This is a genomic window from Sphingobacterium composti (genome assembly GCF_009829075.1).
Lineage (GTDB): Bacteria > Bacteroidota > Bacteroidia > Sphingobacteriales > Sphingobacteriaceae > Sphingobacterium > Sphingobacterium composti.
This window is the reverse complement of sequence record NZ_WUQZ01000012.1, coordinates 1-57,671: the sequence shown is the minus strand read 5'-3', so window position 1 is coordinate 57,671 and position 57,671 is coordinate 1. Positions and strand designations below refer to the sequence as shown.

33 protein-coding genes, 3 tRNA genes and 1 pseudogene (1 of these 37 running past the window's edge) are annotated in these 57,671 nt (G+C 36.6%); 3 read left to right on the top strand and 34 right to left on the bottom strand.

The features are described from left to right. The 3 genes from GOQ17_RS09515 to cdaA form a co-directional block, all read right to left on the bottom strand. Positions 1-2,290, bottom strand: partial view of an FAD-binding and (Fe-S)-binding domain-containing protein gene (locus GOQ17_RS09515; protein ID WP_159637113.1) — the 5' portion only. It extends 650 nt beyond the left edge of the window; the window shows 2,290 of its 2,940 coding nt (coding positions 1-2,290); the start codon lies at positions 2,288-2,290; its stop codon lies beyond the left edge, outside the window. Between the two features lie 2 nt (positions 2,291-2,292). Further along, positions 2,293-3,201 (bottom strand): DUF1338 domain-containing protein, encoded by a 909-nt coding sequence (locus tag GOQ17_RS09510; protein WP_159637111.1) that lies wholly within the window; start codon positions 3,199-3,201, stop codon positions 2,293-2,295. Between the two features lie 129 nt (positions 3,202-3,330). Beyond that, entirely contained in the window at positions 3,331-4,125 is a 795-nt protein-coding gene (gene cdaA, locus GOQ17_RS09505; RefSeq protein WP_159637110.1) for a diadenylate cyclase CdaA, read from the bottom strand. 103 nt (positions 4,126-4,228) lie between these two features. Between cdaA and GOQ17_RS09500 the strand changes: the two genes are divergently transcribed. Beyond that, entirely contained in the window at positions 4,229-4,948 is a 720-nt protein-coding gene (locus tag GOQ17_RS09500) for a pyridoxine 5'-phosphate synthase (RefSeq protein ID WP_159637109.1), read from the top strand. A 74-nt stretch (positions 4,949-5,022) separates the two neighbouring features. On the opposite strand, the gene lepB is transcribed toward GOQ17_RS09500, so the two are convergent. From lepB to GOQ17_RS09475, 5 genes are read right to left on the bottom strand one after another with little or no spacing between them, the layout of a single operon-like run. Then, positions 5,023-6,462: a signal peptidase I gene (gene lepB, locus GOQ17_RS09495; protein ID WP_159637108.1), complete on the bottom strand. Its 1,440-nt coding sequence runs from the start codon at positions 6,460-6,462 to the stop codon at positions 5,023-5,025. 54 nt (positions 6,463-6,516) lie between these two features. Continuing rightward, positions 6,517-7,260 (bottom strand): 4-hydroxy-tetrahydrodipicolinate reductase, encoded by a 744-nt coding sequence (gene dapB, locus GOQ17_RS09490; protein ID WP_159637107.1) that lies wholly within the window; start codon positions 7,258-7,260, stop codon positions 6,517-6,519. 13 nt (positions 7,261-7,273) lie between these two features. Next, positions 7,274-8,011, bottom strand: a complete 738-nt coding sequence (locus GOQ17_RS09485) for a DUF5683 domain-containing protein (protein ID WP_159637105.1) — start codon at positions 8,009-8,011, stop codon at positions 7,274-7,276. Next, positions 8,011-8,925: a ParB/RepB/Spo0J family partition protein gene (locus GOQ17_RS09480; RefSeq protein ID WP_159637104.1), complete on the bottom strand. Its 915-nt coding sequence runs from the start codon at positions 8,923-8,925 to the stop codon at positions 8,011-8,013. The genes GOQ17_RS09485 and GOQ17_RS09480 overlap by 1 nt, the downstream gene beginning before the upstream one ends. Further along, complete coding sequence (locus tag GOQ17_RS09475; protein WP_159637103.1) at positions 8,925-9,725, bottom strand: ParA family protein; 801 nt, start codon at positions 9,723-9,725, stop codon at positions 8,925-8,927. Before GOQ17_RS09475 ends, GOQ17_RS09480 begins: the two co-directional genes overlap by 1 nt. Before the next feature lie 206 nt (positions 9,726-9,931). Between GOQ17_RS09475 and GOQ17_RS09470 the strand changes: the two genes are divergently transcribed. Next, the gene (locus GOQ17_RS09470; protein WP_159637102.1) at positions 9,932-10,453 is read left to right on the top strand and encodes an NADPH-dependent FMN reductase; all 522 of its coding nucleotides are present in this window, start codon (positions 9,932-9,934) and stop codon (positions 10,451-10,453) included. 27 nt (positions 10,454-10,480) lie between these two features. Here the strand turns inward: GOQ17_RS09470 and GOQ17_RS09465 are convergent, their stop codons facing one another. From GOQ17_RS09465 to GOQ17_RS09455, 3 genes are all read right to left on the bottom strand, one after another. Continuing rightward, positions 10,481-11,086, bottom strand: a complete 606-nt coding sequence (locus GOQ17_RS09465; protein WP_159637101.1) for an FMN-binding negative transcriptional regulator — start codon at positions 11,084-11,086, stop codon at positions 10,481-10,483. A gap of 142 nt (positions 11,087-11,228) precedes the next feature. Beyond that, on the bottom strand, positions 11,229-12,998 hold the full coding sequence (locus GOQ17_RS09460; protein WP_159637099.1) for a RagB/SusD family nutrient uptake outer membrane protein: 1,770 nt from the start codon (positions 12,996-12,998) through the stop codon (positions 11,229-11,231). Between the two features lie 11 nt (positions 12,999-13,009). Then, complete coding sequence (locus GOQ17_RS09455) at positions 13,010-16,276, bottom strand: SusC/RagA family TonB-linked outer membrane protein (RefSeq protein ID WP_159637098.1); 3,267 nt, start codon at positions 16,274-16,276, stop codon at positions 13,010-13,012. An 822-nt stretch (positions 16,277-17,098) separates the two neighbouring features. Here GOQ17_RS09455 and GOQ17_RS09450 point away from each other — a divergent pair. After that, positions 17,099-17,990 (top strand): annotated as a pseudogene (locus GOQ17_RS09450) (IS982 family transposase). Between the two features lie 226 nt (positions 17,991-18,216). Here the strand turns inward: GOQ17_RS09450 and GOQ17_RS09445 are convergent. The 23 genes from GOQ17_RS09445 to GOQ17_RS09340 form a co-directional block, all read right to left on the bottom strand. Continuing rightward, positions 18,217-18,291, bottom strand: a tRNA-Val gene (locus GOQ17_RS09445). 7 nt (positions 18,292-18,298) lie between these two features. Then, positions 18,299-18,376 (bottom strand) — tRNA-Val (locus GOQ17_RS09440). A 98-nt stretch (positions 18,377-18,474) separates the two neighbouring features. Then, positions 18,475-18,552 (bottom strand) — tRNA-Val (locus GOQ17_RS09435). 147 nt (positions 18,553-18,699) lie between these two features. Continuing rightward, a complete protein-coding gene (locus tag GOQ17_RS09430; protein WP_159637097.1) occupies positions 18,700-20,685 on the bottom strand; it encodes a putative porin in 1,986 nt (661 codons plus the stop codon). A 42-nt stretch (positions 20,686-20,727) separates the two neighbouring features. After that, complete coding sequence (locus GOQ17_RS09425) at positions 20,728-21,543, bottom strand: purine-nucleoside phosphorylase (RefSeq protein ID WP_159637096.1); 816 nt, start codon at positions 21,541-21,543, stop codon at positions 20,728-20,730. Between the two features lie 67 nt (positions 21,544-21,610). Beyond that, entirely contained in the window at positions 21,611-23,119 is a 1,509-nt protein-coding gene (locus tag GOQ17_RS09420; protein WP_159637095.1) for a sodium:solute symporter, read from the bottom strand. A gap of 16 nt (positions 23,120-23,135) precedes the next feature. Beyond that, positions 23,136-23,951 (bottom strand): N-acetylmuramic acid 6-phosphate etherase, encoded by an 816-nt coding sequence (gene murQ / locus GOQ17_RS09415; RefSeq protein WP_159637093.1) that lies wholly within the window; start codon positions 23,949-23,951, stop codon positions 23,136-23,138. A 75-nt stretch (positions 23,952-24,026) separates the two neighbouring features. Beyond that, positions 24,027-24,710: a polysaccharide deacetylase family protein gene (locus tag GOQ17_RS16400; protein WP_236537114.1), complete on the bottom strand. Its 684-nt coding sequence runs from the start codon at positions 24,708-24,710 to the stop codon at positions 24,027-24,029. Further along, positions 24,707-26,494 (bottom strand): glycoside hydrolase family 9 protein, encoded by a 1,788-nt coding sequence (locus tag GOQ17_RS09410; RefSeq protein WP_236537113.1) that lies wholly within the window; start codon positions 26,492-26,494, stop codon positions 24,707-24,709. Before GOQ17_RS09410 ends, GOQ17_RS16400 begins: the two co-directional genes overlap by 4 nt. A gap of 78 nt (positions 26,495-26,572) precedes the next feature. Next, positions 26,573-28,429, bottom strand: coding sequence for a RagB/SusD family nutrient uptake outer membrane protein (locus GOQ17_RS09405; RefSeq protein WP_159637092.1), 1,857 nt, complete (start codon positions 28,427-28,429; stop codon positions 26,573-26,575). A gap of 11 nt (positions 28,430-28,440) precedes the next feature. Then, positions 28,441-31,848, bottom strand: a complete 3,408-nt coding sequence (locus GOQ17_RS09400) for a SusC/RagA family TonB-linked outer membrane protein (protein ID WP_236537112.1) — start codon at positions 31,846-31,848, stop codon at positions 28,441-28,443. A gap of 274 nt (positions 31,849-32,122) precedes the next feature. Next, entirely contained in the window at positions 32,123-33,955 is a 1,833-nt protein-coding gene (locus GOQ17_RS09395; RefSeq protein ID WP_159637090.1) for an outer membrane protein assembly factor BamB family protein, read from the bottom strand. A 51-nt stretch (positions 33,956-34,006) separates the two neighbouring features. Continuing rightward, positions 34,007-35,476, bottom strand: a complete 1,470-nt coding sequence (locus GOQ17_RS09390) for a glycoside hydrolase family 10-like protein (RefSeq protein WP_159637089.1) — start codon at positions 35,474-35,476, stop codon at positions 34,007-34,009. Positions 35,477-35,561: 85 nt separating this feature from the next. Next, positions 35,562-36,986: a DUF4623 domain-containing protein gene (locus GOQ17_RS09385; RefSeq protein ID WP_159637088.1), complete on the bottom strand. Its 1,425-nt coding sequence runs from the start codon at positions 36,984-36,986 to the stop codon at positions 35,562-35,564. 26 nt (positions 36,987-37,012) lie between these two features. Further along, positions 37,013-38,842 (bottom strand): RagB/SusD family nutrient uptake outer membrane protein, encoded by a 1,830-nt coding sequence (locus tag GOQ17_RS09380; RefSeq protein WP_159637087.1) that lies wholly within the window; start codon positions 38,840-38,842, stop codon positions 37,013-37,015. 19 nt (positions 38,843-38,861) lie between these two features. Next, the gene (locus GOQ17_RS09375; protein WP_159637085.1) at positions 38,862-42,317 is read right to left on the bottom strand and encodes a SusC/RagA family TonB-linked outer membrane protein; all 3,456 of its coding nucleotides are present in this window, start codon (positions 42,315-42,317) and stop codon (positions 38,862-38,864) included. Between the two features lie 98 nt (positions 42,318-42,415). Next, positions 42,416-43,651: an exo-beta-N-acetylmuramidase NamZ family protein gene (locus tag GOQ17_RS09370; protein WP_236537111.1), complete on the bottom strand. Its 1,236-nt coding sequence runs from the start codon at positions 43,649-43,651 to the stop codon at positions 42,416-42,418. Positions 43,652-43,990: 339 nt separating this feature from the next. Next, a complete protein-coding gene (locus GOQ17_RS09365; protein WP_159637084.1) occupies positions 43,991-45,784 on the bottom strand; it encodes a SusD/RagB family nutrient-binding outer membrane lipoprotein in 1,794 nt (597 codons plus the stop codon). 11 nt (positions 45,785-45,795) lie between these two features. Then, positions 45,796-48,951 carry a SusC/RagA family TonB-linked outer membrane protein gene (locus GOQ17_RS09360; protein WP_159637083.1) on the bottom strand — a complete coding sequence of 1,052 codons (3,156 nt, stop codon included), beginning with the start codon at positions 48,949-48,951 and terminating at the stop codon, positions 45,796-45,798. A gap of 402 nt (positions 48,952-49,353) precedes the next feature. After that, positions 49,354-50,538 carry a DUF4998 domain-containing protein gene (locus tag GOQ17_RS09355; protein WP_159637082.1) on the bottom strand — a complete coding sequence of 395 codons (1,185 nt, stop codon included), beginning with the start codon at positions 50,536-50,538 and terminating at the stop codon, positions 49,354-49,356. Between the two features lie 22 nt (positions 50,539-50,560). Beyond that, positions 50,561-51,748 carry a DUF5000 domain-containing lipoprotein gene (locus tag GOQ17_RS09350; RefSeq protein ID WP_159637080.1) on the bottom strand — a complete coding sequence of 396 codons (1,188 nt, stop codon included), beginning with the start codon at positions 51,746-51,748 and terminating at the stop codon, positions 50,561-50,563. Between the two features lie 38 nt (positions 51,749-51,786). Further along, positions 51,787-53,676, bottom strand: a complete 1,890-nt coding sequence (locus GOQ17_RS09345; protein ID WP_159637079.1) for a RagB/SusD family nutrient uptake outer membrane protein — start codon at positions 53,674-53,676, stop codon at positions 51,787-51,789. A 12-nt stretch (positions 53,677-53,688) separates the two neighbouring features. Beyond that, positions 53,689-57,000 carry a SusC/RagA family TonB-linked outer membrane protein gene (locus GOQ17_RS09340; RefSeq protein WP_159637078.1) on the bottom strand — a complete coding sequence of 1,104 codons (3,312 nt, stop codon included), beginning with the start codon at positions 56,998-57,000 and terminating at the stop codon, positions 53,689-53,691. Positions 57,001-57,671 lie beyond the last annotated feature (671 nt).

Below are 57,671 nucleotides of genomic sequence, written 5' to 3'. Positions count from 1 at the left end.
CTTCATACCCCAACCCTTCCAGCAACAGAATTGATTTTTTCCCCAGTTCCACATCATTATAGTTTGTAAATTCATCGCAATAGAAATATACTTGCTTAATTGATTTTTTATCTTTCCACAATGGCTTCTCGCGATTTATAAACCACTTCCGCAATGACGTTGGAGCTATTTGAGGAATATTTCTTCTATAATCAAAGCCTAATATATCCTTTACTAGCTTAGCTGTAAACTTATTTGACGTTCCCCAATTGTACAGATTTGGAATATAAGCCATCAAAGCGGTCAATTGATCTACCATACCGACAATCCTAGTGCGTAAGGGCAATCCATTAGCATCATGATAAGCTTGTAGAAAATCTGCTTTCACCTTAGCCATGTCTACACTAGAAGGACATTCAATTTTACAACCTTTACAACTCAAGCACAAATCCATGACTTCCTTAATTTCAGGATGATCAAAAGGATTATCTTTAGTCGAATTTGTTAAGAATTCGCGTAAGATATTTGCTCGGGCACGTGTTGTATCATGTTCATTTCTAGTCGCCATATACGAAGGACACATTGTGCCATTTGACAGTTCCGTCTTGCGACAATCACCTGAGCCATTACATTGTTCCACGTGATGGAGAATATTTTGACCTTTGTATCGAAAAGTAGAGAGAATATTACGCGTAGCAACTCCTGGTTGATAACGCAGAAAAGTATTCATTACTGGTGTATCTACGATTTTGCCAGGATTAAAAATACCGTTTGGATCCCAAGTATTCTTAATATCTCTCAATAACTGGTAATTATGCTCCCCAATCATATAAGCTATAAATTCACCGCGCAAACGCCCATCCCCATGTTCACCGCTAAGCGATCCTCTATATTTCTTGACAAGTGTGGCAATCTCAAAAGCGATTTTACGAAACAGTTCATTCCCTTCTTTCGTTTTTAAATCAATAATTGGACGCAAATGTAATTCACCAGTAGCCGCATGGGCATAATGCACCGAATACAAATTATATTTTGCTAAAATCTGGTTGAATTCAGCGATGTAAGCTGGCAAATCTTTTACATCGACTGCCGTATCCTCAATTACAGCAACAGGTTTAGCGTCTGTAGGCGTGTTACTCAACAAACCAAGTCCAGCTTTACGCAAATCCCAAACTTTCTTTTTATCCGCACCCACTATTAATGGAAAATAATACCCAAATCCTGCGGTACGCATATCTGCCTCTACATTTGCTACTTTTTGTTGTAGCTCTGCTTCTGTTTCGCCATCATATTCGATAATCAGAATGGCTTTAGGATTTCCTTTGACAAAAAATCGATTTTGCTGTTGTTCTAGATTATTCTCGGTACAAGCTAAAATATAATCATCCATCAACTCACTAACCAAAGGTTGATGTTTTAAAGCAATTAAATTTGCTTTCAATGCATCATCCAGTGAGGCAAAATGCACACAAAGTAATCCGGTCGGCCACTTTGCGAGCGGACTGACATTCAACTTAATAGAAGTAATAAACAATAACGTTCCTTCTGAACCACAAATTAATTTAGAAAAATTAAATCTCGCCCCATCCGTGCTAAACGGATCTGTTTCTAGAAGTAAGTCAATCGCATAACCTGTGTTACGTCGTTCTATTGATTTCTTTGGAAATTCCTTTCGTATCTCTTCTTGATTTCGGTAATCCGATAATAAAGATCGTATATGTTTATATATCTTACCTTCCAAATTAGGAAGTTCACATTTGGCAATAAATTCTTCAAAAGTCACGTCAGAAAACGTCACTTTAGTACCATCCGAGAGATAACCTTCTACCTCAAGCGTGTGCTCGCGGGTACTTTTATAAATCAAAGAATTCGATCCACAAGAATTATTTCCGACCATCCCACCTATCATGGCACGATTGGCAGTAGAAGTTTCTGGACCAAAATACAAATCATACGATCGCAAAAACATATTCAACTCATCGCGAATCACTCCAGGTTGTACTTTCACCCAATTTTCTTCTTTGTTGAGTTCTAATATTTTCGTGAAATGTTTGGAAACATCTACTACAATTCCATTTCCTACTACTTGCCCCGCAAGAGAAGTTCCTGCTGTACGTGGAATTAAGGAAGTTTTATTTTTACTTGCAAAAGAAATTAATTTTTGAATATCATCCTCGGATTTGGGTATAGCTACGGCCAATGGTATTTCGCGATAAGCAGAAGCGTCTGTTGCATACAACATGCGCATTTTCTCATCGAAAAAAAGATCGCCCGAGAGCGATTCTTTTAATTCCTGCAACTTCTCTTCCACTGCTACGAACCTTTTATTTGTGTTGTATATGTACTTTCAAAAATTTTGTCTGCATTGTTCGTTTCAAAACCGTCACGACGATGTCTAGACTTGATTTCATCCTTTGGCAAATCTTTATATTCAGGCAAAATTGATCGTTCTGCAAACTCCACATAACTACCTGCTATTTCTAAGCTTTTACCATCCGAAAATGTAGCTTCATATAAAGCAGAAACCGTACTACTTTGACGAAGCAATTTGTCATCACTGGTTTTAATTACTCCACCTGAATTGTTCAACTTCACACCAATACTTAGCAGAAATCCGTTAAATTCTTCCAACGTATTGTAGCCATCTTTTAATTCATGAATACTAATCGTATAATGATTTAAGTAATAACGGTTGTAAATTACCCAAGCGGCATACTCGCTCTCATTTAATAAAGTTTGGTATTCTTCTGAAGTCGGCAATTCCCATAATGGTTTTTGCAAAAATGCTGCTGCTTCTTGACCATTTGTCAAATCCAATTCATCAACGGGATCTGAAGTAATCGGAGATGTATATTTATAAATAATATCTTGCGCCTCTTGACTCAATTCCCGTACACGTAGCTCCGATACGAAAATACGTGGGTAGCCTTCCGCTGGAGGAGAAAACCAATAAGCGTCTAATTTTTTTCCTTCAAAATAATAATAGTCACGCTTTACATATCCATAAGTAAGGAATATCTTCTCAAAAGAAGCAATTCCAAGATTGGGAACACCAAGTGTACGAAATGCAATATGATCATTCACGATATCATCTTGAGATTCTACTACACCTTTTTCTAATAAAGCTTTTGTGATTTTATCTACGTCTGCGACATTCTTGCGATAGTGTTCGAACAAATCATTCAAAACAACATCTAATGGATTATTCTCTTCAAAATGCATGACACCAAAATTTATGTTTATATTAAGGTAAATTTAATAAATACATTTTGATTTTTACACGGCAAAATTTTTAATATTTAGAATAATATTCTGAAAAACACAATCTTTGCTAAATTTACTTCACAGAAATCATAATTCATCCTTCAACAATTGTTCTAATTCATCCGCACTTAAATTCATGTTGATATTACCATCCTTTGCAAAAGAAATTTCTCCTGTTTCTTCCGAAACAATGACAGCAACAGCTTCAGAAACCTCCGTCACTCCAATCGCCGCACGGTGACGTAATCCAAATTGCGGTGGCAAATCTTCACTATCAGACAGTGGCAACACACTACTCGCTGTCATTACACGAAAATCCACAATTATGACAGCACCATCGTGTAAAGGACTATTTTTGAAAAATATGCTTTCTAATAAACGTTTAGATAATGGCGCATCAATATATTCGCCACTTGATTGGTAGTACTCTTCATCAAAATAGCGAGAGAACACGAGCAAAGCACCTGTTTTAGCTTTTGCCATACTCCGACATGCATCTACAATAATTTTGATTTCCTCAGAATGATCTTCGTTAGCAGTTCGTTTATTACCAATAAAACTTAGGAAAAATTTCTTTCTGCGTATAGAAATATTCTTACCGATATGTAATAAGAACCGTCGTATTTCCTGTTGAAACACGACTATAAGTGCAATGGAGCCAACAGATATAAAACCACCAAAAATTTCGGTCAGTAAACGCATTTCTAATTGTTTTACGACTAAATAAATACCATAAAACAGGCCTACACCCACTAAAATATTAACCGCTATAGTACCCTTTATAAGACTGTAAACATAATATATGATTACTGCGACCAAAAGAATATCAATAATATCTAGTAACCGAAAACCGTCTAAAATATTGAAGCTTAATCCGTCCATTTAATATGCAATTTATAAAATTTATAGCAGGAATTTTCTTTCAATTAGCCAAATGATAAACTTTCTTTACATTTGTATAGTTAACATCTTACAAATCTTACATATGACTAGACTTTCCGTTAATATCAATAAAATTGCAACACTTCGTAATTCTAGAGGTGGTAATGTTCCGAATTTGGTGGCTGCAGCTTTAGCTTGTGAGCGCTTTGGTGCAGAGGGAATTACTGTGCATCCTCGTCCTGATGAGCGCCATATTCGATATCAAGATGTTTATGATTTAAAAGCTGAAATCAAAACCGAATTCAATATTGAGGGAAATTGTCAAGAACAGAAGTTTGTAGAACTGGTATTAGCAAATAACCCTGGACAAGTAACGTTGGTTCCTGACGCATTAGGACAGTTGACCTCAAATCATGGCTGGGACACTATTAAAAATAGGGAATACTTAAAAGAGACGGTAAAAATATTTAAAGATGCTGGAATTCGTGTTTCTATATTTGTCGATCCTATCGAAGAAATGGTAGAAGCCGCTGCGGAAACTGGAACAGACCGTATTGAATTGTATACGGAAGCATATGCTTCGGAATTTGGCTTTGATAAAGAAAAAGCGATAGAGCCTTATTTTAAAGCTGCGATAAAAGCTAGAGAAGTAGGCTTAGGATTAAACGCAGGTCATGATTTAGATTTAAATAATTTGGCTTATTTCAACCAACATATTCCAGGATTATTAGAAGTAAGTATTGGACATGCATTAATTTCTGATGCACTTTACTTAGGTTTAGAAGAAACAATAAAACGCTATCTAGCCGCTTTAAAGGCTTAGTAACAATTAATATAAAAATAGAAAAGCTCTGATTGAAAGTCAATCAGAGCTTTTCTATTTTTATATCTAAGGCATTATTCAATACCCTTGAAAATTCTATTCCATCGAATTTTAGATAGGAAAGAACCGTCTTTATCCCAACTTAACCAAGTGAATAAAGCCTTTCCTACAACGTGATCTTCAGGCACAAATCCCCATCCACGTGAATCATATGAATTATGTCGGCTATCTCCCATCATCCAATAATAATCCATTTTGAATGTATAAGAATCAGTCTTCTGACCATTTATAAGAATATCATCACCATTAATTTCTAGTGTATTTCCCTCATAAACCGTTATTGCACGTTGATATAAAGGCAAAGTCCATTTATCCAATTTTACCTTCCAGCCCTTTGCAGGAACTTTTATTGGCCCAAAGTTGTCATAAGTCCATTGTCTTTCGTTCCAATCGTAGTTTGGAAATGACGCATAATTCGGATTATCAGTACCATAGATTACTTCTCTTACCTCCTTAACATTAGACCAAGAACGAATAGACTCTGCTTCAGCTGGAGTGATATGTAACACATAGATACCTTGCGAAGGATCTGTGTTTTCCATATCAACCTCGAAACGATTTTTTATCAAATTATCTTCAGATATACCAAAAGGATCCGAAAAAACAATGTATGAAGTTTGTAAATCATCAGACTCATAAGAGATCTTTCCATTTACATATAATCTACCATCTTTCATAGAAACTTCATCACCAGGGATACCGACAGCACGTTTGATATAATTCTCACGCTTATCAACAGGACGATTGTATGGTTCATCTGCTTCCATTGGATAATTAAAAACTACCACATCATTGCGTTCAATTTTTTGGAAACCGGGTAATCTTTTGTATGGAATATGTATTAATTCAGAATAAGCATTACCTCCCGTAAGTGGCATTGTATGGTGCGCAAACGGAAAAGCTATAGGAGTATTTGGAATACGTGGACCATAATTGAGCTTACTCACAAAGAGAAAATCACCAACTAATAATCTTCTTTCCATTGATCCCGTCGGAATCATATATGCTTCGATTAAGAACCCGCGAATTAAAGACGCTGCAACCGTCGCAAAGATGATTGCATCTGCCCATTCGCGACCAACCGATTTTTTGTAGGGATATAGTTTTTTGAATTCTTCAGTAGCTGACTGACCTCTGTATTTCACATTCGGATCGCTACCCCACATCGGCAATACAATGTATGGAACTAACACTGCAGCTGCTGTTTCCCAAAAACGTTGCTTTCCAAATGCTTTTATTAGATCCAAATATAAACTGTAGAAAACAAATATATTGATAATGGGCACAATGAGTAACGCTACCAACCACGCTGCTCGACCGACCAATTGTGTCATCACATAAACATTGTAGAAAGGAACAAATGCTTCCCAACCTTGTTTACCAGCTTTCTTAAACAATAAAAATAACCCGTAATGCGCTACAATTGCTAAGACACCAAAAATTAAATACCACATACTTTATTTATTCATTATAACAGACGACCTAACGAAGTAAATCCAATCTGTTTTTTATTTATTAAAATCAAAAATTTCTGTTACTTGATAAAACCCTTTTTTACCATACAACCACTCGGCTGCTACGACAGCTCCCAAAGCAAATCCATCACGATTGTGCGCTGTATGCTTGAATTCTATTTGATCTACCTCAGAACTATATAGTACAGTGTGTGTACCAGGAACTTCTTCGATTCGAAGACTTTCTATCAATAATTCATTTGGTTGATTTACGATTTCTTCGTCAGATCCTACTACTTGGTTCACCCAAGATTTTTTAATCTCACTGTTGTCGATAATACCTTCGGCAATTGTAATTGCCGTACCACTAGGTGCATCCAATTTATGGATATGGTGAATTTCTTCCACCTGTACGTCATATTGCTGGTAAGGACTTACAGCTTTCGCTAATAATCTATTGATATGAAAAAAAATATTTACGCCAATACTAAAGTTTGAGCCATACAATAAAGATTGATTTGCCTCTAAACACGTTTCCTTGACCTCTTGCAAATGCTCATACCATCCTGTTGTACCTACCACTAGCGGTAAATCTGCTTCAAAACATAGACTGATATTTTCTAATGCCGCATCAGGCGTACTAAAGTCTATGGCAATATCTGCATCTGCTAAATCTTCAGCAGTTAAGGTTTCTCTATTGTGCGCATCAACAACTAAAGCTATTTCATGTCCTCTTTTGAGTGCAAATTTTTCAATCAATTGCCCCATTTTGCCATAACCTAGTATAACGATTTTCATATTTCAGGTTTATCTATTTAAAATTAAACGTCAATTTAACTCCAGGAGTAAACTGACGGCCAAAATTCATATTGTATGCCAAATTAGATGTTGGCAACATCGTAGGTGTAATTTTAAAACCCAAATCATCACCAATATCGTAACGAAAGCGTAACATAGAATCTACGTATGCTTCCAACACATTCAATCCCCACCAACCAGCTGTGACCAAAATAGTCATATCACGATAACGTCGGTAATTATCCTTAGCTCTAATTAATCCATCTAAACTTTGATAGCCTTCTAAATCAGGATCATTTGTAGCGCCATTATTATCAATTCGAAAAGCAGCTTCATCAACAAACTTTTTATAGTACCAATTCCAATAGTCGAAAGTCATATATCCTGCAACCAAACCTCCATAGATAATAGGCAACTTTACCCACACGAATTTACCTCCATTGGTAATCTGTCCCCATCCTGGAGCTATTAAGGATCTTCTCCAAGCTTTTGTGGATAATTCTTCAATAGCCAAGCGAGTAGAATCCTTTAAAATATCTTTATAATAATATTTCTCACGCTCCTTCTCTGCTTTCTCACGTGCTTTCCGCTCCGCGCGTGTTTCCTTTTTAACGGTATCTTGCGCAGCTTTTACACTATCTAAAGTATTTAAAGCTGTGCTGTCCAAAGTAGGCTTCTTCGTTGTTTCGACTTGAGAAAAGCCTACCAACGAACACAATAAAAAGAAAATAAAGACTAAATATTTGGTCATTACCAATCTAACAATTCTAAAATACGGCTCAAATCATCTTCTGATTCAAATGGAATCTCAATAGCTCCCTTTCCTTTTGTATTTTTTAAGTTCAACCGCACCCGTGTAGAAAATTTTGATGCTAAATCATCTTCAATCTTTTGGTATTGAAAATCCAATTGCTTGCCTACACCTTTTCCTTTTTTAGGCTTTAGCTGTTCTTGGATATTACGTACCAAAATCTCTGCCATACGAACCGATAAATCTTTGTCGATGATTTCTTGATAAACAAAAAGTTGTTTATCTATATCACCCACATTGATCAATGCTCGTGCATGGCCCATCGAAATTTTACCATCACGAATACCTACTTGAATAACGGGAGGCAACTTCAAAAGACGCAAATAATTAGTAACTGTAGATCTATTTTTAGACACACGATCACCCAATTCTTCTTGCTTCAAATTACACTCCTCGATCATACGCTGAAAACTCAAAGCCACTTCAATGGCATTTAAATTTTCACGTTGAATATTCTCAATCAATGCCATTTCCAACATTTGCTGGTCATTCGCTGTACGTACGTAAGCTGGAATTTCTGTAATTCCTGCCAACATAGATGCACGCAAACGTCGCTCACCAGAGATGAGTTGGTATTGATTTTTACTTACTTGTCTTACAGTTATTGGCTGAATCAACCCTTGCAACACGATGGACTCCGAAAGCTCTTTTAAAGCATTCTCATCAAAGTCAGTACGCGGCTGAAATGGGTTTACTGCAATTTGTTCTATTTTAATAAAATTAATACTACCTGCCGATGGTGCAGTTGTATCACCGATCTCGCTTTTGGTAGTACTAGATGATACTTTCAAATCATCCTGCAACAGCGCACCAAGTCCTTTTCCTAATCCTGTTTTACGTTGTAATGCTGCCATTATACGATTGCCTTTTCTTCTTTATTATGTTCTACCAATCCGTTCTTTTGTAAAATTTCTCTAGCTAAATTCAAATAGTTTATTGCACCTTTACACGATGCATCGTGCATGATAACCGAAATACCGAAACTTGGCGCCTCACTAAGACGAGTATTTCGTTGGATAATCGTCTCAAATACCAAATCCGTAAAATGCGTACGCACCTCTTCAACCACCTGATTAGAAAGGCGAAGACGTACATCATACATCGTCAATAGTATTCCTTCGATTTCTAAATTTGTATTTAATCTATTCTGAACAATTTTGATGGTATTTAATAACTTACCTAAACCTTCCAAAGCGAAATACTCACATTGAACTGGAATAATCACCGAATCAGATGCTGTCAAAGCATTGATCGTAATCAAACCCAATGAAGGAGAACAATCTATGATGATAAAATCATAATCATCCTTGATCTCTTCCAACATCTTCTTCATCTTGTACTCACGCTCATTCAAGTTGATCATCTCGATTTCGGCACCAACTAAATCAATATGCGCTGGGAGTAAATCCAAATGAGGTGTATCTGTTGATTTGATAGCATCACGTGGATTCAAATCATTAACCAAACACTCGTACACACTTGCCTTGATCCCACGCGGGTCAAAACCGATGCCCGAAGTGGAGTTTGCTTGCGGATCTGCATCCACCAGCAACGTTTTATATTCTAAAACAGCCAAACTTGCAGCCAAGTTGATTGAAGTTGTTGTTTTCCCTACACCGCCTTTTTGATTTGCTATTGCAATTATTTTTCCCATGAGATACCGAACCTTTACAATTTTGTACTATCAATTGTAGTTCTCTGATAAAATTAACATTTACACTAGGTATTAAATACTTAAATGATGTTAAATTTACTATTTTTGAGAACTTCCTGATACTATTACTCAGGATGCTAAGATACAAAAAATTGGTTTACGATTTGACAAATCGTGTATCGATTACGATAAGTTGCAACATCACAATGAATTTAATTATATCAGGTACAAATAGGTTGGGTAGTAACTCTTTAAAAGTAGCCAACTATTATAAAGGTGAATTGCTTCTCAAAGGGGAAGCCTGGGAAATCCTCTCTTTAGAAGACTTGCCACACGACATTTTGTACACAGATTTGTACGGTAAGCGATCGGATGCATTTTCCACTATTCAAGCTAAAGTATCAGTAGCACAAAAATTCATTTTCGTCATCCCAGAATACAATGGCAGTTATCCTGGCGCTTTAAAAATATTTGTAGATGCCTGCTCTTACCCAACCTCATTTACACACAAAAAAGCCGCGTTAGTAGGTGTTTCTACAGGTAAATACGGCAATATTCGCGGAGTAGATCACTTTACTGGTGTATGCAATTATATGCGTATGCACGTATTACCACTCAAAATTCATATACCACACATCAAAGATGAACTGAATAGCGAAGGCTTATTTGTAAACCCAATTACGTCGAAATTCGTTAATGAACAGATCGATGAGATAGTGAGATTTTAATTAGTTAGCTTCCTCAAAAACTATTTTTTACTTCTGATTTCGCATATAATCAGCGATCAAATTCTCACTTGTATTATTGCTATTTGAAAGTGATTGTATAATATTTTGCTTTTCTCTAATCGATCTATTCTGACTTAGTTTAAATTTCGCTTCGATATTGGTTACTTCAATCTCAAAAGCAACTATACCATTCATCATTTTTTCTTTATAGTCTATTGCTAGATTTTCCCATTGCTTTTGATATGATGAATCAAAACTAAGAATCATCGCTTTAACTGCATCGTACTTTTTATCATCAGAAACAATTTTCCCTTTTCCATACGTATGAATCGCCATGTAATTCCAAGTAGGAACATTTGTTTCCTTCTCATAATTGTCTGTCGAAATATAAGCATGTGGCTCTGTAAAAATAACTAACACCTCATTCTCCTCTATATCTTCCCAATGCGGATTCGCTTTGGCGAAATGAGAGATTAGGAATATATCATCCCTCCTTTCTTCCACCACAAAAGGTAAGTGAGTAGCGACTGGATAATTATTTTTTGATGTTATAATAGTAGCAAAACTGAAACGCTTCATGAAGGATAAAATCTCCCCTCTATCTTCTACTTTATTAATTTTAGGAATATACACCTTAATCTAGTTTTATGTTAATTCAATAAATTTATAGTTTTAATAGGAGATTTTTACACACCAAACCTTTAGAGATTAATGAGTTTATAAAAAGCAAAAGCATCAAATCCTTGATGCTTTTGCTTTATCTATTATTCAGTGATTAATTTATCGTAGGGTCGAATGATCCTCCCCAATCTTTATTTTGTTCCAATTTGGAATTTTTATCCAATACTGACTGTGCTAAAGGGAAGAAATAGTAAGTATCAGGTACTATATTTACCTGCGCACCAGAACGAGGAACTTGTAACAAGCTATATTTAAACTGACTCTCAACAAGTTGATAATTACGCGCTAAATTCGCAGCCTGTTCCAAATTCATTTCCGAACCATCAGGATTGATAGCAATTGCTTCTACACCAAATTTGGTTTTATTGTGCAATACATCAAGTTTACGCAATCTTCTCAAATCCCAAAAACGATGCCCTTCAAACGAGAATTCAATATTTCTTTCAGCTAGAATAGCCTCTCTTATCCCTTCTTTGGTATTTGCAGTAATACCATAGTTTCCATCTGATCCAGCATCAATACCAGCACGCTGACGAATTTTCCTCAAGAGATCTTTTGCTGTATTCAAATCTCCAGTTTCATTCGCCGTTTCGGCGTAATTCAACATAACCTCAGCCAAGCGCATCACAACGTAATCTACATCATATTGCGTTTCTACTTCAGTTTGTTTTAATGAAAGTTTAGAATTTTTCAAGATGAAGAATCCGCTATAGCGATTCAAGTTTTCGGATGGCGTCCGCGCATTTGGATTAATACCAAAATCATCCAATGCTGCCGCCACACCTACAGAAGTATATTGTCTTTTACCCATCTTACCCGATACTTCATAGATTTTACCATTCCAAACAATTGATTTATCAAATCTTGGATCTCGATTTTCCCAATATGACTGTAAAAACTGAGCTTCGGTCTTGTAATAAGCACTTGTAGGATCAGAATAAAGCTTACCATCTTTCATCGGAAATGATTTCACAAATTCCCAAGATGGCACCGAGCTTGCTGTACCTCTACTTTCAGAACCTGGACGTACACCATAATCGTAGCTCGCTACTTTATTGGGATATGTATTAATCACAGCAAAGATTACTTCAGGTCCCTTCTCTTGCAAAGCTATATTATAATAATCTGGTGTGAGGCTATAGCCATTTGCTATAAGACGCTCATAAGCTGTTTTGTTGGCTGTATTTGCCTCTGCCCAGTATGCATTTCCAAATGGATTAGTAGGATTGTATTGAGGTGACGCTTTGTATAATAAAACTTTCCCTTTGAATGCGACTGCAAAATTTCCATCTATCTTGCCATACTCAGCAGAACCCTTTTGAATGGTTGCGGGAAGCAAAGAAATAGCTTGATCTAAATCTTTTACGATTAACTCAAAACATTCTTTCGTACTATTCCTAGGTGTTTCTAAATCTTCACTATTCAACTCTTGTGGTTCTGTAATATAGGGAACACCGCCGTGAAATTTGACCATATTAAAATACAAATATGCGCGCATAAATAGGGCTTGTCCAAGTACACTGTTTTTAACTTCTGTAGACAGACCTGTACTTGCATTCACTTTCTGAATGGCCGTGTTTATTCTTCTTATAGTTGTATAATCCCAAGCTTTATAAGATGAATTATTTACCGTCACCGCATCCAGCGGAAAATTAATTCCTATCAATTGATCTGAATTATTATCTGCTCCAGCAGACCAGTTTCCGAATAATGGATATAGATTTGCTAAATACGCATTAACTAGATTAGGGTCATTCCATACTCTTTCTTCATCCAACGAACCTAAATTTGGAATATCAAGGACATCCTTACAGGAAGATGTCGCTAAAGCTAGGGCTAGTATAGGATATAATATCTTTTTCATAGTAGTAATCATTAAAATTTAACATCTAAGCCTAATGTAAAAGTCTTCATCACAGGGTAGGAATCATACATTTTCTGTTCTGGATCATGAAACTCTGTCATTGGCGATAACACAAATAAATTAGTTCCATTGAAGAATACATTTACGCTTTTGATTTTCATTGCGTTAGCAAGAGTTTGTGGCAAACCGTATGACACATTTAAGTCACGTAAACGCATGTAAGCTCCATTTCTGATCCAGAAAGTCGATGCTACACTACCCGATTCTTGCCAGTTTGAACCCACTACGCGAGGGTATTGCGCATTTGGATTTTCGGGAGTCCACACATCTCCAGCCCATATTGGGTAATATGGACGGAATGAACCACCATGCTGACGCATTCCAGCACCTTCTTGATTACTAATAATTCTATCGTAAGCCATTACACCTTGTAATAAAGCCGAAATAGATAAACCTTTCCAACTTGCATTCAATCCTAATCCATAATTAATACGTGGCGTATTATTCTCTGATAACAACATCATATCATTATCATCAATTTTTCCGTCAGGACCACCAGAATAGTTAGCTCCATTGATATCTTTATACAAAATCATTCCTAAGTAAGGATCACGACCATACGTTTTAAAGCCTTTGCTAATAAGATCATCCAATTGTGCCTGTGTTCTTACTATATCTACTGCTTCCAAACCAATAATTCTGTTCTCTGGTCGACCTATTCTTGATCTAAAATTTTGTTCTCTACCTGATTCATAAGATGGCTCTTCATCATAAATATTCCATTGATCGACTGCATAGCCCATATTTGCTGTTATACCATAAGAAAATTCTCCTGCACGATCGTTCCATCCCAAGGTAAACTCACCACCCTTATAACTACGAGCAGCATAATTTTCTGGTGCTAAAGTACGACCGTAATTATCTGGAACAATCAGGTTTCGACCTCCCAAAATATCAGTCTCATCTCTTTTGAAAACATCTATATTACCAGAAAGACGATTATTTGCCATCGCGAAGTCTAGACCTAGGTTATAACTTTTTGAAGTTGTCCACGTAAGGTTTTGCGTAGGATTAGCACCATAAGTTACACCATTGTAATAGCGGTCTCCAAAAATATATCCACCAGAAGGAGCGTAGTTTTCCTGATATAAGAATTGAGCAATCTTCACCGCACCGACATTCAAATCATTACCCGTTGTACCAAACGATGCTCTTAGCTTCAAGTCATTAAATGTGGCTTTAGCACTTTCGAAAAAGCTTTCCTCGGAAATACGCCATGCCGCAGACATAGAAGGGAAAAAGCCCCAACGCTTGTCACCAGGAAATAACGGTGAACCATCATAACGGAATGAGAATTCAGCAATATATTTATCCGAATAATTATAATTAGCACGACCAATAACACCACGACGCGCATCTACAGCCTCACCTGCATTAGTTGATCTGAAATTACGATCTGTCGGGTAAATATACATTTGATCTAAGCTTACTATTGGATTCTCTGCCCTTGAATTAACATACATGCCGCCAAATTTATATTGCTCATACACTAACAAGGCATCGATAGAGTGCTTATTGAATGTACGATTATAGTTCAAAAACCAGTTTAATTGGTATTCCCATTCACGTTCTGGTGTATAATCTAAGAAAGGCTGGGCTTGACTAAATGTAAAAATGTTTATTTTATCTTCTGTCGGTGGCGCAGGAATGAATCTATTGTCACTCGCATCCAAAGAAGTAAACGTATAGTTCTTTTGGAATGTCATGAATCGCTTACGCATATAATCATCAGCGACATAACTTCCCACTACTTTCGTAGACAAACCTTCCACTAGCTTATCTAACTTGTAATTTAAAGTCATAATCGGATTCACTTGTCGCACTTTACGGTCTATGTAGCGATTTCCAATTACTTGGTCAATTACATTCCATGCTTGCCAACTTCCCATTGGTGTTTGCACCGGATACTCAGTAGGCGTGCTACTTGGCGATCCATCTGCATTTAGATAAAATGGATACATTTTAGGCCAATTGAATGTCACGCGATAAAAATCCGAAACATCGAAATCATCATCTGCAGCTGAGGTACTAAATGGCCAATAAAAGCGTTTCGAATTCGTTTGATTTGCAGCAATATTTACATCAATACTGAAATCATCCGTCACTCGCGCACTAACATTACTTCTCAAATTAAACTTTTCATGATCCAATGATTTGTACGAACCATTCTCCTTTCTATAACTTAACAAGTTGTAATAAGTTATTCTATCTCCCCCACCGGTCAAAGAAATGGATTGCCTATGGCTAAAAGGATTACGCCAAATCATATCATTGACGCTATATACCTTATCTTTGAAATAATCGAATTCTTTTTGGGTGTTAGGTGCCACCCAAGGTGTTGATCGATTACCACGTTCCCACAAAAATTGAGATACACGATTTTGATATGTCAACTCATCAGCAGCTGTAGTGATATCCGCTAATAACGTTTGTGTTGGAGCCCCTAAAGTATAATTACTTTGTACATTAAATACAGGAGCCTGATTTGTCCCTTTCTTCGTGGTTACAACCACTACACCATTACCTGCGCGTGTACCATAAACAGCAGCAGTAGCAGCGTCTTTCAAAAAACTCATTTGATCGACTTCATTTGCTTCTAAAGCATCGAACGCAGCTTTATCTCTAACGATACCGTCAATAACATAAAGTGGCTCGGCAAAACTACCACGAATACGTAAACTCGATGATGCTCCAGCCATACCAGAAGTATTGGTAACATTAACACCTGGCGCACGTCCAGCCAAAGTATTAGACAAATTAGATGGAGCAATATTTTTTAGTTGATCTGCATTGACAGAAGATATCGCACCCGTTAGATTTCCCTTGCGTTGTCTTCCGTACCCCACAATGACAACTTCTTCCAAATTGCCAACATCTTCTACTAATTGTATAACGTTAGCTGATGCGTTCGCAATCGTATATTGCTGCGTCTGAAAGCCTACGCTTTTAAGTGTCAACACATCTCCTACTTTGGCCTGAATTTTAAATTCTCCGCCAACAGATGTACTTGTGGATTTGCCATCTGCAGTTGAAATAGTGACACTTGCAATAGGATTGCCCTGCGCATCTACAACTTTTCCAGAAATTTCGCTTTGAAGAATAATAGTTAGATTAGTCGCGGCAGATAGATTAAGTGGAGCAGAAACTATTCCGCTACAGGTAAAAACCCCTAATACTCCAATAGGAATCATTCCTTTGAATAGGTATTTTTTTTTCATAGTTTATTAAGTTAGTAGTTTACGTTACAAGCTACCAATAACCAATCACTATAATTAGTTATATTTTAAAAACAAGAAAAATTTACGAATTTAAAGAAGCAAAAAGCATGTGCAATCGATAGTTTGTAAACTAAAAACAAAAAATATTTCAGTTTTTACATACACCATAAGCATTTGTGAAATTAAAACCTAGCCCACAAGTTAAAGCTATTACTACTAAAGCTGTTGAAGCTGGAAAGGTGCTTGATAGTTAGGCTTGTGACAATATCATCGTGTCGAAAGACGGCTACTATAGTTTAAAGGATGAGGCGTATTTGGATCCTTTTAAAAATAGTGATACTCACAATTTCTAATTTATTGTTTCACAGTTTGTCATAATTAATGTTTTTGTAATTCCTTCACTACATAAAAGCTCTTTTGTCTTTTGACAAAGTATTAGCATACCTGGTCAAAATCCAACCGCTTTTAGAGTTTGGCTCGCCTGCGGATCGCTCAGGCTTCGATGTTGTCACTATTTTTGAAACAAAAATACCGCCAACAGTCTTCGTCTATTTCATAGATATCGTTGAATCATGCTTGCGCATTTCTCTTCAACGACCTTCGCTCAACTCGCAGCACGGCGAGCTGTGTTAAGATGATTGTGGTATTTGTAAATTGTTGCAGTAAATTAAGACCCCTTAGGGGGATGAAAAAGTGTGCAATTTGTCAGACTAAAACTATGAACCTGAATTCGATTATTAATTCTATTTAAAATTGCAATCATGGTGGTAAATGTTTATATTTAAGTATCTGAAATTCAAATATTTAACAATATACCAGACCATGATTACATACGATAAAGTTACCGATATTTTCTGCATAGTTGATGAGTTTTGCAAGAACTTTGAAAAAAACACTAAAAACTTCATCATTGGGAAGGCTTCAAGACGACCAGCAACCATGTCAAATAGTGAGATCATTATTATCCTACTATTATTTCAGATTAGTGGCTTTAAATGTTTCAAGCATTATTACATATTTTATGTACAGCGCCACATGAACAAAGATTTCCCTAAGACAGTTTCTTACAATCGTTTTGTAGAACTTAGCCAGACTGTGATTATGCCCTTAACTATGTTTCTGAAAACCTGTTGTTCGGTTTCTTGTACAGGAATATCATTTGTGGACTCTACGCCAATAAGGGTTTGCAAAAACAAACGTATAAAAGCCAATAAGGTCTTCAAAGGAACTGGTGAAATTGGAAAATCAACCATGGGATGGTTTTACGGTTTCAAGTTGCATTTAATCATTAATGACAGGGGTGAAATCCTTAATTTCCTTATTAGTCAGGGGAATATGGATGATAGAGAGCCGTTAAAAAAGAAAGTTTCCTAAAAAAATATTTGGAAAGCTATTTGGCGATAAGGGATATATCTCTAAACAATTGTTTGAAATTCTTTTCATCGATGGAATACATCTAGTCACCGGAATACGAAACAAGATGAAAAATAGCCTAATGAGTATGAATGATAAGATTATGCTTAGAAAAAGATCAGTTATAGAAACTGTGAACGACGAACTTAAAAACATCTGTCAGATTGAGCATTCAAGACATCGTTCATTCATCAACTTTATCGTAAATATCTTAGCTGGATTAGCAGCATACAGTTTCTTCCCTAAGAAACCTTCAATCAAATATCAAACGGTAAAAACTAACCAATTGTACGCTTTTTAATTATCGAGTTCAGGTTATGACAGAAAGTGTGACGAACTTTTGATTTTATAAACTGAAAATTGTTCACTACATTTAATGTTAAATCAGTCTTGTGTTCTTTAAAAAATTAGAATTTGTTTAAGGTAACTCAGAACATCTAAATAACTCATCGAGGAAAAAAGAGCTTTATAAGTGGTTTAACACCATAAAAAAAAGCATCAATAAATTGATGCTTTTTTTTATGGTGTGGAGGCTACTGGATTCGAACCAGTGACCCTCTGCTTGTAAGGCAGATGCTCTGAACCAGCTGAGCTAAGCCTCCGTAAGGATGGTGGAGAATACTGGATTCGAACCAGTGACCCTCTGCTTGTAAGGCAGATGCTCTGAACCAGCTGAGCTAATTCTCCTTTTATCTTTTTTAAGAACTCTTTAACTCCCCAGTCGACCACTTCCGATGTATCGGAATGAGCTGAACCAGCTGAGCTAATTCTCCTTTATGAATGTTTGGTGGAGGCTACTGGATTCGAACCAGTGACCCTCTGCTTGTAAGGCAGATGCTCTGAACCAGCTGAGCTAAGCCTCCATACATTGTTGTTATTCTCTGTTAGAACTCCACAACCTTATCCCGATTGCGTGTGCAAATATAGCCCTAATTTTTAAGTTTCAAAATGTTTTTTAAACTTTTTTACCTCCATAAATCGTAATTTCCTAATAAAAAGAGAGATAATTATTAATCGTAAAATTTCCACGAAGCACCGAATCTAAAGTTGGCTGGATTCATCGGATATCGACGAACAGAATAATAGCCTTTTGGATACAAATATTGATTCGTGAAATTACTACTGATAAAAAGGTTTACACGTTTGATATTCATCGTAGCCCAAAAATCAACTATTGGATAAGTTGAGAATTCTAAGCTCGTGTTCGTATTATAGAATTGTCCTGTATTAATAGAATATGAAGGCGTGACGAAAGGTGTATTAAAACGAACATCGGTACCAATTCGAAGATTCAACACATCAAACCATCTAGAGTCGTAATATAAGCTGTGCCAAGTGTACAACTCTGGAGAAGCGATGACATGCATAGCATCAGATTTTTGGTATACAACTCTATTATCAAAATGAATTTTTCCAAACTTAAAATTCTGCTCTACTGTCGCTTTCAAAAAATTCAGATTACCGTATTGTGCGGCTTCAATTATCTTATCTAGACGACTATTATCATCTGGGTTATCGACTTCTTTGAAATACGTGTAATTATTAATTAAGAAGTACTCTAATCTTCCTTTAAAACCTAATTTAGGGTTGCTATATGTAAAGGACAAATTTTGCGTTTTAGACTTCTCTAAATCATTATTCCATTGATGGTATGTGTAGTTCATACGATTGAATACCATTTCAGGAGATTTATTTTGTGAATAAGCTCCTAATGATATTTTACCGACATTCTGCCCAATTAATATATCAGCATTAGCTTCATATAAGTAATCGCCAAAATTGTGGCCTACTACTATTTGATTTACACCAACATTGAAATCAATACGATCAGAAAACTTATAACTGAGATCTCCTTTTACTGAGGAATTTTGGTAAAAATCTGTAGACACACTATCAGCTAACCATATTAAGTCATTTTGAAATCCAACATTTAACTTAGCTTCATTCTTTAAAACAGATTTTGGTCTAAGATAAAATGAATACGTAAATTCATTGGATATCGTAGTAACTTTAGTCGTATCATGCACTTCTATAAAAGTACCGTAAGGGAAGGCATTATACGTATCGGGTTCATTCTTGTAAAAAACGAAACGTTGTTGGCGTATGTGTGTATTATGCGCAATAGCATTTGTTGGATGAATCTCCATATCGGGTTCAGCTTTATTTATAGTGTCCAATCGCCCCATATAATAAGACTGACGCAAAAAGAAACTATTATCATTCCATTTATTATAAGGTCTAGTCTGCCTCTGCCCTCTCAAACGTGTAGTAGCCGAATACCAAGAACTTATTTTATTATCTCTAAAAATAGTGTCATTCAGAATAGAACCGTTCTCCGCTGCATCCAATTTATTAAAAGTCAAATTCGCTAGCATATTGTAACGTTTATTAGGCGATTCGTACCATGAATGAACTGTTCCTTTTCGATCGCTATAATCTTGGTTATAAAAATACCCATCTGTATTGGTAGCGTGATAGTCAACTCCTAAGTTCCAGTTGGGGTTTATATTCTGCGTCAATTTAGCTTTGAAAACTTGATCGGCAAAAAAGAAACCTACAGCATACAACTCTGAATACCGCGCTCGAGCACGAAAATATTGAACCGAGTCCGATGTTAGTAGATACCTCTCTAATGCATGAAATCCCGATTGAAACCCGATTTTTTTGGTTGGTTGAAATAATAAGTCTCGTGTTGCCAACCCATACGATCCTAGATTTATACTAGGATTCCAAGGTAAGTTTTGCTTATTGTAATATTGAAAATTGTAATGAGTTGTATCGATCTGCTTTGTATATGTTGCATATTTCAACATATTTAATGTAGCATAACGCACATACTTAGCCGAAAAAATGACTGAGTCCTTCTTATTATCCTCTTTGGCTCTCGCCGAATCCAATGCAGAACTGAATTCTTCTTCTACCTGCGCTTGCAGTGCAAATGTGAGGAAGAAAAGGAAAACTAGACTTAAAAGGCTACGTAAAAAATTACTACTCATTTACTACAAAATATATTTCGCAAAAATAAAGAAAATTAGAGGTTATTGTAGAGCAATTAACTCTTTTAACACCTGTGTCATCTTTGGCTCCACTTCTGCCGCCACCTTCACAATTTCATCTAATGAAACAGGCTTCAATTCAGCATGAAAGCCTTCATCCGTAATCACTGAAATTGCAAATACGGGCAAACGCATATGGTTTGCCACAATGACCTCAGGAACAGTACTCATTCCTACGATATCACCTCCTATCAGACGCATATATCGGTATTCAGCGCGAGTTTCCAAATTAGGACCTGGGGTAGATACATATACCACACGATGGGCCCTAACACCATTTTTTTGTGCTATTTGCAAAGCTTGATTTTGCATTAACTTGTCGTATGGTGAGCTCATATCTGGAAATCGATTTCCATATTGTTCATCATTTGGCCCCCGTAATGGATTATCAGGCAACAAATTAATGTGATCATCAATAATGCCTATATCACCTTTTTTGATATCAGGATTTAGAGAACCGGAAGCATTTGAAACGAAAAGTTTTTGTATACCCAAATCACGCATTACTCGGACAGGAAAAGTAATTTCTTGCATATTATATCCTTCATAATAGTGCAAACGCCCTTGCATAGCAACGACTTTTCGACCATTCAAGATGCCAAAAATTAACTTACCAGAATGAAATTCTACAGTGGAAATCGGGAAGTTAGGAATATTGGAGTACATCAACTGATGTTGAACTTCAATTTCAGTTACAAGCTTACCTAAGCCAGTACCTAATATAATACCAAATTCGGGAGAGAAATCACCAATACGTTGGCGAATGAAGGAAACCGTCTCGTCTATTAAATGATACATGTGTACAAAAAACTAATACTCAAACTTAGTGTTAATTTTTTGCACACACAAATCACTTAAACCTTTATTATTTAGCAGATAATTGTTTATCTGAAGCTCTTCCTGGAGAAGTAAACCACAACATTAAGAAAGTAATCAGACCGTTGTAAACGATTAATTCGAAACCAATCTTATATGTGGTATGTGGTAAAACATACAATGTAAACAACCAAATTAGTATCGGAGCTAACACACAAATGTATGGTACTAGATTGTCATTAACTTGACGTTTGGTCAAAATACCGAAAGCAAATAATCCCAATAATGGACCATAAGTATAACCAGCGATTTTGAAAATAGCCGAAACTACCGAATCATCGTTGATAACGTGGAACAATAGAATTACAAGTAACATAACTATTGAAAATGCCATGTGTACTATATTTCTCTGTTTTACCAACTTCGGATCATTTGGATTTTCTTTCTTGTTAAACCCTAAGAAGTCCACACAGTATGAAGTCGTCAATGCAGTCAAAGCCGAATCTGTCGTTGCAAATGTAGCTGCCGTCAACCCCATCATAAAGACAATACCTGGTAATAAGCCCAAATGACGTAAAGCAATCTCTGGATATAAATAATCAGATTTACCTAAATCTTTCACATTAATACCATTTGCCTCAGCATAGAAATATAATAACGCACCAACACACAAGAAGAAGATATTGATTACCACAAAAATTGATGTAAAAGTCATCATGTTTTTTTGTGCTTCACCAATAGTTTTCATACTTAGGTTTTTCTGCATCAAATCTTGGTCAAGTCCTGTCATTGCAATAGTAACGAAAGCACCACCTATGATATGTTTCCAGAAATGTCTTGTATCACCCAAAAGATTTTCCCAAATAAATACTTTAGAATATGAGCTATCTTTTACTTTCTCAAATGCTTCAACAACCGTAATACCCAAACCATCTGCCATAAAATAAATTGACAATATAACAGCTAATACTAAAAACGTTGTTTGTAAAGTATCCGTAATGATAATTGTCTTTAGACCTCCCTTATTGGTATACATCCAAATAAGTAACAAACATCCTGCTACTGTTACGATAAATGGAATATTCCAAGCATCAAAAATATAGCGTTGTAATACAATAGCTACTAAATAAAGTCTAAAAGCAGAACCAATGGTACGAGATACCAAAAATATCATTGCTCCTGATTTGTAGCTCTTATATCCTAATCTTTCTTCTAAATATGTATAGATAGAAGTTAAGTTCATTCGATAGTAAAGCGGGAGTAGCACATAGGCAATAATGACGAAACCTAATGCATTACCCAATACAAATTGGAAGTAACTAAAGTTGTTGGGAGACAAACCTCCAGGAGTATTACCAATATCTCCTGGCACAGAAATAAAAGTAACGCCTGATAAGGCAGTTCCAATCATCCCAAATGCTACTAAATACCATTTAGAATTACGGTTTGCAACAAAGAATGTGGAGTTATCTGACGAATTTTTGGATGTAAAGTAAGATACTGCTAACAATACAGCAAAATATACGACTAGAAATGATAATAATATTAAAGGCGACATATAGAGTCTTTAAAGTTTAGTATTGTTTTTGATTAAATGCTTCAATCGCTTGACGAACATTTCCAAATTTCTCCAATAATTCTGTAGCTAATAATTCCTCAGCACCTGTCTCCGCCATCACCATACGCACACCACGTCCTACTAATTTGTGGTTAGACAATTGCATATCTACCATCTTATTACCTTTCACACGACCTAATTGGATCATCACCGAAGTACTGATCATATTTAAGACTAATTTTTGTGCTGTACCTGATTTCATGCGTGTAGAGCCCGTAACGAATTCTGGACCCACTATTACTTCTACTGGATATTTTGCAATTGCAGCAATTGGTGATCCACCATTACATACAACGCATCCAGTTGCTATACCACGAGCATTTGCTTCTTGTAATCCACCGATAACATATGGTGTAGTACCCGAAGCTGCTATACCGATAATAATATCATTTTCTGTGATTACATACTCATCTAAGTCTTTCCAAGCTTGCTCCATATCATCTTCTGCAAACTCTACTGCTTTGCGGATAGCTGTATCACCACCAGCAATAAGACCAATCACCCAATCAAAGGGTACTCCATATGTTGGTGGACATTCTGAAGCATCCAAAATTCCTAAACGGCCACTGGTACCCGCACCTATATAAAAGATTCGACCACCCTTTTTCATACCCTTTACAGCTACTTCTACTAATGCCTCTATTTGAGGAATAGAACGCTCTACTGCTAGAGGCACTGTTTTATCTTCGTTATTAATATTAGTAAGTAGCTCTAGGACAGACATTTTGTCCAAATCCTGATAATTCGAATCCTTCTCTGTTGTATTAACCATCTAAATCGAAATCTTAATTTTTGTTATAATATCGTAAATATGCAACTTTTTTGCAAAACACGCAAAAAAACGCAATCATAATTTTGTTAGCGGTACGAAATTATAATTTTTTAAGAGCAAATCATCTATGATTTCTTCCAGTCTATTATATAATTTATCTGTACGACGCTTATCTGTACCAATATGTATCAGAATAATAAAACCATTTAATCCATTTTCTTTTTCATAATTATATAATTGGTCTAAAATTTTGTCAGAAGACATATAGCGCACGCCCATTTCTGGATAGGTATAATCGGCAGGAGTACGCAATCCTGGTGTAAAATTGTATACTTCAAAACCAATTTCGGCAGACCAATCTACAATTTTTTTATTGTACCATTCATATGGCGCGATAAATATATCTCCACTTTTTATTCCGATTTTTTCTAAACGCTCAACGTTTTTTTCTAAATCATTTACAAATTCACTTTTAGACACCAACATACTATCACGATTTTCCCAAGGGGAGTATAATAGATGCTGATCCGAATGTGGCCCAATAAGATGCCCTTTTCTTGAAAGTCTCGTGAGCAGTTTCGCTGATTTTTTGTCTTCTATGAATTTTCCTGTAACAAAAAATGCTCCTTTTATATTTTTCTTTTCTAATACTTCGCTAATATGTGGTAATCCATCACGAAATTCGTCACCAGTAAAAACTAAACTAACATTTCTTTCCCCTGGATTACCACGTACTACTGCACCAAATTTATCTACTATCTTTTTTTTTTACTTTCAGCCTCTTTTGCAGACAATAAGTAGATCAAAGATGCTGTTCCATCCATTGTGGGCTCGTTGGTACTGTAATCTCCAAAATCGTCATGGTAAACCACAAGATCACTTTGAAACTCCGCGTACTCATCTGGTTTTAATAACTGAATTCCAATAAGATTATTGTACGTTCTTGCATAAACTGGTCCATCTACTAACCCCCCATCAATCGGCATATTATGCAAATAGGTAAACGATGAGTGTGGATACACAGGAGTATCTCCATCTGCTGGTAAACCAACTACCATACTTGTACCCCAAGGATTTACACCAAATAACCAGTCAAAGTTTGCTTGTTCTAACTCATCATATTGTGTATCGCCAGTTAATTGTTTGTACCAATAAGCTTGGATTGCAAATGATGTTGTTAAGTTATTACTGCACCAGATATAAGGCACGCCACGGTAAAACATATTTTCTTTTGCTCTATTCCACACATATTCAATCCCATCCTGGTAGTATTTAAGGACTTCTTTGCGCTGTTTGCCTTGTGCAACTTTAGCTAATTCATAATGCCCCAAGTTAATAAATGGATAATATTGATAATGATTAGCCGTATCGCGAATCATCCACGGCGTAACAGGTTCTTGACGCGCAAAATTCAAACTTTTATTAAGATAAGATGGATCTTTTTTCAATGTATACATCATCACTTCAGCCAATTCCATATCATCTACCCAATTGTCCTCTGCGTATATATAAGGAGATTTAACAGATACTGTTTGAGTTACGCCCGGTTTGATGTAAGCATAATCGTAAGCTGTTTTAGCCTTTTCTTTTAGAGTTTCTGCATAATCTTTATGTGAATTTTTTAGCAGATGATATCCCAACGAAAAAGCGCTAGTAAATTTTGCGGCAGTAGAACTTGTACCTGTTGTATTATTCATGAACTTACCACGTTGTTGTGGATTGCCATCTATGAAATAAACTGGACGTTCGTGTCCTCTACCATAAAGAGAATCCAAACCTGGCAGTCTATAACCAGAATGATCACGATCATCTGCGATCTGATTGAACATCATATTTGGCTTTGGGTGCATTTTCAACAACCAATCCAATCCCCATTTTGCTTCATCCAACACATCTGCAATTCCATTTTTTCCATCCAAACCATTTGCTTGCTTTTCATCAGAAAATACCTGAGGAAAATCGCGGTATGCAGCTAACAAATGAAAAGTAGCGTTAGCAGAAGTAGTAGAATATTGCAAATAATCTGACGCATCATGCCAGCCTCCGCCAGCATCTATGTGTGTACTATCTGGCAACCCTACGGAAGAGGCATACATTGTGAAGCCGTCGTGAGTGTGGCAACTGTCCTTCAAATAAGGATTGAACAAGGTACGCTGTTGACGCATATATCGCAACGCGAAATCCGCCGTTCCCTTATACACATCCTTATTAATTTTTATAACTGGAGATTGTGTCCCGTCATCTGTTTTAACAAAATAATTGCCAGGCTTTTTTACGGCAGAAATATCTAACCTTGCGCCTTGATCAAAAGGACCATATTTACCAAAGACTTTGTTGACTTTACCTTTATATATGGATTTATTTGTTTTCGAATCAATGACTTCAAAAGAATTTATCTTCTTATCACCTTTCGCAACCCACACAAGTACTTTCTTACTTTCAGGCAAATACCCCAGTTGATTGACCCGAATCCAAGACTGCTGTTGGGCTGAAACTATATTGATAGAAATTAGCAATAATAAAAAGGTCGTAATAGCATTCATATTTTTAATAGGAGATTAATTTTGATTTCATGTAGTAGAAAAAACTTAAATGAGAGAGTTTGCTCTCTCATTTAAGTTTTACCAATTGATCGTTTGGGTAAGTGTATACCCACGATCTTTGTATTCGTCTATAAGAAGTTGACTGATGGGAGCCAAATAGTTACGATTTTGCACAGCCAATCTAGTTGCATAATTTCTTACTACATAGTAGCCGACCATTTGCGCATCATTAGTACCATCATAAGTAATGATTTGTCCTGCCGCATTTTTAACTTGAAGTATATTTTTATATGTCGCAGCTATTTTGCCAGGATTTGCTTTATCACGCAAATCCACATTCCCAATAATCCAAGCTCCTAATCTATAGTCTTCGGTTGGGAAATTGAGGTAATCTAATTTTTTCCATCTTCTAATGTCTTGAATACGCGCATATTCAAAAACAAATTCCATTCGTCTTTCGCGACGGATTTCCCACATTAATGGAGTCACATCAGCATCACGCTCCGGATCATTTGGCAGACTTGATAAAAGCAAAGGAGCTGTCTTTGTAACACCTTTCGCCGTAGCCACAGCGTCTAAAGGTCGTGTACGAATAGCATTAATTGATTTATCCAGATCGCCTTGTGTTACCGCAGCACCGCCATAAAATTCGGCCAATATTTGTTTCGCCTCAATCCAGTTTAAAACAACTTCCGCTAATCGAACTATTGGAGCATCATTTGTATTTGTATTTGATCCCCATTTCGCCGGATAGCTTGATCCAATATAACCTAGAGCTTCTCTTCCAGCAAATTTATGCGCATATACCAAAGTTCCCGAAGCTGATGTATTTACCGTATCCATGAAAGTAGCTTCAAAGCGCGGATCTCTTGTTTTTGCTAAATTTTGTAATCTAAAGCTACTTGCATTAGGCGTAACGGAATTTTGCCAAACTTTACCATCTATACAGATAAAATCCTTTAATAAATCCAAATTTGCTGATCTAGCTTGCGATTCTGTACCATTACTGTATGATCCTACCGCATGCCGTACTGCCAATGCATCATCATATATTCTGTGGAAAATGACCTCAGAATTGCCCGCTAGATTTTCGGACGCAAACAAACTTTTAAAATCAGCGCCAAAAGACCATTTCCCACTATTCATCACATATTGAGCTGCATCCCGAGCCAATTCCAAGTATTTTTTAGCACGTGTACCATCCAGATTATGGTATTTCTGCCAAGAGCCCTCAAATAGCATCAAATTAGAGATTAATGCTGCTGCAGCGTAACGATTCACATATCCTGTACCATCACTTTCACGCATATTATCCAATACAAATTTGAAATCATCGTAAACTTTATCCATGACCTCACCACGTGCATCGCGTGGTTTGTACATGACATCAGGGCTATCTACTGCGACCTGCTGATCATAATATGGAATATCGCCGAAATTACTCACCAGCCTTGAATACTCATATCCACGAAAAAATCGGCCAACGGAAGTCCAATGTTTAAATGCTTCTTCCGAGATATTTGGCTTTGCGACATTTTCCAATCTTGAAAGCAATAAATTTGCTTTTCTAACCCAATAAAAGTTCCAGTTAGGACCTGGATGCTCTAAACGTAAAATCGTGGGTGTAGCCGTTGTAGAACCTCCAGTGCCTGTCGGGATGGTTCCCAATAAATTAGCTTGTGCGCCCTGAGAGGTTAGATCATCAGAAAAATTATAACCTGTTAAAGGAGCATATGCTGTTCCGAAAGCAGTATTATACCCTACAAAATAATTTGGGTAAAAATCATTTGCGAATAACCTAAGATCATTTTCATTTCTCCAATAATTATTTTCAGTATCGGGAATCTTTATTAATTCGGGACGTTCCAATAGGCTATCACAACCCATCAGCGTAAATGCTGACCCCAGCAATAATGTATATATTATATTTTTCATGTTGATATCATTTAGAATGTTAACTGTAATCCAAAAGATGCACTTTTAAACGTCGGTACACCTACCCCTGTTCTTCCAGAGTTATAATTACTTGTATTGAAAATTGAATATCCAGAAACCTCTTCAGGGTCAATTGGTAGACCTCTTAAATTATCCCAAGTGAAGAAATTTTCGAAAGATGTGTAAATTCTCACCTTGCTCAATTTAGCTCTTTCAGTCAATGTAATTGGCAATGTATAACCTAACGACAACGTTTTGATACGTAAATAAGACATATCCAACAAGTATTTACTTTGCACTTGCATATTATTAATATCAGCAGTCCCGCCATTACTATAAGCTGCTGGATAATACGCTCCTGTGTTGTCTGGTGTCCAATAATCATCTACAAAAGTAGCCGGCATTGCGCCATCTGAAACGTGCCATCCCGCTTGTGCCAAGAATCCTTGTCCCCATACTTCGCGTTTTCCTACACCTTGAAAGAAAACAGAAAAATCTACACCTTTATAATCTGCACCAACTCTTAGACCATAATTGAATCTAGGTGTGGTATTACCAATAATCTTTCTATCGCCAGGATTGTCGACTGTTCCGTCACCATTATCAATTTCCCCGTCACCGTTCAAATCCTTGAATTTCACATCACCTGGACCAAAATCAAAATTAGCTGAGTTTTCTAATCTTGATTGATATATAGGTTTACTGCCATCTGCATTATCTTTTAGCAAATAAGCTTTTCCCCCACCACTGGTATTATATTTTGTCATCTCTGGGGTTAAAGTCACCAATTGTGGTTTTCCATCTGCGCCTAAAACAAAATCATCCATTTGGTATAATCGATCTGTTTCATATCCCCAAATATCCCCATACACAGAACCATCATACAATGCGCCTGTCACACGAGATGGTGTATAACCATATACACGAGATTTTGCATCATCAAAGTTTGCTCTCAGATTAATACCCAATCCATTGTCGAAACGGTGATTATAATCTAAAGCAATTTCGTATCCCTTTGTTACCAAAGAACCTCTATTGAGAACTGGTGCAGTACCTCCAATTGTCCAGGTAGTACCGTCTAAAAGACCAAACATATTATTTGTAGAACGTTTGTACCACTCTACAGTCAATCCTAATTTATTATTCAAGAATCTCGCATCCATACCGCCATTCAGCGTTTCAATATCTTCCCAATAAACATTTGGGTAGCGAAGAGCAGGCGAGCTAACTGTTACAACTTTAGCGTTACCTGCTATCCAAGTGCTTTGCGAGGGCTCCATATTAGCAACATATAAATCATTAGGTACAGATTGATTACCAATCACACCCCATGATCCTCTGAATTTTAGGAAACTAATAACTGGCTTAAGTGATTCCATAAATGATTCTTCCGAAACAACCCACCCAGCTGACATCGAAGGAAACCACCTCCATTTTAAATCCGTAGGAAATTTGGAAGAACCATCATAGCGAATATTTCCCTCGAAAAGATATTTATTTTTAAAGGCGTAATTTACACGACCAAAATATCCCACTTGTGCTTCCCAATACTCACCACCACTACCGGTAATCTCACCAACAGCAAGATCAAATTGAGGATTCGTAATGTCCAATAAATTGGTACGTTGAGTCCAATGGTAATTACCATGGCTTGTTACTATATTGGTACCTAGGATAAATTTAAAATGATGATCTGCATTGACATTCCAATCATATGTAGTAAATGCATTGAGTGTATGTTTGTATTCGTCTTCGGAACGTTGATAGATATGATCCGGATTCGAGCCATTCGCAGTGTACGTCTCATTGATCAAATCGTAGGCTAACATAGCTCCAGGAGAGCCAGCGGCTACCACTTCACCATCAGAATTTACATACACAGAATTACCGCTAGCGTCTTTACGCTCTCTAGCAGCTACCCAACTGTTAGCACCAGTAAAACGCGTACCATTTCTATCCCATTTATAATCCTCATTAGTATAAGTATAATCGATATCAACTTTCCAATTACTTTTTAACTTTAAGGTAGTACCAACATTTGCATTTACGTAGGCGCGTTTCATCGCAGCATCATTAGCAAATTCATTTTCACTCCATGGACTTCGAATAGGGTTTCCTAATTCATCGTATCCCATTGGATATAAAGAACTCCAGCGGTAAATATATAGCCATGGATCGGCTGTCGATGAATTAGTCGCATATGGGTATGATTTCGTTCTCTTCGAATACATCATACCACCTCTCATTGTCAAATAATCAGTCAATTCTGTAGATAAACGGAGTCCAGCATTATAACGTGTGAAATTATCCATATTACCTGGCTTAATCATTCCACTTTGATCTACAGCAGCAAAAGTTGTGCTGTACTGCGTTTTACCAGAGGTACCAGACACAGAAAAATTATGTGTATTGGTAGGAGCCCATTCTCGAACCATATATTCATATGGATCATAAGTTCTTAATCCATACTTCCTTCCTGGAACAGCCGGATCTACATACCAATCTCTACCATACACTGTTGGATCATTAGGACCCAACTTACCTCCGTACTTATTTTCCCATTCCAGTGCCTTTTCATAACTATTTTTATCTAATGCATAAAAAGCCCCATATACTGTGCCTCCAACGCGTTCGAGCGCATCTATTGAATATTTCAACGCATTAATAGTTCCCATTTCAAACTTCTTGTATGGGTTTTGAAAAGAGAAATTATTAGAATAATTTATACTCGGCTTTCCTGCCGCTCCTGTTTTTGTCGTAATCAATACTACACCAGTAGCTGCTTTAGCACCGTATATTGATGATGCGGCAGCATCTTTTAGGACGGTAATAGATTCTACATCATCAGGATTAACATACAGAATACTTGGAATTTCCACATTGTCCAACAAAATTAATGGTGAACTACTTCCTGTAATAGAGGCCACAGCACCCCTAATTTTAATAACTGGGTCAGAACCAACTTCCCCACTTGGAATAGTCACATTAAGACCAGGGGTAGTCCCTTGAATAGCTCTACCCACATCTACCACAGTCCTGCCTTCTAAATTCTCTTTAATATTAACCGTCGAAACTGCTCCGGTGACATTACCCCTTCTTTGGGTACCGTATCCGACAACTACCACTTCATCTAACGAAGTACCCTCCTCATCCAAAGCAATATTCATAGTCGTGGAGGAGACAACAACCTCTTTGGATGAATAACCAATGATGGATACCCTAAGTTTAGAACCGATACTCGCTGAAATTGAAAATCTCCCGTTCTCATCAGTTTGTGTTGAGGAACCTCCTGGTATGGATACTGTTGCGCCTACAACAGGTCCAGCAGTACTAGTTACAGTACCCTGAATTTGTTGTTGATTAGGAAACTTAGAAAGGGAGGATGATAGGCCCGTAGAAATATCTACTCTCTTATTCATATGTATAAAAGCAAATGAAGGAAGAGACATTCCTAGAGCAATTGAAAATAGTACCAATTTTCGCATAGCCTTTAATTTAAGTTTTTTATATAGGTTAGTATTTATATGTTAATTTAAATTATGCATAAATACGCATTAAAGCAAAAATATTTTTCAAGTTAATGCGAAATATTATTAAAAGTATGCAAGAACGTGTAAAAAGATTCAGTAGCTATGTTACAATTGTAACAAAAAAAGCGAGACTAAATCTCGCTTTTATATTTAATTTGCATATCTAATAAGTTAGTTTGACGATTTTTCCATCCATTGTACTTGCAATAATATATTTTTTAGTTACCAAAGTCGGATTAACCATGCCATTCGAGATTTTGTACTGCCAAAATACATCACCTGATTTCGGATCTACCGCAGACACTAATCCAGAATTATTAGGTACCACAACCAAATCCTTATTGCTATAAATTGCTGAAGGAGTCAATTCATACGGTAATTTCAACTTTGATTTCCAAGTAATATCCATTTTATCAGCGTTAACTGGCACACCAATCAATTCTCCGTCCATAGTCTTAGCATATACCACTTTTTTATCAAAAGACAAGCCCATAGATTCACGTACACGTTCATTTTCTTTTTTCTCACGCCAAATAACTCTTCCTGTTTTCAAATCTAAAGCCGTCATAAAACGGTCCGGAGCTACAATAAACACGCGATTATTGGCTACAACTGGATAACAAGCTGCTGCAGAAAACATTCTATTAGCATGACCATTATTCCACTCCCATATTAACTTTCCTGTATTAACATCCAACGCATAAAATCCATTACCCCATGAACCAAATATTACTTTGCCATCTGCGATAGTGGGTAATGTAGATACATAATTTTTAACTTGATCAAAAGTCCAAACCAACTTACCTGATTTTAAATCTATACATCTAAAAATCCCATCAGACGCGCCGATATACACCTTTCCTTTGTAAATATTTGGAGAACCTAATACCGCATGATTTGCTTGAACTTTCCAAAGTTCTTTACCAGTCTTGCTGTTTACAGCATAAATATAATTGTCCGAAGAGCCAACAACTACTATTCCATTTGCAACCCCTGGAGTTGAATAGATCTTTCCATTAGTTTTGAATACCCACTCTCGTTTACCTGTTTGAATATTCAAAGCGAATAGCTCACCAATAGTATTCGCTGTGAAAGCTAATTTACCATCTGAACTTATACCAGCACCCAAATCACCATCGTTAATATATTCCCATTCTACCTTTGCTTGTGAGGTATTATTTACAGAAAAGTCTGGTCGTTTGTAATTACTATCAAATGATAACTTTTTCAAAGGCAGCTTCAGCCAAGCATTTTGCGTTGAAATACCTGGATTTCTTTCTTGGAAAAATACCGAATCATTCGTTAGAGTAATAATATTATATCCCCCTACATCTGCTTTAGCACGAAGATTTGATCGGCTCATCACACCAGGAATTCCATCCCAATCGTACAACTTGTTAATATGTCCATGTCCACATAAAGCAAACTGAATATTGCGTGTTTGTAAACGATCTACTAATTCGTACCAATTATTCAATGAAGAATCCAATGGGTAATGATTAATAGAAATTAAAGGAATATCTTTATTAGGATTGGCTTTAAAAATACTATCAATCCAAACTAAATTTTCGCGTGGAATCTGACCTGGACTCATACGCATATTTGGTCCAGATGTGGTTCCGACAAATTGATATCCTTTATGTTCGAAAAAGAAAGCTTCGCCACCAAATACTTTACGAAATGAATTAGCCCCACTTTCAGACCAATTGCTATCATGATTACCCGGAACAATGTATAAAGGAAGCTTTAATTGATCCAAAATTTGTTTAGCCAATTTCAGTTCTTCATCAGATCCGAATTCTGTGACATCACCAGATAGTATCACAAAATCAATATCCTGCTGATTATTTAAATCGGCTACAGTTCGTCTCAAATCTTCTTCGCTAGAATGCCCCCCAATATGTGTATCGGTAATCTGGGCAAATTTGAAAGACTGTTGGGCAAATACTGCCGAAAGGCAAAAACTAAATGCTAGTGATAATAAGATATTTTTCATAGATAAAATAAAAGGGTATTTTAAAGATACCCTTTTTACTTTTTTAAATTATTATTTTTTCTCTATTGTATTCGAAGCTTTACTTTCGACGTGATCTACATTCAATGCCGTAACACAATAATGTCCATTTTTTGTTACCGTCATCTTATTTGATGATGTCACGCCTACCAATTCTCCTTCTGCTGTCAAACTACTAAAGTAATATACCGCAAAACGAATATTACTACCTGAACCAGTCCAACTCAATTCATTTCCAATCAATTTTGCATTAGTCGGAGCTACAGGCACAGTTGCGACTTCACGTCCAGCAAATGGCATTAGCACATCTTTGGCATACAATTCAGCCAATTTGTTGGTAATACCTATTCTATTCGCAAGTATATCTCTGGAGGAATATATAGCAGAACCGACTGTATACCTGTTGTTTCGAACCAGATTGAATTGGTTTACCAACTCTTGTACATTCTGAAACTTCGCTCCCCCATCTGCAGCACCGAATTTATAGTAACCATGACCAATGACAACTTGAGCTTTGCCTCTAAACTGTGTCCAATCTGCCAAATTCCGTTCAAAAGGATTTGATGAATTCCCTATCTCTTGGTACAATTGAGGAATCAAAATATCAACCCAGCCTGCTTGTGTCCATTTCGGCAAATCTGCATATAATGTATTATAATTGTAACTTCTGCTCGCGGCTGGAGAAATTGAAAATACAACTTCTGGCTTATGAGTTTTAATAGTATTAAAAATTAATTCTATCGCTTTATCTACGTTATCGCGTCTCCATGCATTTTTATCTGTAAATGTTCCTTTTAATTTATTGAAATCATCATCGTCCGATTTCATCGTACCCGCACTTGATGGATCTGGATAGAAATAATCATCCATATGCAAGCCATCCACATTATATTTTGTAATCAAATCCTTAACTATATCCGACAGACGTTGTCTTACTTCTGGCAATGCAGGATTATAAATCTGAATCTTTTCGTGATCCACCACCCAATTCGCTGGAACAGAACTATGCAATGTAGGATAAGCAGTAGCAGTGCTAGCACGTGTGGCAATACGGTAAGGATTGATCCAAGCATGAAATTCGATACCTCGTGAATGAGCTTCATCCAACATAAATTTTAACACATCATAGCCTGGGTCCTTACCACGAGTACCTGTGATATTACCGCTCCAAGGTTCATAAGGCGAATTGTAAAAGGCGTCGCCCATACCGCGTACTTGTACGATAACGGCATTAAATTTCAATTGCTTCAATCTATCCAACAGATCGGTATATTGCTTTTTCTGTGCGGCCATCTCTTTGGATGTTGGCCAATCTATACCCCAGACGGTAGCAACCCAAGCTGCCCGCATCTCCTTACGCGGCAACTTCAATTCTGTTGTTGGCGGATTAGGACTGGGTGTAGGATCTGGAGTTACACCGGGAGTATCAGAATCTTTACTACATGCATTAAATAATAATGTTGAAGCAAATAATATTAAAGCATAAATTGATATCTTTTTCATTGAAAATATTTATAATGGTCAGAAAAAAGGGCATCTTACTTATGGAGTATAAGTTAAGATGCCCTTTATATATTAATAATTAATATTATAAGTCGTTGATATGAGCATCAAATTCAATGATTGCAAAACCACCTGTTGTAGTAGCACCATAGATCATTAATTTTGAATCCTTACCATCTGCATCTTTTACAATATGATATCCTGCTTGTGTACCTGGATTAATATTTACACCCGTCAAAATATTGTACGAAAACTCTGCTGGAGCATTCTTACCGCTGACTGCTGACTGATCCAAGGCAGTCAATGCGTCAACAATGGTTTCTCCCTTAGTGATATTATACAGCTTCAAATCAGCTCCTGTAGTAGGTGCATTTCTTGGAACTGTAATACCTAATAAATATCGCTGATCATTAAAGGTAAAAATCTTAATATCAGAAATACTTCTAGGAAGTGTATTAGCTCCTAAAGTATACAATATTGAACCTGCATTGTTTACCAAAGAAGGAGCTTGACTATGTCCAGAGATCATATAATCCTCAGTTCCTTTGATATGCGAATAATGTCCCCATTGCTCATAGTTAATTCTTGGCTTAATAACTGTGACATCAGATCCGTCTTTGTAATTTGTTATTTTAACACGGATTATGTTACCATCACCAGACATTGTATAAGCAAAACCATTTCCATTATCATCAAGATCAACTGAAAGTGCATCGCCGTGTCTAGCTGTTAACCCAAAGTCACCAAGAGCAATATTTGCAATAACATCTGGTTTATCAGATGGATTAGCCCAATGGTAAATTTTCAAAGGACCTGATAAATTAGCTACATATGAATGTCCATTAATCTGAGCAGCCATGCTATATGGGAATGTTCCCCCCGTCACACCTTCGGTATTTAATAGGATTGGCTCGACAATATTTTGCTTCAGTTTAGCAACTTCTAACAAATGTAAACCTACACCACTTCTTTCTGCTACTAAAACATAATTTCCATCGAAACCTGTACCTCTAGTATTGGCTGTTGCAAATGAAGGATACATAGGATTTCCAAAAGGATTTAACGAGTAATCGTAAACTTCAGTTGTTTCTAGATTGATACCACGTAATACCACATTGTATCTCACAATAGCTTTGTACTCTTTGAAGCGAGGTGAGTTTACAACTTTTAAATAAACTTCCTTTTGCGTTTCGCCTGTAGTATACGGAAGAGCAAAAACATCTTTTTCTAATTTAGCTCCATCAGACAATACCGCTTCAAATTTTACATTTTGTAAATCTGATAATGTGTCTAATTGAGGAAATTTAATTGTTTTTGTCAATTCATTAATTTCACCTTCTAGTACCTGATCACCAGCAGGACCGGCATTTACAATACGGATCTCTTTTAAATCTGTAAAATTATCTGATTCTACATTGCCCGGAAAATCTTCAGAGCAAGAGGTAATTGTTGTTAGGCCAACTAAGCCCAACAACATAAAACCTATAGAACTTTTTAAAATCTTTTTCATATATCTATTCTATACTGAATTCGTAATTAATTCTGAGGCCAACCCTCTGTTTGCGATAACACATAACCACGAGAAGCATACTCATTAATTTGATTTCTGCCTACTGGTGATAAATAAGGATTTACGTTACCTAATCCTAAGAAAGTTTGTCTTCCTCTAGTTGCAGTATTACGGTAGAATCCTACCATCTTTTCCTTGCTACCAGGAGTTAGTGCATTGTAAACTTCCACTTGACCATTTAATTTTACTACTGACAAACCATCTTTAATTTCATCAGGTAATTGTGTAGGGAAATCTACCCAAGCACCAGCTAATAAATCAGGATTAGCATCCGTATCCATGTAATCTAATTTTGACCAACGTTTTAGGTCTTCGATACGTGAATACTCAAATGTCATTTCCATACGACGTTCACGACGAATCTCCCAAATCAATGCACTAACAGTTACGTCTCTTTCAGGATCTACTGGCAATGTACCTAATGACATTGGAGCTGTTTTTACTACGCCTTTTGCTATGGCTTCTGGAGCTAATGGTCTATTACGAATTTTGTTGATTGACTGATCGATATCGCCTTGTGTTACGGCAGCACCACCCAATGTCGCTAACTCTGCTTTAGCTTCTATCCAGTTTAGTAACACCTCAGCATAACGTAACACAGGAGCATCTGTCGTATTATTAGCACCTGTAAAAGCAGTACCAGCAGCACCGCCTGCAGCTACGCGTGCTTCTACATCACGAGGTAAGAATTTCGTTAAATAAAGTAACGAACCTCTATTACGTGGCGTAGGCTTACTATGGAATGATGCCTCTAACCTAGAGTCACGAGTTTTGAATAGTTCAGTAGTTGCAAAATCTTTAGCATTTTCCAATTCAGAATTCTGCCACACTTTACCATCATTAAGGATAAATGCTTTTAACAAATCTGCTGAAGCCCCGTATGTAACATTATCAGCCAGATTATGAGTTGACAATACGGCATGTTTTACATTTATAGCCTCATCGTATTGTCTGTACATAATCATATCCTTGTTACCTTTTAAATCTTCGGATGTAAACTGAGATCTGTAGTCAGTAACGATATCAAATTTATTGCTAGCAATCACATAATCACCAGCAGTCTTAGCCAACTCGAAAAATTTCTTAGCTCTCTCGTTGTCTTTGTAATAATATTTTTGCCAAGAACCTTCTGTTAATGCTACTCGTGTGATAAAACCCGCTACTACGTAACGATTAACAGTTTGTGCACCATCATTCAGGCGTACATTTTCGAATGCGAATTTTAAATCCTCATATACCGCATCCATCACTTCATTACGTGGTGTACGATCTTTGAATAATGCATCGTAGTCCGAATCCGATATTGGCTTATCATAATATGGAACATCTCCATATGTCGTAACTAGGTCCGCATATTGCATCGCTCTAAAAAATTTACCGATACCAGTCCAGTGATTGTATGCCTCTGTGCTCAACACAGTAGACATTCTACTCTCTATACGATCTAACATAATATTGATAGAACGAATATTTCTAAAACTCCAAATTGCACTATTCGGTACAGCCAAAGTGAATTCGCCTTGGTTACCTTGACGAACTACATCATCACTGAAGGATAATAAATACGAACTACCTAAGTTGAACCCAGAACCATAGCCTTCAAAAAGACCAGGAACAGTGACTCCTTCAATTGTATAACCCGCATAAAATTTATTTGCATAAAGACGAACATTCTCTTCTGTAGTCCAAGCATTGTCGTCATTTGCTGATGTAAGCTGAGGTCTGTCTAAAAACTTCTCACAGCTCGAGAACATCAATGTCGCTGTTAAAAGCGCTATGCTATATTTAATTTTCATAATGTTTCTACTTAATTAATTACAACCCGATTTGAATACCCAAAGAAGCTGATTTGAATGATGGATTACCTGTACCCGTTCTACCTAAGTTGTAATTTCCACTTGTCAAGTTACCACCGTTACCAGAGATCGTTTCTGGATCAATAGGTAGACCTCTAAGATTATCAAACAAGAAAAAGTTTTCTAAAGACACGTAGATACGCGCATTTTTCAAATGAACTCTATTCAATACATTAGGTTGCAATGCATATCCTACAGTAATATTTTTAATTTTAAAATAAGACATGTCCAACAAATAGCGCGACTGAGGAACCATAGTCTGACCTGTAGCTTCGCCATTCAAGTTCCATGCTCTTGGATAGAATGCATCAGTACGGTCTTTTTTCCAGAAATCTTCAGCTATTGCTTGAGGCATTGCGCCATCTTTCACGTGGAAACCTGGTATCGCCAACTGACCAGCACCCCAGATCTCACGCTTACCTACACCTTGCATGAAAACAGACATATCGAAGCCCTTGTAATCAGCTCCTAAACGGAAACCATATTCATAGCGAGGAGTGGAGTTACCAATTTTCACGCGGTCACCTGGATCACCATTTGTGTTTTTACCATTTGTGATATAACCGTCACCGTTAACATCCACAAATTTTACATCACCTGGAGATATATATCCCCAATTCGCTGTACCAGTTTGGAATTGTGTTTGATAAATTGGGTTATCACCCGCTAGCATATTAGTTTGTCTAGCATTACCTTCGTGAATAATTGTAGTAACGATATGATTGCCATTAGCATCATATGCGAAATCACCAGCTTGGTAAAGACGATCCGTTACGTAACCAAAGATATCACCGTATGTTCTACCTGTAGAATAAGTTGTACTCAATAAACGGTTGTCCCAAGGTGTATTCCAGTCAGCACCTTTTGTAATAACTGAAATCGCATCTGCTAAGTTTGCATTAGCTGTAATACGCAATCCATTATCAAAGCGGTGATTGAAGTCTAAATTAACCTCCCAACCTCGAGTACGCAATGCACCAAAGTTACCTTGTGGAGCACTAGCACCAAATGTTGCTGGCAAAGATTCGCCAGGGATAATCATATTATTTGTTTTACGTTGGAAATATTCGAACACTACCCCCAATTTATTGAAGAAACGTAAGTCAGCACCAATATTACTGTGTTCGATATCTTGCCAAGTAATTGAATTAGATACTGATCCAGGAGTTCCTAATTGGAAGAATTGCTGACCAGAACCATTTAACCAACTATTCTTAACGATATCCATAGTAGGAACATACAACGAGTTAGATACCGATTGGTCACCGATATTACCCCACGAACCACGGATTTTTGCAAATGATAATACATCAGAAATATTCTCCATGAAGCTTTCATTTGACATTACCCAACCAGCAGAAACTGATGGATACCATCTATAGCGTAAATGCGACGGGAATTTTGATGTACCATCATATCTTAAGTTACCTTCCACAAGGTATTTACCTTTATATGCGTAGTTAGCACGACCAAAGAAACCTACTTGAGAATCCCAATTCGCGTCAGCACCATTTGTCTCAACACCTGTTGCAAAATTAAATTGTGGATTTTGCTCGTTGATCAAATTAGTACGTCTTGCCCAGTGGCTATCCCAATTGTATGCCACTACGTTAGTACCCAACATTACTTTTACATCATGATCTTGATTGAATATTTTGTTGTAAGTAGTGAAAGCATTGAACGTATGTCTCTTAGAAAACAACGATTGTTTATAAATATTTGATTGTTCTTTTGTAATATATGTTTCTACTGGGAAACGGTAAGCTGGAATACCACCGTTATCTGTAGGGATTCCATTTTCATCTACATAGACTTGACTACCATTTTCATTCCATGCTACAGGGGCATACCAATGCCATGCACCAGTAAATGAAGGCATAGAGGTATTATTGCTATTATTTTGAGTGGAAAATGCATAATCGGCATTCAAATCCCATCCATCCAAAATATTAACGGTAGTTCCCAAGTTTAAGTTAACATAACGGTCAATTTTATGAGCTGTGTGCGCATTTTTAGTGTCAAAATATGGATCTCTAACATCTGTTCCATGCTCTTGAGCAGCAATAGGGAATAACCTAGACCAACGGTACAAATATAACCATGGATCCGATGTAAAGCCTGTTGCAGAATTTGGATAACGTTTTGTACCATTAGAGTACATCGCTCCCCCACGAACTGTCAAGGCATCTGAAACTTTAGTCGACAAATTAATTGTTCCATTGTAACGTGTAAAATCATCTTGCTGCGCAGGCTTCATCATACCCTGCTGTCCCAAATAACCAGCACTTAAGTTATATGAAGTTTTACCCGACTTACCATTAACACCTAAATTATGTAAATGTGAAAACGCATTATTTTTGATCATAACTTCAGCTGGATCGTATAATCTCAAACCAAATTTATCCACACCATCATAATACCAATCACGACCATAAACTACAGGATCATAGTTACCTACTATACCACCATATTTTTGTTGCCATTCCTTAATTTTTTCAAAGCTCTCACGGTTTACACGCCAAAAACCTCCAGCAGGACCTGGTTGTTCTTGATTTTCATGAGCCTCTAATGTATACTCTAAACCATCAATCCCAGCAATTTCAATAGGTTTGAATGGAGATTGTAGGGATAAGTTATTTGTGTAGCTGATACTTTGTGAATCTGTATTAGCACCTTTTTTAGTAGTGATCAAAATTACACCAAAAGCTGCTTTAGCACCATAAATAGAAGATGAAGCTGCATCTTTCAATACTGAAATACTCTCTATATCACTTGGATTAATCAAGTTGATACTTGGCACCTCCACGTTATCTACTAAAATCAATGGATTGCTTGAACCCGCAATGGAAGCTACTTGACCGCGAATTTTCATGATAGGATCAGCACCAACTTCACCTGAAGGAATGGTAATCGATAATCCTGGAATTGTTCCTTGCATACCACGACCTGCATCTGGTATGGGACGAGATCCCATTACTTCTTTAACATTGATTGAAGAAACTGCACCTGTTAAGTGTTCTTTCTTCTGCGTACCGTAACCTACAACAACGACCTCTTCTAGTGAGTTATCCTCTTCTTGCAATGTAACATTGATAGAGTTTGATGTTACTTTAACATCTTGAGACAGATATCCTATACTTGAAAATCTAATAGTAGAACCAAGTGGTGCGTTAATCGTAAACTTACCATTGACATCTGTAATTGTAGATCCTGGCACTCCTACTACAGAAACTGTGACCCCAGGAATTGGACCACTAGCATCTGAAACAGTTCCCTGCACAGAATTTTGAACTAACCTACTATTTAAATAGGAAGTAGCAGCATTAAGATTGTTCACATTAGCAACCTTAGCAGTATTTGCTTCAGCAGAAAACGTCAATCCTAATGCTATTGAGAATAGTAATGTATTTCTCATATGTAGCATATTAAATAAATGGAATTATCATAATTTCAAGGTTTGCCTAAGTGTGAATAGGCAAACCTAGTTTTCATTTGTTTTTCTTATGAGGTAGATTATTCAAAATCTTTGTATAACAAATATTGTTTACGCATTTCTTTATACTCAGCTAAGTCTTTAGCCCAAGAATCGCGAATCTCTTTTTCTGTTTTGCCTGCTATAATTTGTTTACGCAATTCATCCGTTCCAGCTAATTTGTCAAAGAAATCAGCACGCGTAAAGAATTTTGTCTTATCTGGCATTTTTTGATAAAAATCTAGAATATATTTTAGTGTAAATTTTTGCTTATCAGCGTCTAGGTCACGCAAATCTAAACCGTACATAGTTTGTCCTTTTCCCTCCACATGTTTTACCATCCCTTCTTTTTCACCAGGATTGTAAGTGAATTTTCCATATACAGGATTATCATATCCCACAACTTGGAACGGCCAATCTGTACCACGTCCAACGGAAATCTCAGTACCTTCAAATAAACACAGAGAAGCATATAAACGTACCGATAAATGATTTGGTAATGATGGCGAAGGAATTACAGGTAATTCATACATTTTAGAGTGATCCCAATTTTCTACGGGAATAACAGTGACTTTGCATTGACGACCATTTTCTAACCATTTTTCGCCATTGATCATATTGGCTAATTCGCCAACAGTTAGACCATGCACCATAGCGATTTTATGGTAAGAAACATTTGATTTGAATTTATCGTCTTTGCGCACTGGTCCATCGACTTGATCACCACAAGGATTTGGACGATCCAATACAATTAATTCTTTATTGTGTTTAGCACACAACTCCATCACGCGATGCAATGATGTGATATAGGTATAAAAACGCGCACCTACGTCCTGCAAATCGAAAATCATGACATCAATAGAATTAACAATTGAATCTTGCTTTTCGTTACCGCCGTATAAAGTATATAATGGAAGACCAGTTTTAGTATCTTTATCATTATCAACTTTTTCCCCACGTTCGATGGTACCTCTGAACCCGTGTTCCGGCGCAAAACCAAACTTCAAATCCACGCCTTCTCTAAGCAACACATCTACTAAGTGTTCTTTACTTTCGCCAACAATAGTAGTCTGATTACCCATTAAACCAACTTTCTTACCTTTCAGTAATGGCATATAAGCGGATAATTGATCAGCACCAGGAAGAATCTTACTTGTATTCAATATTTGATCAGCAGAAACTTGCTTTGTACTTGTTTTTGAGGACTTACACATACCACAAGAAAACAGAGACAAACATATTACTGTCGCAGAAATCAGAATTGAGGTTTTTATCATTTTAATTGCAATACTTCTTTAATAATTTACACTATATGATTATCAGGCATAAAATTACAATAAAAACGCACAAAAAAGCAAGATTGCCACATATTTATTCAACTATATAACGGATATCAACAAACAAAACGCACAAAAATGATAGTTGTAAAAACAACCATAACTTTCCTTTTTTTATTAATATCACTTAATAATGTGAGATAAAACAAGGTTTTATACGGATTGTTCGCATCACTTAGTGTAAATTGAACACAATGCAGTAACTTTGGTGTTACACAAACGTTTTCGAATAAAAAAGCCCCCTGAAAAGGAGGCCTTTAGAATGCCAAATAATTAATATTATTCTTTAATATCCCACCATACTGGCTGAGACCATACATCATCACTTAATGCACGAGGATGTGAGGCTTTAACATTCTCTGCATTATAATTAAATTCATGATTTACCTGCATTACGCGTCTAAAATGCGTCCCCGAAGGAATTTTATTTTGAGCCGACGCAGTAACTGTATATTCGTATGGAACTTTCCAACCCGAATAAACATTACTATCATAGTCATACCTTCTCATATCATTCCAATTTTGGTGAGAATAAGACATCGCAATGTATTTTTGAGTCATAATCTTATTAAGCGTTAAATCCCCAGCAGCCCCTATACCATTCTCTAAAAAGTTTGTAACAGCAGTAGCACTCATTGGAGATTTGCTTGGATTAATATTACCATATGCGGTTAATTTTGCATTCATCATATCGATGTGTGCTTTTATACCCGCCTTATATGCTTCGAAAGCAAGTGTATTGTTACCTTTCTTGAAATAGATTTCTGCTTTAATAAAACACATTTCCGCATATGTCATTACATACGTAGGAGCATCTGGTCTTGCATTGAAGATACTAGTACCAGCGGAACTTCCATCTCCCCAAACGTACTGATCATTTGCCGCTTTATTATAGCCAATTGAATTACTTCTGGTTGACACATACAAAGTATCGCCATATCGTGCACTATTCGTGCCTCCGATGTAATTAGAATAAGGTAATATTTTACGCTCCGAAGCTGTACCTGCATTCAATGTCAATACAGATGCACTATTATTAAATGAAGACGTGATAGGACCTCCATTCATGCGAATATCTGAACTCATGTCTACACCTTTTGAGCGTTTGAATACTTTATTTTGCAAACTACCACTACCAAATTGCGCCCAAGGAATCATTTTATCTGCTCGAGGATCTGCAACGTTAGGATCCGAAGTATTAGTTAAAATATCCTCATACCATTTGGTAATTCTAAAATTGGTATTCATACCCATATTAGAAAACATTACTGAAGCTTTTAGAGGATCACCAAATAGGACGTCACCAACAGGCTCTACAACATCTACATGATTGACTACAGTACTAGTCGCATTGCTATTAGGAGCTTTCTCTAGTAGAGCCAAGATTTCGTCAGGATTATAAATAGATTTTTTTGATAGATTATTTAACCACCTCGCTTTCAGACCATAGGCTAAACGTTTCCATTTGTCTACATCCCCTCCATTCCAACTATCACCCGCACTCAACGGTGTAGCTCCAGCTGTTTGCGTCATTTCAAAATAAGCGATGGCTTGATCGATATCTTTTATACAACCTTCGAAAATTGTTTTTCCATCATCAAATTTAGGAGATATGTTTTCGCCCAATGCCTCGGTATAAGGAATCTCTCCCAACCAATCCACCATTAGCATAAAGCCCATTGCTCTAATAACTTTCGCTGCTCCTAAATAGTGGAAAGCCCCTTGTGCTTCCGCGGCTTTTTCAAAATCAGCTAAATTTGAACCCACAGCCACAAAAAAGAACTGATATGGCGTCGTAGACATTCCTTGGATAGGATCCCAACCTGCCGACATACTTTGCTGTGATGTATTTTTTATAAAAGTCAAATTCTGCGTAATCAATGCAGATCGAACCCCCGCTGCTGCATGTGCATACAATAAATGATGCTGCATCCATGGCAACCTGTTTTGAACAGGCGCGACTACATTGGTTGGATTACTAGGGTCAACATTAATATCCAACCAGCTTTCTTTACAGCTATTAAACAATATAATAGCAGAGACGAATAATATAATTTTGTTAAAACGTTTCATAATGCGAATTGTTAGAATTTTAAGTTAACACCAAACATAAAACCTGCAGTGCTTGGTACGCCATTGAAATCAATACCTACCGAACTAGAGCCAACAACACCCGAACCAGCCGCAGATGCTTCAGGATCCATACCTTTATAATTTGTGAATAATAATAAATTTGTACCCTGCGCAGTAGCTGTTAGACCTTTCACAATTCTATTCAGTGAAGCATTTTTAGCGACATATTTTGTAAAATCATAAGATAGTGATACTGTTCTTAATCGCAACCAGTTTGTGTTGGTTTGAAAATTAGCACTTTCTCTAACGTAAAAATCTGAATAATAATCTTGTATAATTTTACGTCCACTTGTATTTACATTTCTGATCATGTAAAATTGATCTGCCTCAAATGTAAAGGAACGATCTTCATAAGTCGCTACACCATCAACATTGCCTGTTTGCACCGCACCATTTATCGTCAAGCTTTCTCTATCCATAGTACGTTTACTCATACCATTAACGGTCATAAAGTAATCTGTACCGTTATACACATCGCCTCCGATTCTGAAATCCCACAAGAAAGAGAAATTCAAATCTTTATACTGCAAGCTATTGTTAAATCCACCAGTTAATTTTGGTTCTCTATTACCTATTTGATAAGTTGTTGCATTATCACTCGTAGGCATTCCAGTATTAGCATCTAACACCACTTTTCCATCTGGAGTACGCGTCCATCTTGAACCCGATATCGCCATAAAATCACCACCATTGAACGAAGCTGCTTTTGCATTACCAACTTGAACATCTGTAACATACAATATCTCGTTACCTTTTATCAAGTTATCTAATGTCCCTCGATTTTTAGCCATATTTAATGTTGCATCCCAAGTAAAATTAGAAGTAACAACTGGCTTGCCTGTTAAAGCTAACTCCATACCTTTGTTATATATATCACCGGCATTTACAGACACCAAAATATATCCAGTAGTTTGACCCATACGTGGAGACACAATCTGGTCATACGAATTGTTCGTATAATATGTATAGTCAATACCTAAGCGGTTATTTAAGAATCTTAATTCAGCACCCACTTCAAATGATGTGGTAGTCTCGGGTCTCAATCCTGGATTACCACGATTCCAATAATTACCTGTTCCGATTAATCCCCCTAAAAACTCTCTTGAAGGCCACAATGTAGTAACTGTCAAATAAGGAGATGCATCTTTACCTACTTTAGCCCAAGACGCACGTAGCTTACCATAGTTAAGCCATGAAACATCCTTTGTTAGCTCTGAAAACACGAAACTTCCGCCCACTGAAGGATAGAAATAAGAGCGGTTCTCCACTGGTAAGGTAGATGTCCAGTCATTACGACCTGTCACATTCAGGAAAAGCATATTCTTATAACCAGCTCTTAGCTCACCATACAAACCAAATAATCTTCTCTTGGACTCAGTTGAATTAAATCTTTTATTCGCATCAACTATATTTTCGAAGCTGTAGAAGTCATCGATCACGAAATCAAAACCGACTCTTCTTTCATTGCTCACTTTCGTTTGCTCCGAGAAGAAACCTATCAATGCACCTAAATCAAAATCACCGACTTTTTTGTCAAAATTCGACATCAAATTAGAAGACCAATAATTAAATCGGTAATCACTAGCTGACATCATACCATTTTGCCATTGTGGTCTTACCGCACCACCTGGAGAAACCAATGTATTATTTCTAGTCAAATAACTATCTGTTCCAACACGATAGGATAAGTTCCACCACTCAGCCAATTTCATATTAGCGTTCAAATTGGCTGTGAAACGTTCAGTTCGATCATCCAATAAATTTTTATTTATCGTCCAATATGGATTCTCAACGTCGTCCTCAAGTCGCTGTCTGTCACCAAACATTCTATACTTACTTCCGTCTTCATTCAGATATTTTGTCATATCATCATTTCTGGACCAACGATACACAGAGTTCATTGCTCCAGTACCACCTGAATTATATAGTCCTGCAGAAGTTAATGTTTTGTCTGTATTCGCTAATGAATATGCAACATTTGTCCCCAAAGTCAAACGACCATACTTTTGATCACCATTAAATCTGAATGTGGTCTTATCATACCCCGTAGAAGGTACGATACCGGATTGGTCAAATCGTGACGCTGAAACATAAAATGTCGTATTAGCACTTCCTCCAGCCAAACTTACTGTATTATCGTAAACTGTCGAATTATCGAAGAAGTTCTTAATATTATCATACATCACATCGTTAGCACCAAAAGTCTCTCCCCATGATTGTGTTGTATAATCGTCCAAAACTCCTGCAGCATTGTAATAACCTCGCTTATATTTACTTTGCTGTTCAGGTAAGCGATTAACCCAATTAGTGGAAGCACGAGAAGAGAAAGCTACTTCTGCTCTTCCTTCTTTCCCCTTTTTAGTTGTGATTATAATCGCTCCTGCTGCAGCTCTAGATCCATACAAAGCTGCTGCGGCAGGTCCTTTCAATACGGACATACTTTCTACATCCTCTGGATTGACATCCATTATACGATTACTGTTCGTCGAAGAAACAGATTGCGCTCCATCAAATCCACTATTCCCGCCCAAAACCGTAGAATTATCATAGATTACTCCATCTACTACGAACAAAGGCTGATTATCACGTTCTAATGATGTACCACCGCGTAAAATAATCTGTGCACCTGCACCTGCTGAACCCGATGTTTGCGTTACGTTAACACCTGCTACTTTACCCGCCAAAGAATTGACAATATTAGCAGTTTTGTTTTTCATTAGTTCATCAGCTTTAAGATCTTGCACAGCATAACCTAGTGCTTTTTTCTCTTTACGAATCCCCAGTGCAGTAACTACCACTTCTTCTAAGGCTTCTTCTGAGCTCGTCAAAGTGATATTATACACATTGCCCACACCCACAGCCTGTGTGAATTCTGTACTACCTAAAGATCTAAATAATAAAACCTCACCAGGAGATGCTTGAATGGTAAATGATCCATCAGGATTGGTTTTGACAGTTCGATTCGTCCCTTGAACCTCAACTGTTACATTGCTCAATGCCTCTCCAGAAGGGCTAGTAACCTTACCAGTAACAGACTTTTGCTGAGCCATCAAACAGGATGCGTATACTGCTACCCCGAAAAATGTGAGAAGTAATCTTCTTTTCATGCGTTTGATAGTTAATAATTATTATATAATATAGGAGTATATTGGAAGTAAATAATCAAAAAATCACTTCCCGAATTAATTTTTAAATATGTAATGTCTTTACAGGTTTAATAACTTTTAATAGACACCTTAAATTGTCAATGCTTACAACAATTTTAATGAATTATCTGCATAATTTATAATTTTTTGAAAAAACAACGAATAAAACCGCACTTGTAAAGTTGGTTTTACAATATAGCTAAGAGTTGAGACGTCACAACACCGCAACAAAACGCAAAGGAGTTAGACACCATGTTTATCCTACAAATAAATTGAGCTATTCGACAAAATTAATAATATGAAAAAAATAAAACCCTTCAGTATATGAAGGGCTTTAAATGTAAAGTTATACATATAACTACTTTATGGTCGAGAAACTTTAAATTCTAAACTTATAGTACCATATACACCTGAAATTGCTGGAGGAACAGATAATACTTTTGCAGCTGCATAAATGTTTCGCGTGATAGAATAAATATACAATATATCATTCAGCTGCAAAGATTGAACTCTATTTACTGCGGCTCCTGTAGAGCTATTATATGCATCAACAAGCTGATCACGATTAAATTCGTCTAGTCCATTATATTTAGTAACTGCACCAGCAGTTCTATCCAACTTCATCCAACCCGCATTTCTTGTAGGCCATAAGTCAATATTACTTTGCCATGCGGATGCAAAAGCTGAAAATCCAGTCCCATTTATAGTAAAGAAATTTGAACGGGAACCCGCGCCTAATGTATAACAAATATCTATCGTCTTTTTAAGTTGATCGTTAACTTCAGATTCCAAATATAATTGCATATATTTCAAATCAATGAATTCCGCATTAGTATATGTACTACTAACCAAGGTCAACGTATTACGGTTAGTCGCCTCTATATCCAACAAATTATCTGAAGTATAAAAATACTCAAAGGTATTTGCGACTGGGCTATAGGCTGTACGATAGATAATAGGCTTAGATAAATCGACATCCTTGACTACATCTACCATATCCGCAAATTTTGTTAGAACTTTAGAAGAAACACCGCTCTTAGATGTATATTGGATTTCCATCCCAACGACTTGTTCTGATATCATCTTTTTCCAAACAAAAGCCAAGGAGTCCTTAAATTTAACTGTATGGCTCAATTCTCTAGGGTTAAGATTAGCACGATATACATCTCCATATACCGTTGTACTTAATTCCATAGGTACTGAGCGAAGTCCATCTTTATTGGAGGTATATGCTGTAAAAACGTGACTTCCTTCGGCTATATTATTTACAATAAAATATTGTTGTGTCACACTGTGGTTAATGTCAAAAGATGTAGAATCGCTACCATTATTCCATTTAACAACTAATTCCTTTGCTTCTGCATCCTTAGGGGTACGGATACCAAAGCGGACTTTTTTATCTCCTGGCTGCAACCATATTGAGTCAGGCTTACCAATATAAATCCGCTCTATGACATAATCTTTATAATAATGATCCATCTTGGTACACGACATTATTAGCACTAATGCCACGATCATGAATCCATAACTTATATTAATTTTTTTCATTTGTTTATATTCTATGTTTCCACTATTTTATCTGTCTTCCCCAAAATTCTAACTCGGGATAATAAACTTGTGTACGTGGCTCCCAAGTACTTACTGTCTCTACACGAATATATCTCACAGCAGGTATATCTAGTGGGAAATCAAAATCATTACCGATTTGAGCTGCAGCCAGATCAGCTTCTGTAAGCCCACCATTACCTGAAGATGGCGATTTACCAGAAGGTCTCCAATTATCCCATTCTCCCAATAATGTCCAAGTACTCATATCCGAACTTGGCGTAGTGTTGCCCCAAATACGAATGTGCTTAGCATTTCCCGATTGATAATAAAGGTTATTATTTTGCCAATATTTAAATCGACTCAATTGATAGTTTGCCAACATATCAATAGTGAAAAATTTGGGAAATTTAGCTTCAGCTACTGAATAATATCCATCAGCCCAAGTTGCTCGAGCACCATCAAATATCCTACGCAATGCATAAGTAGTAGATGAAGCTTTGGAATCTCCAGCAATCTCAATAAAATGAGCTGTATTAGTACTCGACAATGGTAATTTGATTTCTTCTCTAGGAGCGAAAGTATAAGATAATGTATCACTAAAGTTTTGCCATTGATCACGTACATATACACCAAAAACTGTTTCTTCCGGAGATAAACCCCTAAAATTAAATGCAAAACTTTTACTTTCTGTGAAGAAAGCTTGTACATCTTCCCATGCTCCAGTTGTTTTGTTTTTCTTCAAAATACCGATCATCAATTTCGATGAAGTAGGATTCTCACCTTCTATTCTACCTCCGCCCCAATCAGAAGCGATTTTCAACTTCTCAACAACCTCTACAAAAGGCGGTTTATTAGGATTTACTGTCACCATTGTAGGTGTGGATTCTTTCTCATCCTTACTAACAGCATATAATGTAACTGTATATGCTTTTTCTTCAGCAAATCCATCTACCATGAGTACATTATCATATCTAGAAGCTCTTGCCTCTCTTTTAGCACCTTCATCTAAGGTGTACACAGCTTTAACATACGCTGCGCGAGGATCATTTAATTTGAATGATATCGCGGCTGCACCAGGTAAATTTTCTACGCTAAAATCTTTGATCGCATCTGGTGTGTCGCCCTCAAAGAGGGGCTTATGTTTTTCCTCGTCGCAAGATATTGCCAGCAAAAAAGGAAGTATAAGCGTTAATAACTTTATGAATTTCATAGTATTTTTAATTTAATAAGAAAAAAAATATTGACATATTACCATCCTGGACTTTGTAATAGATTTTCATTACGTTGTAATTCATATTCACGAATTGGCATAAAATAATCTCTCTTTCTGAATTCTCTTTGATAAATAACCGTTCTTCTGTAAAATTCTTCTGGTGTAACACCTCTTTTATCCCATCCTAACATCGGTTGAGCTAAAATATCTTCTGCCATCTTCCAACGTAACAAATCCCAATAAACTTGCGATTCACTATTCAACTCAATTCTACGCTCTTGACGAATGATCTCACGTAAACCTTCTTTCGAGTTATATTTGCCCGGTTGTGTTGAATATTCATCCCACGAAGTTTGTACAGTAGGTATACCTGCTCTATCTCTCACTGCATTTAGATATTCAAAAACCTCTGCACTTGGACCGCTAAACTCATTCAATGCTTCTGCATATAATAAGTATAAATCTGTCAATCGCAAATTTGGAAATAGGTAACTAGTTACATAATAACTAGATCCTTCCAAATAGTTTTGATAATTAATAGGTTTTTTCGGATAATATCCTGTCGGAGAGTGTGCAGATGTCTCACGCACGGATGTATATCTTCCACCTCGTATTTCTAAATGCCAGTTGTCCAAATCCGTATATTTACCTTGACCATACCAAATCCCTCCATCGAACCCTATATTTGCATAGAATCTAGGTTCACGATTAAAATGTAGTTTGATTGTTTGATAACCTTCTTTTACATGTCTTTTATTTGGCTCATCACCTACTTTTAAATCGTATCTTTCGTTATAATTCCAAGTCTTATCTTTATCCAAAGGAAGGCCTTTGTCTGTATAAAACATTTCAACAATATTCAATGTAGGACCATAAGCTCCCGCTGTACTTGTACTTGTCAAATCTGGACTCCATGATCTTGGTGTTAGTGCACTTTGCAAAGCGAAACCAGCCGTATTTGGCCATATTACCTCACCATTTGGATCACGTGCTGCAAATGATTCTCTGATGTTTAATTCATATATCATGGTATCTGACAACGATAAAGAAGGGTTTGGGTGAAATTTATACAATTCCATGCCAATGCTATTCGCATTGTCGATTGCTACTTTTAATGCATCAGCAGCTCTTTTCCATTTATCCGCAGAATATATTTGATTAAACAAGTGACCGTGTACTTTATCTACATAATTGGAATAATCCGTATTACCATTGAATAATGGACTAGCCGATGTAGACAACACTTTAGCCTTTAACCCCAAAGCCATCATAGCTGTAACACGGCCATAATTAGGTCGATCTATCTGTTGAGTAGGTAAATTGGGCAAATATTCTAGCGATTCGTCCAATAGCTGAACAATATAATCCACACACACATCTACAGGCTCACGTCTTACGCGTACATCAGAGATACCAGCATCGATAGACAGGTTTTCACGAATTAACGGTACCGGGCCGTAAAGTTGCATAAGGAAAAAAGTATAATATGCTTTTAAAAATTTTACTTCTGCACTCCACTCATCTCTTTCGGGCTGCATCATATCTGGTACTTTTTGAATATTTTCTAAGAAAATGTTACAATCACGCAACGCTTGAAACATATCCTTACCACCATTCAATCCTTCCCAATAATTTAATAACGGAGAAGAAACATTCTGTTGTCCTTGCACAAATCTTGAAGTATTACTTTCGCTATAAGCCAAGGGCCACATTTCAATACCTGCAAACGAAGCACTAGCCGATGTTAATTGCCCATGCTGTGGCAAATACGAGTAACAAGTGTATAAGAATTTCTTAGCAGCACTTCTTAAGGTAAATGCATTGTCTATCGTTGGAACATTATCGGGAACTACGTCTAAATAATTACAGCCAATAACCGCCTGCAAGGAAAGAAACAATATTGATATTTTTAGTTTTCTTTTCATGACCAATCCAAATTAAAAATCAAGTTTAACACCTAAATTAAACACACGCTGAATTGGATATGCCAATCCATTTCCAGCCATTTCAACATCCCATAATTTAAATCTGCTGAATGTTAACAGATTCAAACCATTTGCATACAATCTTAGGCTTCCTACATTCACTCTGTTTAAGAATTTACTTCCATTCTTATCAAATGTAAGACCCATCTCCAGCTGTTTCAAACGAAGGAATTCTCCATTACGCATCCACCATGAACTAGTAACTTCATTATTTGGATTTCCTGATGTCCAACTTAATCTTGGGAATAATGCATATACATCTCTGTTTTCTACTGACCAATGATCGTCTGCATAAACCTGCAATACATTATTCTGAACCGTACCTGCCAATGTCTCTCCAGAATATGCATAACTTCTGAATGGACCTGTAGCTCTTGGATCTATGAAGAATGATTCTCTACCCAACCCTTGAAAGAAAACAGAAAAATCAAATTTTTTATGACCTAACGAAATACCAAAACCATAATTGACCTCGGGAACTGTAGGATATCCCAATGGAACCATATCTAAAGATGTAATACGTCCATCACCATTTACATCCACATATTTAATATCTCCAGCTATTACTTGACCTCCTAATTGTTGTTCAGGGGAGTTTCTCACCTCTTCATCATCGATAAATAATCTCTCCGCTATATACCCTCTTGCTATGTTAATAGGATAACCTGCTCTAAACAACCATGGATGGTTATAATATGGCTCTTCATAAACAATAAATTTACTTGTTGCAAATGTAAAGTTCGCCATACCCTTAATCCATAATCCATTATAGAAACTTTTTGTATAGCTCGCAGACATATCAAAACCTTTCCCTTGCGCTTCACCAATATTAGCGTGAATTGCTGCTGCTAGTCCCATAGTAGAAGGAATGTCAGCACGCTGCATAAAAATGTTTTTTCTGTCCTCTTTGAAGAAGTCAGCTTGAATCTCAAGTTTGTTATTAAACAACCCTAACTCAACTGCTAAATTGGTCTTATACGCTGTTTCCCAGGTAATCTCTCTATTAGGATATCGAGAAACACTTACACCATTTAGCGACTCATCCAATGATGGTCCAAACGTCCAAGCTCTCGCTGAAGAATTCATGTTTACTTCTGAAAGGTAATAAAAACGTTGACTTGCTGAGCCTATCGCATCATTACCAACTAAGCCATACGTACCACGCAATCTAAAATTTGAGACTATATTGTTTAATGGTTCGAAAAATTTCTCTCGAGACACATGCCACGCTACCCCAACAGATGGAAAGAATCCAAATCGATGCTCTTTTGAAAAACGCTCCGAGCCATTGTATCCAAAGTTAGCTTCAATATTATATCTCCCTAAATAGCCATACGTAAATCTACCTGCCACGTTTAAATTACGATGAGGTAACGACAATTGCAAACTACCTGGATTACCATTGAGTTCACTATTCATTGTACCAACCAGCATTCCATTAAAAGAATGATCTCCAAATTTTTTCTGATAATTTACAAGACCTTGCATAAAGAAAATAGATGTAACATCTTTGCCACCTTGACTATAATCTAAATATTCCGTTCCCTCATCTTCATTATAAATGCTGTATCTGTAATTATTATTATCATCCAAACCTTCTAATTTGTAATAAAAAGGTTTGTAAGCACGACTCACTTCATAGAAGGCATATCGAGTCGTAGTAGCACGCAAAGTAGCGGACAAACCATCCGTTACCATATCCAATTTTTGATTCAACTCCAATTGAGCCTGCATACGAGATTGATTATATTCTCTATATCCTCTTACCATTTGTGCATAAGGATTCAGATAACCGCCCTCATCTGCATTACCAAACATTATGTGTTGAAGATATTTGTAATTTTCTCCTGGTGGATAATAAGGTTGGAATCGCGTAGGAACAGCACGCATGATATCGCGATACGCTTTAGTGGCACTTTGCAATGGTCCATTATAATCGTCAAAAGTACCACTCAGACGTACATTTAATTGCGTAATAGGTGTCAAGTTAATATTAACATTACTCCGCATACTGTACGTTTTCAAATTCACGTTATTGTTGAAGTTTGAAACCTTCGGAACTTTTAATATACCATTATCTTGATTCAGTGCACCAGACACAAAATATTGAGCAATACTTCCTCCTCCTTTCACACTCATATTTACACGTTGATTCAATGCGTAATTATTAAGCAATTCTTTTTGCCAATCTACAGCAGGATATTCTAATGATCCACCTTCAGGCGTATACTCAATCTGTTGCATAGAATAAGGACTTCTAGTCAAAGGATCACGACCAAGTAAAGCCTCATTCGCCAATTTCATATAAGTGATTGGATCTACTAATTCAACTTGACGTGTAGGAGTCGAAAGTGAATTTTCAACACGAACCGAGACATTTAAATTTTCTCTTTTACCTTCTTTTGTGGTTATTAACAATACCCCATTTGCACCCCTCGCGCCATACACCGCAGCGGCAGAGGCATCTTTCAAAATCGAAAAATTTTCTATATCATCAACTTGAAGTCTTGCCAAATCTGTTGGCGTTGACTCGATGTTATCAATCAAAATCAATGGGTCCACTTTATACCCAAATGTTGTAACTCCGCGTATAAAGAAATCAGCATTATCAGCTCCTGGTTCACCAGTCCGCTGGAAACCAATAATACCTGCTGCTCTACCAGCCAAAGCAGCTGTAAGATTACTAGACGGTATCTTAAGTTCAGATGGGTTAATTGTAGTAATAGAGGCAACTACATCTTCTTTTTTTGCTTTACTTCCAAACGCCGTTACAACTGTCTCTCCAATCAATTGAGATGATTCTGCTAACATTACGTCTATTACCGCTTTGTCAACTACTGGAACTTGAAGATTTTGAAAACCAACGGATGAAAATGTTAATACAGCATTATTTACAATTTCTTTTGGAATTACAATTACATACCGACCATTTTGATCCGTGGAAGTCTCTAATCCGGTCTTTACTTTAACGGAAACACCCGCAATTGGATTTTTTAAAGAATCTGTTACTTGACCAGTAACTTGTATTTTTTCTTGTTTAACAAATGATTTTTTGTTGTCTGCTTGCGATTGACTAGGTATTGCTGATAGTAATAATAGCAGTATAGGTAATAAAAGAAATGTTAAATAGAGCGATTTCTGCAATCTATTTCTCTGCGATTTATATTTTGCTAAATTAGAGTAATACAATACTGTTATTATTCCATGCCGAGCAGCATTTAATTTAGCAATGAAAGAATGATATAAGCGTAGCTTGTTCTTCATTGGAAAATATTAATAGGTTAGTAAAATTGGCCTTTTGATAGTATCATTAATACGATCCATGCCATAAAAATCCATAATCAGGTTTGATGACGATGGAATAATTCATCATATTTACTTCTCAGTAAATTGTAGATGTGGAATAACACAATTAAATACATGTAATAAGGTTTCACGGTCTGCCGACCCATCATAGAGCAATGCCCTAAAAATTCGAAAATTTCTGTTCATAATGGTAGTATGTTAAAAAGTTAGTCTTTGGAAAGCACGTATCTACAAATTCATAGGTTAATAATATCAATACGGTCCATTCTAAAACAATTATAGCAAATAAAATTTAAATAAAGAACATGTTTATTCATTTTTTTTTTAAAAACCGAATAAACATGCATTATTGTAAATTTTTTCAGAATAAATCCCACCAAATTGAGCATTCAATCTTTTAATCCAATAAAAAAAGGGTCAGAATAAAATTCTGAGGGCACTGAAAAAGTCCCCTTTTATATTTGGCCCCAAAAAAAAGGAGTAGAAAATGCATTTACTACTCTTTTTTTTGTATCTTAAATTAAGCTTAAACGGATATCAGGATGCTTTCTACCCAACAAAAAATACAGTTCAGTTCTTATTCAGGATTGTACGATATCATTGTTCCAAAAAACAATCTTCTTCGGAGA

Bases quoted from the DNA above. Each gene is read 5' to 3' on its own strand.
- GOQ17_RS09510 (WP_159637111.1), bottom strand. From the start codon at position 3,201: ATGCATTTTGAAGAGAATAATCCATTAGATGTTGTTTTGAATGATTTG.
- cdaA (WP_159637110.1), bottom strand. From the start codon at position 4,125: ATGGACGGATTAAGCTTCAATATTTTAGACGGTTTTCGGTTACTAGAT.
- GOQ17_RS09500 (WP_159637109.1), top strand. From the start codon at position 4,229: ATGACTAGACTTTCCGTTAATATCAATAAAATTGCAACACTTCGTAAT.
- lepB (WP_159637108.1), bottom strand. From the start codon at position 6,462: ATGTGGTATTTAATTTTTGGTGTCTTAGCAATTGTAGCGCATTACGGG.
- dapB (WP_159637107.1), bottom strand. From the start codon at position 7,260: ATGAAAATCGTTATACTAGGTTATGGCAAAATGGGGCAATTGATTGAA.
- GOQ17_RS09485 (WP_159637105.1), bottom strand. From the start codon at position 8,011: ATGACCAAATATTTAGTCTTTATTTTCTTTTTATTGTGTTCGTTGGTA.
- GOQ17_RS09480 (WP_159637104.1), bottom strand. From the start codon at position 8,925: ATGGCAGCATTACAACGTAAAACAGGATTAGGAAAAGGACTTGGTGCG.
- GOQ17_RS09475 (WP_159637103.1), bottom strand. From the start codon at position 9,725: ATGGGAAAAATAATTGCAATAGCAAATCAAAAAGGCGGTGTAGGGAAA.
- GOQ17_RS09470 (WP_159637102.1), top strand. From the start codon at position 9,932: ATGAATTTAATTATATCAGGTACAAATAGGTTGGGTAGTAACTCTTTA.
- GOQ17_RS09460 (WP_159637099.1), bottom strand. From the start codon at position 12,998: ATGAAAAAGATATTATATCCTATACTAGCCCTAGCTTTAGCGACATCT.
- GOQ17_RS09455 (WP_159637098.1), bottom strand. From the start codon at position 16,276: ATGAAAAAAAAATACCTATTCAAAGGAATGATTCCTATTGGAGTATTA.
- GOQ17_RS09430 (WP_159637097.1), bottom strand. From the start codon at position 20,685: ATGAGTAGTAATTTTTTACGTAGCCTTTTAAGTCTAGTTTTCCTTTTC.
- GOQ17_RS09425 (WP_159637096.1), bottom strand. From the start codon at position 21,543: ATGTATCATTTAATAGACGAGACGGTTTCCTTCATTCGCCAACGTATT.
- GOQ17_RS09420 (WP_159637095.1), bottom strand. From the start codon at position 23,119: ATGTCGCCTTTAATATTATTATCATTTCTAGTCGTATATTTTGCTGTA.
- murQ (WP_159637093.1), bottom strand. From the start codon at position 23,951: ATGGTTAATACAACAGAGAAGGATTCGAATTATCAGGATTTGGACAAA.
- GOQ17_RS09410 (WP_236537113.1), bottom strand. From the start codon at position 26,494: ATGAATGCTATTACGACCTTTTTATTATTGCTAATTTCTATCAATATA.
- GOQ17_RS09405 (WP_159637092.1), bottom strand. From the start codon at position 28,429: ATGAAAAATATAATATATACATTATTGCTGGGGTCAGCATTTACGCTG.
- GOQ17_RS09400 (WP_236537112.1), bottom strand. From the start codon at position 31,848: ATGAATAAGAGAGTAGATATTTCTACGGGCCTATCATCCTCCCTTTCT.
- GOQ17_RS09395 (WP_159637090.1), bottom strand. From the start codon at position 33,955: ATGAAAAATATCTTATTATCACTAGCATTTAGTTTTTGCCTTTCGGCA.
- GOQ17_RS09390 (WP_159637089.1), bottom strand. From the start codon at position 35,476: ATGAAAAAGATATCAATTTATGCTTTAATATTATTTGCTTCAACATTA.
- GOQ17_RS09385 (WP_159637088.1), bottom strand. From the start codon at position 36,986: ATGAAAAAGATTTTAAAAAGTTCTATAGGTTTTATGTTGTTGGGCTTA.
- GOQ17_RS09380 (WP_159637087.1), bottom strand. From the start codon at position 38,842: ATGAAAATTAAATATAGCATAGCGCTTTTAACAGCGACATTGATGTTC.
- GOQ17_RS09375 (WP_159637085.1), bottom strand. From the start codon at position 42,317: ATGAGAAATACATTACTATTCTCAATAGCATTAGGATTGACGTTTTCT.
- GOQ17_RS09370 (WP_236537111.1), bottom strand. From the start codon at position 43,651: ATGATAAAAACCTCAATTCTGATTTCTGCGACAGTAATATGTTTGTCT.
- GOQ17_RS09365 (WP_159637084.1), bottom strand. From the start codon at position 45,784: ATGAAACGTTTTAACAAAATTATATTATTCGTCTCTGCTATTATATTG.
- GOQ17_RS09360 (WP_159637083.1), bottom strand. From the start codon at position 48,951: ATGAAAAGAAGATTACTTCTCACATTTTTCGGGGTAGCAGTATACGCA.
- GOQ17_RS09355 (WP_159637082.1), bottom strand. From the start codon at position 50,538: ATGAAAAAAATTAATATAAGTTATGGATTCATGATCGTGGCATTAGTG.
- GOQ17_RS09350 (WP_159637080.1), bottom strand. From the start codon at position 51,748: ATGAAATTCATAAAGTTATTAACGCTTATACTTCCTTTTTTGCTGGCA.
- GOQ17_RS09345 (WP_159637079.1), bottom strand. From the start codon at position 53,676: ATGAAAAGAAAACTAAAAATATCAATATTGTTTCTTTCCTTGCAGGCG.
- GOQ17_RS09340 (WP_159637078.1), bottom strand. From the start codon at position 57,000: ATGAAGAACAAGCTACGCTTATATCATTCTTTCATTGCTAAATTAAAT.